This is a genomic window from Kiritimatiellia bacterium, from assembly GCA_018001225.1.
In the GTDB taxonomy this organism is placed as follows: Bacteria; Verrucomicrobiota; Kiritimatiellia; order CAIQIC01; family JAGNIJ01; genus JAGNIJ01.
The window spans coordinates 57,346-109,295 of sequence record JAGNIJ010000008.1; the positions used below are offsets into that span (position 1 = coordinate 57,346).

General features: G+C 66.9%; 44 protein-coding genes and 1 tRNA gene (1 of these 45 running past the window's edge). 21 read left to right on the plus strand and 24 right to left on the minus strand.

Going from position 1 to position 51,950, the window contains the following annotated elements; translation table 11 throughout:
* The 3 genes in view from KA248_04355 to KA248_04365 are tightly spaced (each overlapping or abutting the next) and all read right to left on the minus strand, a layout consistent with a single transcriptional unit that may run on beyond the window.
* Positions 1–1,232 carry the 5' portion of a sugar phosphorylase gene (locus tag KA248_04355; GenBank protein MBP7829130.1) on the minus strand. 469 nt of this gene lie to the left of the window's left edge, so the window shows 1,232 of its 1,701 coding nt (coding positions 1–1,232); it begins with the start codon at positions 1,230–1,232; its stop codon lies off the left edge, out of view.
* Positions 1,229–2,503, minus strand: coding sequence for a glycosyltransferase family 4 protein (locus tag KA248_04360; GenBank protein MBP7829131.1), 1,275 nt, complete (start codon positions 2,501–2,503; stop codon positions 1,229–1,231). The genes KA248_04355 and KA248_04360 overlap by 4 nt, the downstream gene beginning before the upstream one ends.
* On the minus strand, positions 2,500–3,615 hold the full coding sequence (locus KA248_04365) for a mechanosensitive ion channel family protein (GenBank protein MBP7829132.1): 1,116 nt from the start codon (positions 3,613–3,615) through the stop codon (positions 2,500–2,502). Before KA248_04365 ends, KA248_04360 begins: the two co-directional genes overlap by 4 nt.
* A 110-nt stretch (positions 3,616–3,725) precedes the next feature.
* On the opposite strand from KA248_04365, the gene KA248_04370 reads away from it, so the two are divergent.
* The 8 genes from KA248_04370 (at position 3,726) to obgE (ending at position 10,049) form a co-directional block, all read left to right on the plus strand.
* The gene (locus KA248_04370) at positions 3,726–4,904 is read left to right on the plus strand and encodes a peptidase dimerization domain-containing protein (protein MBP7829133.1); all 1,179 of its coding nucleotides are present in this window, start codon (positions 3,726–3,728) and stop codon (positions 4,902–4,904) included.
* A complete protein-coding gene (locus KA248_04375; protein ID MBP7829134.1) occupies positions 4,891–5,868 on the plus strand; it encodes a glucosyl-3-phosphoglycerate synthase in 978 nt (325 codons plus the stop codon). The genes KA248_04370 and KA248_04375 overlap by 14 nt, the downstream gene beginning before the upstream one ends.
* Complete coding sequence (locus KA248_04380; protein ID MBP7829135.1) at positions 5,865–6,785, plus strand: HAD family hydrolase; 921 nt, start codon at positions 5,865–5,867, stop codon at positions 6,783–6,785. The genes KA248_04375 and KA248_04380 overlap by 4 nt, the downstream gene beginning before the upstream one ends.
* A gap of 410 nt (positions 6,786–7,195) precedes the next feature.
* Positions 7,196–7,585 (plus strand): glycine cleavage system protein GcvH, encoded by a 390-nt coding sequence (gene gcvH / locus KA248_04385; protein ID MBP7829136.1) that lies wholly within the window; start codon positions 7,196–7,198, stop codon positions 7,583–7,585.
* Positions 7,585–8,253, plus strand: a complete 669-nt coding sequence (gene lipB, locus KA248_04390) for a lipoyl(octanoyl) transferase LipB (protein ID MBP7829137.1) — start codon at positions 7,585–7,587, stop codon at positions 8,251–8,253. Before gcvH ends, lipB begins: the two co-directional genes overlap by 1 nt.
* A 122-nt stretch (positions 8,254–8,375) precedes the next feature.
* Entirely contained in the window at positions 8,376–8,699 is a 324-nt protein-coding gene (gene rplU, locus KA248_04395) for a 50S ribosomal protein L21 (GenBank protein ID MBP7829138.1), read from the plus strand.
* Positions 8,700–8,725: 26 nt separating this feature from the next.
* Complete coding sequence (gene rpmA / locus KA248_04400) at positions 8,726–8,980, plus strand: 50S ribosomal protein L27 (GenBank protein ID MBP7829139.1); 255 nt, start codon at positions 8,726–8,728, stop codon at positions 8,978–8,980.
* Between the two features lie 58 nt (positions 8,981–9,038).
* Entirely contained in the window at positions 9,039–10,049 is a 1,011-nt protein-coding gene (gene obgE, locus KA248_04405) for a GTPase ObgE (GenBank protein ID MBP7829140.1), read from the plus strand.
* Between the two features lie 24 nt (positions 10,050–10,073).
* Here the strand turns inward: obgE and KA248_04410 are convergent.
* The 3 genes from KA248_04410 to KA248_04420 all read right to left on the minus strand — a co-directional run bounded on the left by KA248_04410 (position 10,074) and on the right by KA248_04420 (position 11,638).
* Positions 10,074–10,150, minus strand: a tRNA-Val gene (locus KA248_04410).
* 89 nt (positions 10,151–10,239) lie between these two features.
* Positions 10,240–10,947: an FkbM family methyltransferase gene (locus KA248_04415; protein MBP7829141.1), complete on the minus strand. Its 708-nt coding sequence runs from the start codon at positions 10,945–10,947 to the stop codon at positions 10,240–10,242.
* A gap of 28 nt (positions 10,948–10,975) precedes the next feature.
* A complete protein-coding gene (locus KA248_04420; protein ID MBP7829142.1) occupies positions 10,976–11,638 on the minus strand; it encodes a hypothetical protein in 663 nt (220 codons plus the stop codon).
* Between the two features lie 94 nt (positions 11,639–11,732).
* Here KA248_04420 and KA248_04425 point away from each other — a divergent pair, with 94 nt between their 5' ends.
* Both KA248_04425 and KA248_04430 read left to right on the plus strand, forming a co-directional pair.
* On the plus strand, positions 11,733–12,782 hold the full coding sequence (locus tag KA248_04425) for a radical SAM protein (protein ID MBP7829143.1): 1,050 nt from the start codon (positions 11,733–11,735) through the stop codon (positions 12,780–12,782).
* A 38-nt stretch (positions 12,783–12,820) separates the two neighbouring features.
* Entirely contained in the window at positions 12,821–13,606 is a 786-nt protein-coding gene (locus KA248_04430; protein ID MBP7829144.1) for a dienelactone hydrolase family protein, read from the plus strand.
* A 52-nt stretch (positions 13,607–13,658) separates the two neighbouring features.
* Here KA248_04430 and KA248_04435 read toward each other — a convergent pair whose 3' ends face one another.
* Positions 13,659–14,879, minus strand: a complete 1,221-nt coding sequence (locus KA248_04435) for a PP2C family protein-serine/threonine phosphatase (GenBank protein ID MBP7829145.1) — start codon at positions 14,877–14,879, stop codon at positions 13,659–13,661.
* A gap of 87 nt (positions 14,880–14,966) precedes the next feature.
* Between KA248_04435 and KA248_04440 the strand changes: the two genes are divergently transcribed.
* Entirely contained in the window at positions 14,967–15,944 is a 978-nt protein-coding gene (locus KA248_04440) for an aminotransferase class IV (GenBank protein MBP7829146.1), read from the plus strand.
* A 12-nt stretch (positions 15,945–15,956) separates the two neighbouring features.
* Here KA248_04440 and KA248_04445 read toward each other — a convergent pair whose 3' ends face one another.
* The gene (locus tag KA248_04445) at positions 15,957–17,333 is read right to left on the minus strand and encodes an aspartate ammonia-lyase (GenBank protein MBP7829147.1); all 1,377 of its coding nucleotides are present in this window, start codon (positions 17,331–17,333) and stop codon (positions 15,957–15,959) included.
* 156 nt (positions 17,334–17,489) lie between these two features.
* Here KA248_04445 and KA248_04450 point away from each other — a divergent pair, with 156 nt between their 5' ends.
* Positions 17,490–18,113, plus strand: a complete 624-nt coding sequence (locus KA248_04450; protein MBP7829148.1) for a superoxide dismutase — start codon at positions 17,490–17,492, stop codon at positions 18,111–18,113.
* Positions 18,114–18,212: 99 nt separating this feature from the next.
* Here the strand turns inward: KA248_04450 and KA248_04455 are convergent, their stop codons facing one another.
* Complete coding sequence (locus KA248_04455) at positions 18,213–19,037, minus strand: MipA/OmpV family protein (protein MBP7829149.1); 825 nt, start codon at positions 19,035–19,037, stop codon at positions 18,213–18,215.
* 208 nt (positions 19,038–19,245) lie between these two features.
* Here KA248_04455 and KA248_04460 point away from each other — a divergent pair, with 208 nt between their 5' ends.
* Positions 19,246–20,067, plus strand: a complete 822-nt coding sequence (locus KA248_04460) for a LytTR family transcriptional regulator DNA-binding domain-containing protein (protein ID MBP7829150.1) — start codon at positions 19,246–19,248, stop codon at positions 20,065–20,067.
* A gap of 284 nt (positions 20,068–20,351) precedes the next feature.
* Here the strand turns inward: KA248_04460 and gyrA are convergent, their stop codons facing one another.
* Together gyrA and gyrB are read right to left on the minus strand one after the other, a co-directional pair.
* Positions 20,352–22,820: a DNA gyrase subunit A gene (gyrA, locus tag KA248_04465; protein ID MBP7829151.1), complete on the minus strand. Its 2,469-nt coding sequence runs from the start codon at positions 22,818–22,820 to the stop codon at positions 20,352–20,354.
* A gap of 87 nt (positions 22,821–22,907) precedes the next feature.
* Positions 22,908–25,451 (minus strand): DNA topoisomerase (ATP-hydrolyzing) subunit B, encoded by a 2,544-nt coding sequence (gyrB, locus tag KA248_04470; GenBank protein ID MBP7829152.1) that lies wholly within the window; start codon positions 25,449–25,451, stop codon positions 22,908–22,910.
* A 226-nt stretch (positions 25,452–25,677) separates the two neighbouring features.
* On the opposite strand from gyrB, the gene KA248_04475 reads away from it, so the two are divergent.
* Positions 25,678–26,088 carry a hypothetical protein gene (locus KA248_04475; protein MBP7829153.1) on the plus strand — a complete coding sequence of 137 codons (411 nt, stop codon included), beginning with the start codon at positions 25,678–25,680 and terminating at the stop codon, positions 26,086–26,088.
* Positions 26,089–26,164: 76 nt separating this feature from the next.
* Here the strand turns inward: KA248_04475 and rlmD are convergent, their stop codons facing one another.
* The 7 genes from rlmD to KA248_04510 all read right to left on the minus strand — a co-directional run bounded on the left by rlmD (position 26,165) and on the right by KA248_04510 (position 32,445).
* The gene (gene rlmD, locus KA248_04480) at positions 26,165–27,607 is read right to left on the minus strand and encodes a 23S rRNA (uracil(1939)-C(5))-methyltransferase RlmD (GenBank protein ID MBP7829154.1); all 1,443 of its coding nucleotides are present in this window, start codon (positions 27,605–27,607) and stop codon (positions 26,165–26,167) included.
* Positions 27,591–28,358, minus strand: a complete 768-nt coding sequence (locus tag KA248_04485) for a hypothetical protein (GenBank protein ID MBP7829155.1) — start codon at positions 28,356–28,358, stop codon at positions 27,591–27,593. Before KA248_04485 ends, rlmD begins: the two co-directional genes overlap by 17 nt.
* Positions 28,355–28,708 (minus strand): DUF190 domain-containing protein, encoded by a 354-nt coding sequence (locus KA248_04490; protein ID MBP7829156.1) that lies wholly within the window; start codon positions 28,706–28,708, stop codon positions 28,355–28,357. Before KA248_04490 ends, KA248_04485 begins: the two co-directional genes overlap by 4 nt.
* Positions 28,709–28,715: 7 nt before the next feature.
* Positions 28,716–29,105 (minus strand): fluoride efflux transporter CrcB, encoded by a 390-nt coding sequence (gene crcB, locus KA248_04495; GenBank protein ID MBP7829157.1) that lies wholly within the window; start codon positions 29,103–29,105, stop codon positions 28,716–28,718.
* A gap of 473 nt (positions 29,106–29,578) precedes the next feature.
* On the minus strand, positions 29,579–30,391 hold the full coding sequence (locus tag KA248_04500) for a class I SAM-dependent methyltransferase (GenBank protein MBP7829158.1): 813 nt from the start codon (positions 30,389–30,391) through the stop codon (positions 29,579–29,581).
* Between the two features lie 100 nt (positions 30,392–30,491).
* Complete coding sequence (locus KA248_04505; protein ID MBP7829159.1) at positions 30,492–31,412, minus strand: glycosyltransferase family 2 protein; 921 nt, start codon at positions 31,410–31,412, stop codon at positions 30,492–30,494.
* A 58-nt stretch (positions 31,413–31,470) separates the two neighbouring features.
* Positions 31,471–32,445 (minus strand): serine/threonine protein kinase, encoded by a 975-nt coding sequence (locus KA248_04510; protein ID MBP7829160.1) that lies wholly within the window; start codon positions 32,443–32,445, stop codon positions 31,471–31,473.
* A 243-nt stretch (positions 32,446–32,688) separates the two neighbouring features.
* Here KA248_04510 and KA248_04515 point away from each other — a divergent pair, with 243 nt between their 5' ends.
* Together KA248_04515 and KA248_04520 are read left to right on the plus strand one after the other, a co-directional pair.
* Positions 32,689–38,859, plus strand: a complete 6,171-nt coding sequence (locus KA248_04515; GenBank protein MBP7829161.1) for a S8 family serine peptidase — start codon at positions 32,689–32,691, stop codon at positions 38,857–38,859.
* A gap of 79 nt (positions 38,860–38,938) precedes the next feature.
* A complete protein-coding gene (locus KA248_04520) occupies positions 38,939–39,703 on the plus strand; it encodes a class I SAM-dependent methyltransferase (GenBank protein ID MBP7829162.1) in 765 nt (254 codons plus the stop codon).
* 34 nt (positions 39,704–39,737) lie between these two features.
* Here the strand turns inward: KA248_04520 and KA248_04525 are convergent, their stop codons facing one another.
* Complete coding sequence (locus KA248_04525; protein ID MBP7829163.1) at positions 39,738–40,271, minus strand: TIGR00725 family protein; 534 nt, start codon at positions 40,269–40,271, stop codon at positions 39,738–39,740.
* A gap of 82 nt (positions 40,272–40,353) precedes the next feature.
* Positions 40,354–40,914 carry a hypothetical protein gene (locus KA248_04530; GenBank protein MBP7829164.1) on the minus strand — a complete coding sequence of 187 codons (561 nt, stop codon included), beginning with the start codon at positions 40,912–40,914 and terminating at the stop codon, positions 40,354–40,356.
* 128 nt (positions 40,915–41,042) lie between these two features.
* Here KA248_04530 and KA248_04535 point away from each other — a divergent pair, with 128 nt between their 5' ends.
* The 3 genes from KA248_04535 to KA248_04545 all read left to right on the plus strand — a co-directional run bounded on the left by KA248_04535 (position 41,043) and on the right by KA248_04545 (position 47,821).
* Positions 41,043–43,907, plus strand: a complete 2,865-nt coding sequence (locus KA248_04535; GenBank protein ID MBP7829165.1) for a right-handed parallel beta-helix repeat-containing protein — start codon at positions 41,043–41,045, stop codon at positions 43,905–43,907.
* A gap of 96 nt (positions 43,908–44,003) precedes the next feature.
* A complete protein-coding gene (locus KA248_04540; GenBank protein MBP7829166.1) occupies positions 44,004–47,426 on the plus strand; it encodes a hypothetical protein in 3,423 nt (1,140 codons plus the stop codon).
* Positions 47,378–47,821, plus strand: a complete 444-nt coding sequence (locus KA248_04545) for a tail fiber domain-containing protein (GenBank protein MBP7829167.1) — start codon at positions 47,378–47,380, stop codon at positions 47,819–47,821. The genes KA248_04540 and KA248_04545 overlap by 49 nt, the downstream gene beginning before the upstream one ends.
* Before the next feature lie 436 nt (positions 47,822–48,257).
* Here the strand turns inward: KA248_04545 and KA248_04550 are convergent, their stop codons facing one another.
* Positions 48,258–48,557: a type II toxin-antitoxin system RelE/ParE family toxin gene (locus KA248_04550; GenBank protein MBP7829168.1), complete on the minus strand. Its 300-nt coding sequence runs from the start codon at positions 48,555–48,557 to the stop codon at positions 48,258–48,260.
* Positions 48,545–48,802: a type II toxin-antitoxin system Phd/YefM family antitoxin gene (locus tag KA248_04555; GenBank protein ID MBP7829169.1), complete on the minus strand. Its 258-nt coding sequence runs from the start codon at positions 48,800–48,802 to the stop codon at positions 48,545–48,547. Before KA248_04555 ends, KA248_04550 begins: the two co-directional genes overlap by 13 nt.
* A gap of 844 nt (positions 48,803–49,646) precedes the next feature.
* On the opposite strand from KA248_04555, the gene KA248_04560 reads away from it, so the two are divergent.
* Positions 49,647–49,931, plus strand: coding sequence for a hypothetical protein (locus KA248_04560; GenBank protein MBP7829170.1), 285 nt, complete (start codon positions 49,647–49,649; stop codon positions 49,929–49,931).
* Between the two features lie 328 nt (positions 49,932–50,259).
* Here KA248_04560 and KA248_04565 read toward each other — a convergent pair whose 3' ends face one another.
* Positions 50,260–50,538: a hypothetical protein gene (locus KA248_04565; protein MBP7829171.1), complete on the minus strand. Its 279-nt coding sequence runs from the start codon at positions 50,536–50,538 to the stop codon at positions 50,260–50,262.
* 62 nt (positions 50,539–50,600) lie between these two features.
* Positions 50,601–50,906, minus strand: coding sequence for a hypothetical protein (locus KA248_04570; GenBank protein ID MBP7829172.1), 306 nt, complete (start codon positions 50,904–50,906; stop codon positions 50,601–50,603).
* Between the two features lie 345 nt (positions 50,907–51,251).
* Between KA248_04570 and KA248_04575 the strand changes: the two genes are divergently transcribed.
* Positions 51,252–51,662: a hypothetical protein gene (locus KA248_04575; GenBank protein MBP7829173.1), complete on the plus strand. Its 411-nt coding sequence runs from the start codon at positions 51,252–51,254 to the stop codon at positions 51,660–51,662.
* The last annotated feature ends 288 nt before the right edge of the window (positions 51,663–51,950 follow it).

The following is a 51,950-nucleotide window of genomic DNA, read 5'->3' on the forward strand; positions in this document are numbered from 1 at the left end:
CACAGGAACCGGGCGGCGTGGCGCTCCGGGTCCGGATCGGAGAGGGCGCTGAACCACGCGCAGTTCAGTTCGTAGGGGCTTTCGCTGCCGTCGGCGTTCCGCTTGTGCGACACCTGCCCGCCCCGGGCGCGGACCTCGTTCTCCAGCCAGCGGATTTCGCCGTCCGGCACCAGACCCTGCAGCGGCCGGACCCCGATGCCGTCGTGCGAGGCGGTGAAGTTGAGAAACGTACACCCGGGCGGCGGCGCGGCCAGCTCGCCCGCCCAGCGGGTCAGCGCGGAGGCGTCCCCGCGCAGGAGCGCGTGCAGGATCAGCGGCGGCAGGCTGAACTGGTACACCAGGTGGGCCTCGTCGCCGTTCCCGAAGTAGGCGACGTTTTCCCCGTGCGGGACGTTGGTCTCGGTCAGCAGCAGCACGCGCGGGGCCGCGAGCGCCAGGAAATCGCGCATCAGCTTCACGATTTCGTGCGTCTCCGGAAGGTGAATGCAGGGCGTGCCGGGCTTCTTCCACAGGTAGGCGATGGCGTCCAGGCGGATCACGCGCGCGCCCATCGAGACGTAGAACAGGAGGATGTCGAGCAACTCGAAGAGCACGTCGGGGTTCGAGTAATCCAGGTCCACCTGGTCCTCGCTGAACGTGGTCCACACGTGGCGCGTCCCCCCGCGGGTCTCGACCGGGTGCAGCAGCGGCGTGCTGCGCGGCCGCATGACCGCCGTCCAGTCGGCGGCGGGGTCCGCCTCGATGAAGTAATGCCGGCCGGGCGCGACCGCCGCCTGGTAGTCCAGGAACCAGCCGCTCCGGCGCGAGACGTGATTGAGCACCAGGTCCATCATCAGGCCGAAGGATTCGCCCAGCGCCCGGATGTCCGCCCAGGAACCGAGTTCCGGCCGGACGGTGCGGTAGTGGACCACCGAAAAGCCGTCGTCCGAGGAGGATGGGAAGAACGGCAGGAGGTGCGCCGTGTTGATCGCGCCGGCGAGGCGCCGGTCCAGGAATCGCTTCAACGTGGCCAGCGGCTTTTCGCCGGCGGCGCGGATGGCGTCGGCGTACGTGATGAGCCACGCGTCTTTTTCGGTCCAGCGGGGGCCCGGCGGGACGGGCTCCTCGCCGAGGCCGTACCGGCCGATCATCATGGCCAGCCGGGAAAGGCAGCGGTCCGCCCGGTTCCCGTACAGCCGCTCGAATCGCCCGCGCAGCCGCTCCATGATCCCGCTGGCAAAATAGGTCTTCATACGTTCGAGAGGCCCCGCACGTTGATGATCAGCGTCCGCAGGCGCCGCCGCAGGACCGCGTAGCTGTAATGCCGCAGGGCCACCTGGTAGTTATGTTCCGCCAGGGCCTGCCGGTAGGCGGGGTCCTCCAGGATCCGGCGCACCTCGGCCACGATCTCGCGCGTGAGGTAGCCCTCCATGACGGGGCACCGGAAGCCCTTGGGCTCGATGTCGCGCGCGAAGTTGTCGTACCGGTTCACGAGGACGGGCTTCCGGAAATAGACGGCCTCGAGGAAGGCGTTCCCGAAGCCCTCGTAAAAGCTCGGGTAGGTGACGAGGTCGGCGTGGGGATACAGGTCCCAGAGCGTGTAGGTCTTCTGGCCCTGGCTGTTGACCTGCCGCGTGTCGCTGACCCGCGTGGCGAAGAACCGCACCTCCACGCCGGCCTTCTTCGCGTAGGTGACCAGGGTCTCCAGGTAATCCGTGCCCTCGTCGCCGGCCTCGTGCGAAATAACCAGCTTGCAGCGCTTGTCCGCCAGCATCTGGACGAGGCTGATGGCGTGCCCGATCCCCTTGCGCGGGACGATGCGGGTGGGCTGCAGGATCATGATGTCGTCCGGGCCCAGCCCGAGCTCGGCGCGCACGTCGGAGGCATACCCGTCCGTGGGCGGCGGCGGGTTCTCGAAATCCAGCACGTTGGGCACCAGCAGCGACGGCACCGCCTTGCGCCGGGCCAGCTCCTCCTGCGCGGCCTGGTTGATCACGACGTGCTGCAGCTCGCGGTCGCGCGAGGGGAAGGCCATGTCCAGGTAGTCGTTCACCGCGTTGACGGAGAACCGGCTGCGCTCCCAGTAGAAGTCGTGGTGATGCCCGATGGCCGGGAGGTGCGTTTCGGAAAGCAGCTCGCTCAAGGCCAGCCCCAGCGGCACGTGCATGGGGATGGCCAACACGTTCTCCAGCACCATGAGCCGGATGTCGAAGCGGAACAGGAAGTCGTACAGGGTTTCCTTAAGGTACTCCGTCATCTCCCGGATGCGCCGCGTGACCAGGGGCGTGCGGGCGGTCTTGCCCCAGATGCGCTCGTTGATCCAGAGGTTCTCGGGATGCCCGAAAAAGGCCTCGGGCGCGCACTGGCTGACGTCCGGCGGCGTCTCGAGGCGGCCCGCGTACCAGAAGCCGCGGTGCCCCTCCCCCTCCAGGACGCGGGCCCACTTGTACGCCTCCAGCGTCACGCCGTCCGTGCCGGCGAAGCGGGTCGAGATGAACCCGATGTTCTCCGTCGCCGCGGTCACGGGGATGGCCTCCCGGCCCCCGCGTCCAGCGGCCGCCGGGGGTCGCCCGCCAGGTACAAGGTCTGCGTCGGGAACGCCAGCTCGATGCCTTCCGCGCCGAACCGGCGCAGGATCTCCAGGTTCAGGCGCTCGGTGAAGGCCATGTAGGCCCAGAAGTCCGGCGGGGCATACCAGTAGAGGACGCGCAGGTTCAGCGAGGCGCTGCTGAAGTCGTTGAAGAATACGCGGGGCGGGAACTCCGGGCGCCCGCCCTCGTGGTCCTTCAACAACTCCTTCACGATCTCCAGCGCGCGCTGCACCTTCTCCGGGGGCGTGTCGTACGGCAGGCCGAGGTCCAGGACGCGCCGGATGTGCGGGCGCTTGCCGATGTTCTGGATCGTCTTGTTGGCCAGCTCGCCGTTGGGCAGCGTCACGAGGTGCCCCTCCAGCGTGCGCAGCCGCGTCGAGCGGAAGCCGACCTCCTCGACGGCGCCGTCAAAGCCGTCCACGACGATCCGGTCGCCGATCTCGAAGGGCTTGTCGGAGAGCAGGACCAGCGAGCCGAAGAAGTTCTTGATCGTGTCCTGCGCCGCCAGCGCGACGGCCAGGCCGCCGACGCCGAGGCCCGCCAGCAGCGAGGTGACGGGCTTGTCGCTCAACAGCGTCGCGATCTGCAGCACGGTCAGGATCACCACGGTGATCCGCAGGCTCTTCCGGACGAGGGGAAGCAGCACGTTGTCCATCCGGGTGGTCGTGCGGTGGGCCAGGTGGCGGAACCAGGCCTCGGCCACGTCCACCGACTGGTAGGCCAGCCAGCCGAGGGCGGCCGTCAACGCCACGCGCGAGGTCGTGTCCGCCAGGTTCAGGAGCGATCCTTGCAGCGCCAGGAAGCCCAGGCCGGCGCGCAACCCGATGGCCAGGGCCAGGAAGGTCGCGGACCGGGCGGCGGCGCCGGCCGCCGCCGCCGCGACGGCGCGGCCGGCGCGGGCCAGGCGCTCCGCGGCGCGATGGGCCAGGAAGTGGCCGGTTTTCCCCGCGGCCAGGGCCGCGAGCAGGCAGACGAACAACGCCCCCAGGCGCCACGCCGCGAGGTCGAGGAATACCGGCTCCTTCAGCAGGGCGATCAGGTCCATGCCAAAAACCGTAGGGCATAATGGCGGCATCGTCAACCTTGGGCGCAAAGACGCGCGCGGCCGCCCGAGGCTCGACAGGCCGCGGCCGGGCCGCTAAAGTCATTGCGGGTATGAACACGATCGACGCCATACTGGATTCGCTGCCCGGGCTCCAGGCCGCGGCCGGGGCCCTGCGCGAGCAACTGCTCGCCAACCTCGTCATGATCGGCGAGATCCCCGCGCCGACGGGCCACGAGCAGGCGCGCGTGGAGTTCCTCCTGCAGCGCTTCGCCGAGGGCGGGCTACAGCACTGCTCCACGGACGAGATCCATAACGGCGCGGGCCTGCTGCCCGGCACGGAGGGGCAGCGCACCCTCCTGCTGGCGGCCTATGCCGACACCGCCGTCCCCGACGACACGGAGCAGACCATCGAGGTGGAGACCGACCGCGTCGTGGGCCCCTTCGTCGTGGACAACTGCATCGCCCTGGCGGCCCTGGCCACCCTCCCCGCCCTGCTGGAAAAAGCGGGCGTCCGCCTCCGTTCCAACGTGCTGTTCCTCGCCGCCGCCCGCAGCTATGGCCGAGGGAACCTGGAGGGCCTGAAGTTCTTCCTGGACCACGCCGCTTCGCCCGTCCACGCCGGGCTTTGCGTGGAGGGCGTTCAGCTCGGGCGCCTGAACTACGCCTGCCTCGGCATGCTTCGCGGGGAGATCACCTGCCGCCTGCCGGACGAATACAACTGGGCCCAGCACGGGGCCACCGGGTCGATCATCCCGATGAACGACGTCATCACGCGCATCAACCGCATCGCGGTGCCCCGGCGCCCCTTCACCAGCGTCGTGCTGGGCATGATCCACGGCGGCATCTCCCACCAGAATATCGCCCGGCAGACCACGCTGGGCCTCGAGATCCGCAGCGAGTCCGCGGAAATCCTCCAGCAGCTCCGGGATCAGATCGAGGACATCGCCGAGGAGCTCTCCGCGCAATCCGGCGTCGTCGTCACGGCCGACTTCTTCGCACGGCGCGCGCCGGGCGGCCTGGACCGGGCCCACCCGCTCGTCCGCGCCGGGCACGCCGTGCTGTCCCGGCTGGGCCTGGCGCCGATGACCTACCTCACCACCTCCGGCTTGAGCGCCTTCGCAGCCCGCCGCATCCCCGCCCTGACGCTGGGCGTCACCACGGGCGAGCGGCTGGGCCGGCTGGACGAGTTCGATGAGGCCTGCGCCATCGGGCCGATGGCAACGGGCCTGGCGCAACTGGCCGGCCTCCTGCTGGCCGCGGATGGAGACCCTGCCGATGAACCCGCCTGACTGGCTGTCGCGCAACACCTACCACCATTCCGCTTTCCGGGATCTCAAGCTGCTGGTCGACGAGAAGGAGCGGCAGGGGCTTCGCGTCTCGCTGTGCATCCCCACACTCAACGAGGAAAAGACCATCGGCAAGGAAGTGGTCCTCCTGCGGTCGGAGCTCATGAGCCGGTACCCGCTGCTCGACGAGATCGCCGTGATCGACTCGGGCTCCACGGATCGTACCCGGGAAGTCGCCGCCTCCTTCGGCGCGGACGTCTATGCCGCGGCGGACATCCTGCCCGGGGAGGGCACGAAACAGGGCAAGGGGGAAAACCTCTGGAAGGCCATCTACCAGCTCCGCGGCGACATCCTCGTGTACGTGGACGCCGACATCAAGAACATCCGGCCGCATTTCGCCTACGGGCTGATCGGCCCGCTCATCCGGCGGCCCGAGGTGCAGTACGTGAAGGCCTTCTACGACCGCCCGCTGGCGGGGGCCGGCGGGCTCCGGCCCTCCGGCGGCGGCCGCGTCACCGAGATCCTCATCCGCCCGCTGTTCTCCCTGTTCTTCCCGGACCTGGCGGCGCTGATCCAGCCGCTCTCCGGCGAGTACGCCGTGCGCCGCGGGATCCTGGAGCGGCTGTCCTTCCCCATCGGCTACGGCGTCGAGACCGCGCACCTGATGGACGTGTACCGCGAGCACGGGCTCGGGGTCTTCGCGCAGACGGACCTGGACCGCCGGGTCCACCGCAACCAGGCCACGCGGGACCTGGGCCGGATGGCCTTCGGCATTCTCCAGACCTTCCTCTCCCGCCTGCAGCCCGCCGACGCGGCGGCCGCGCTTCCGGAAATGCACTCGGCGCTCCGGCAGTTCCAGGCGCGCGACAACGCGTACGAGCAGGTCGAGCACCTCATCGTCGAGGAGGAGCGCCCGCCGATGATCACCCTGCCCGCCTACCGGCGCCGCCGGGGGCTCGAGCCATGAGCGACGCATGGCCGCCCGGCGCGCGGGACGAACTGGTCCGCCGCCTCGCCGCCCGCGCGCGGCCCATGGCGCCCATGCCCACCGAGGCCGAGCCGCGGCAGCCGGCGCTACCGGGAATACGGGCCGTCCTGTTCGACGTGTACGGGACCCTGCTGATCTCCGGCACGGGCGATATCGGCCTCGCGGAGGAAGCCGCCCGCGGGCCGGCCATGGCCGGGGCCTTCCGCGCGGCCGGCTTTCCCGGCGTGACGGACGCCCGGGGCGCGCGGGCCGCCGGCCGCTTCATGGAACTCATCCGGGAGGCGCACCGCGAACGGCGGGCGGCGGGCGGCGAGTATCCCGAGGTGGACATCCGGGACATCTGGCGCGACCTGGTGCGCGAAGCCGCGGCGCAGGGGGGCCTCGCCGCGCCGGCGCACGCGCTGGCCATCCCGCGCCTGGCGGTCGAATACGAGAGCCGCGTCAACCCGGTGTGGCCCATGCCCGGCTTCGAGGAGACGCTGACCGCGCTGCGGGCGCAGGGCCTGGCCCTCGGCATCGTCTCCAACGCCCAGTTCTACACGCCGCTGACGTTCGAGGCGCTGACGGGCCGCGATCCCGAGGGCTGGGGCTTCGATCCGGAACTCTGCATCTGGTCCTTCGAGCACCGGCGGGCCAAGCCGGACCCATGGCTGTTCGAGCAAGCGCTCCGCCGCCTCGATCGGGAATACGGCATCGCCCCCCCCGGAACGCTGGTCGTCGGGAACGACCGGCTCAACGACATCGCGCCCGCCGCGCGGCTGGGCTGCCGGACGGCGCTCTTTGCCGGCGACCGCCGCTCCTACCGCCCGCGGCTAGGCGATCCCCGGTGCGCCGGGATCGAGCCCGACCTGGTCGTGGCCGGCCTCGCGCCGATCGCGGCCGGCCTGGACAGGTAGGCCGGAGCGCCGGGGAGATGGGTCACCTCCCGCGTGCCGCAGGACTCCCCGCAGGCCGCGCAGCGATACTCGTGAAGATCGGCGTGCGGGAGGACCAGCAGCAGGCGCTCCCGAACCGGCCGGGCGACGCGGCAGCGCGGGCAATACAGCTCCGACGCCTTCAAATTCTCGAATTGCCTGGGCATCTTGCGCGCCAATGTACCAGCCCCTCCCCCGACCGGCAAGCGGACCGGATCACAGCGGGTTCGTAGCCCCCGCTGTACGTTCACGGTACAGCAGGCGCTACGAGCCTGCTGTTCAGCCCGAGGGCGGACGGCGGCGCCGGCCGCAAACGGGCTTGTCAGCCCTCGGTCGGATGGTATAGAAGCGGCTTTAATGACCTTGCCACGGCGCCAACCGGAGGATTCAACATGAGTGTGCCCCGCGAACTGCGTTATACCCGGACCCACGAATGGGCCCGCCTGGCCGGCGGCGTGCTGACCGTCGGCATCACGGATTTCGCCCAGCACCAGCTTTCCGATCTGACCTACGTGGAGTTGCCGGAGGCGGGCGACGAGGTCGGCGCCGGCGACGAAGTGGCCGTCGTGGAATCCGTCAAGGCCGCCTCGGACATCTACGCGCCGTGCGACGGCGTCATCACGGAAGTCAACCCCGCGCTCCCGGATCGCCCCGAGATCATCAACCGCGACCCGTACGGCGAGGGCTGGCTCTTCAAGATGCGCCTGGCCGCCGACGCGGATTTCGAGACGCTGCTCGACCCCGACCAGTACGAAGAGCTGCTGCCCGGCTCGGAAGACTGATGTTCGCCCACGCCTTCTTCCTGGACCGCCCGTTGCCGTTCGCCGAGGGCGTGGCGCTCCAGGAGCGGCTCGCCGACGCGCGGGCGCGCGACGCCATCCCGGATACCGTCCTCTTCCTGGAGCATACGCCCGTGGTCACGCTCGGCGCGCGCGGGCGCACGGCCCACCTGAAGCTGTCGCGGGAGGAACTCGCCGCGCGCGGCATCGAGCTGGCCCCCGCGAGCCGCGGCGGGGACGTGACCTACCACGGGCCGGGCCAGCTCGTGATGTACCCGATCCTGAAGCTCGGCGCGCGCGAAGCCGACGCCCACGGCTACCTCTTCAATCTCGAGGAGGTGGGACTGCGTACGGCGGCGGATTTCGGGGTCGCGGCCCGGCGGCGCGCGGGCTTGAACGGCATCTGGACCGACGCCGGCAAGCTGGCGGCCATCGGGTTCCGCATCCGGCGGTGGGTCACGATGCACGGCATGAGCTTCAACGTCGATCCCGACCTGGCCGGCTTCCAGACCATCGTCCCCTGCGGGCTGCGCGAGCCCGTGACCTCGCTCCGGGCCCTGCTGGGCGGGCGCGGGCCGGACCTTCCCGCCGTCCGCGACCGCATGGCCTTCCATTTCGGCGCGGTCTTCCAGCGGCCCCTGTCGATCCGCGCCGGCGTCCCGCCCCCGTAAAAAGAGCCCATCCCCCGGCTTGACAGGCCCGGGGGGCTGGCCTATCCTGTGCGCCCTTGTATGGAAAAGAGTTGTCCCGGACGGCCCGTTGCGGCCGGCGGAACCCTGAAAAGAGGCTCTTCATGGATGCGTATGCCGTAGTGGAAACAGGCGGGAAGCAATACCTGGTCCGGCCGGGCGAGGTCGTCCAGGTGGAACGGCTCGCGGCCAAGGCCGGCGAGAAGATCTCCCTCGCGCCCGTCCTGGCGCTGTGCAGCGGGCAGGCGGCCACCGTGATCGGCGCGCCGGTCATCGAGGGCGCCTCGGTGACGGCGACCGTCGCGAGCGAGCTCCGCGCCGACAAGGTCGTGTCGTTCAAGAAAAAGCGCCGCAAGGGCTACCGGAAGAAAATCGGCCACCGGCAAACACTCACCGAACTCAAGATTGAAGCGATCAACGCCCCGTAAGCCGGGCGGCGCTGGAGGGAAGGTCCATGGCACATAAGAAGGCAGGCGGCAGCAGTCGAAACGGGCGCGACAGCCAGGGGCAGCGGCGCGGCGTGAAGGTGTTCGGGGGCCAGGCCGTGACGGCCGGCAGCATCCTGGTCCGCCAGCTCGGGACCCGGGTCACGGCCGGCGAGAACGTCGGCATGGGCCGGGATTTCAGCCTCTTCGCGCTGAAGCCCGGCGTGGTCCAGTACGACCGGAACGGCAAGCGCGTCAACGTCCGCCTCGCGGCGGCGACCTGACGGCCTCGCGTTCCCGTCCGTTTCGACAAGGCGAGCCCCGGGCTCGCCTTGTTTCGTAATGAAATCCATCACCTTCATCGACCGCGTGCGGCTTTACGTCTACGCCGGCCACGGCGGGAACGGCTGCGCCTCGTTCCGGCGCGAGAAGTACATCCCGCGCGGCGGGCCGGACGGCGGGGACGGAGGCCGCGGCGGCAGCGTGATCCTGCGGGCGGACAAGAACGTGGACTCGCTGCTCGACCTCTACTACGAGCCGCACCGCCGGGCCGAGCACGCCGGGCCCGGCCGCGGCAAGCAGTGCACCGGCCGCGACGGGCGCGACCGGCGCGTGAACGTGCCGCCGGGGACGCTGGTCCGGATCGAGGAGGACGGGACGCTGGTCGGCGAGCTGCTGGCCGACGGGCAGGAACTGGTCGTCGCGCGCGGCGGGCGCGGCGGGCTGGGCAACATGCACTTCGCCACGTCGTCGCACCGCGCGCCGCGCGAATGCACGCCCGGCACGCCGGGCGAGCAGTTCGTCCTGCGGCTGGAGTTGAAGACCATCGCGGACATCGGGCTCGTCGGCTATCCCAACGCCGGGAAGTCCACGCTCCTGCGCGCCCTGACCGCCGCGCGCCCGAAAGTGGCCGCCTACCCCTTCACCACGCTGCACCCCGTCATCGGCACGCTGGAGACCGGCGACGCCGGGCGCCTGCGCATCGCCGACATCCCGGGGCTGATCGACGGCGCGCACCGGGGCGTCGGGCTCGGCCACGACTTCCTGCGGCACATCGAGCGGACGAAGCTGCTCGTGTTCGTCGTGGACATGGCGGGCGTGGACGGCCGCGATCCGTCGGACGACTGGGACGGCCTGCGGCGCGAGCTGGAACTGTACAACGCCGACCTCGCCCGCCGTCCCGCCCTGGTCGCGGCGAACAAGATGGACCTGCCCGAGGCCGCGGAACGGTTGAAGGCCTTCCGGAAGCGCACGAAGACCAGGCCGATCCCGATCTCCGCCGCCACGGGCGAGGGCATCGAAAAACTGAAGCAGGAAATCCTTCGCCGCTGGAAGACCGCCGCGGGCTCGTAGCCCGGGCCGGCCGAGGGTGGCGGATGGTGGGCGTTACTGGACTCGAACCAGTGACCTCGTGCATGTGAGGCACGCGCTCTAACCAACTGAGCTAAACGCCCGGGAAACTAGCGTACTTTGTCCGGTTCCCGTCCGGGTTTCAAGCGGAAATACAGCGGGCGCGGGAAGCCACCCGTCCGGGTTGCGCGACTTAACCGAGCCGATAGAACACGGCGCGGAGGGTGCCCGCCACGGGGCGGTACCCCTGGCCGGCCAGGAGCCGCCGGACGGGCTCCGGCGAGCGGTCGGCCACGTGCGCGTGCAGGCTTTCCGTCACGATCACGCCGGGCCGAAACCGGCTCCAGTCGTTGGATTCCAGCACCTCCAGTTCCAGGCCCTCCACGTCGACGGACAGGAAGTCGATCCCCTGCGCGGGCGGCAGGTGCGCCCGCAGGACGTCCGCCAGCGGCTGGGTGGTCACGGCGACCGTCCGGAACGGCTCTCCCCGTTTCCCGGCCTGCCAGCGGGCGAGGTCGGGATCGAGGGTGTTCAACGCGGCATCGCGAAACTGGTGATACACGGCCGCCGACCGCCCGCGCCCGACGGCCGCCTCCACGTTGATATCGCGCGGTCGCCAGCGCCGGAAGGCCGCCATGCCGCCGGGCCGGGCATCCACGTTGACACCGCGCCAGCCGCGCCGGTAAAAATAGTAGGTGTTGGAAAAACGCCGGGGATGGTGCGCGCCGATGTCCACGTAGAATCCGCGGTCGACCCCGCGGAGCAGTTCCGCGAGGATCAGGTCCTCCCCCTCCTGGGCGTACGAAACCCGCGCGTAGTCGTCGAAGAGCATGGCCTTGAATTCCGCCAGCGCGCGGGAGGCCCCCGCCGGAAGCAGGCGTTGAAGCGCTTGTTTCAACATCGATGGCGTCGCTCCCCGCGGGAGACGATCAGGGCCCGCCGCCCAGGTCGGGATACAGCTTCTTCTCGCACTCCGGGCAGATGGAATGGCTGAACTCGACGTGGATGCGGTCGCGCATGTAGCTCTCGATCTGCTCCCAGTACCCGGCGTCGTCGCGGATTTTCTTGCAGTTGGCGCAGATCGGCAGCATGCCGCGCAGCTGCCGGACGTCCGCGAGGGCGGCCTGGAGCTCGCCGAGCAGCCGCTCGCGCTCCTGCTCGGCCTTCTTGCGCCGGGTGATGTCCATGCAGACGCCGTAGAGGTGCCACTGCCTCTCCCCGAGCTTCACGATGCGCGTGTCCTCCTGGAACCAGAGCGTCGAGCCGTCGCGGGCCGCGCACATGAATTCCTGCCGGTACTCGCCCGCCCCCGAACGGATCTGCCCGGTGGCGAACTCGCCCATGCGCAGCGCCTGCTCGCCGCCCCGGCCGAAGTACCAGGCATGGATGCGAAAGTTCTCTCCGATTTCCGAGATGTCCACGAATTCGCCGCGCTCCTCCGCGAACACCCGCATCTTCCAGACCAGTTCCCGGCCGCCGTGGTCCTCGACCTCGGCGTGCCAGAGGATGCACTGGGCGCTCCGGGCGACGAGGCTCAACTCGTGCTCGTCGCGGCGCTGTGCCGGGCCGCTCTCTTCTCCGGGGCCGTCCATGGCGCGAAATATGCCACCCGGTAAAAAGCCCGACAAGCCTTCAAACGCGGCGGCGCTGGATTTCGCCGGGCCGCGGTCTTACAGTGGGCCCCGCATGCGCGTCCTGCTGAAGAACCAGACCGCCGGGGAACTCCACGCCCTCCTGGAGCGCGAGGGCGTCACGCCCTCGGCGGCGCGCCGCATCCAGGCCGCCGTCCTCCGGCGCGGCGTCTTCCCCGACCCGGCGCCGGGCCTGCCGGCCGCCATGCTCAACGCCGCGCGCGCCCGGACCGAACTCCCCCGCGTGGCGCGGATTGAAAAGAAGGTCTCCCCCCTCGACGGGTTCGCGAAATACCTGTTCCGCGGCGCCGGGCCGGAACCCTTCGAGGCGGTGCGCATCCCGCTGCTCCACCGGCCGGACGATCCGAAGTACGTCGTCTGCGTCAGCTCGCAGGTCGGATGCGCGCTGGGCTGCGCGTTCTGCGCCACGGGCCGCGCCGGGTTCGTCCGGGACCTGGCGCCGTGGGAGATCGTCGACCAGGTGCTCCACATCCGCGACGACTCGCCCCATCCCGTGCGCGGCGTCGTGTTCATGGGCATGGGCGAGCCGCTGCTGAACTACGACGCCGTCCTCGCCGCGGCGCGCATCCTCTCCGAGCCGTGCGGCCCGGCGATCGCGGCGAAGGCCATCACGATCGGCACGGCGGGCATCGCCCCCGCGATCCGGCGCTTCACGGCGGAGGGGCATCCCTACCGCCTCCTGGTATCGCTGACCTGCGCGGACCCGGCGCGGCGCGGCGAGCTGATGCCCGTGGAGCGCGCCCATCCGCTCGGCCAACTCGTGGCTGCGCTGCGGGAGTACCACGCCGCCACGGGCCGGCGGGTAACGCTGGCCTGGACGATGATCTCCGGAGTCAACACGGGCGGGGAGGACGCGCGGCAACTGGCGGCGCTCCTCCGCGGCCTGCCGGCCAAGCTCGACCTGATCGACGTGAACGATCCCTCCGGCCGGTTCCGGCCGCCGTCCGCCGCGGAACTCGGCGCGTTCCGCGACGCGTTGCGCAGGCACCTCGGCATGCCCGTCGCGCGCCGGTACAGCGGCGGCGCGGACATCCACGCCGCCTGCGGCATGCTGGCGGGTTGCGGAACGGCGGATATGCCGTAGGTTTCTTTTCCGGGCCGCGCGGCCCGGGGGAGAAAACCATGAGACACCGACTGCCGATACTGCTCCTTCTGCTGGGCCTGTCCTGGGTCCCGGCCCATGCCGAAATCCAGACCCGCCCGGTGGAATACCGGGCCGGCGACACCGTGATGGAGGGCTACCTCGCCTGGGACGATGCCGTCTCCGGGCCGCGCCCGGGCGTGCTCGTCGCCCACGCCTGGATGGGCCTGGGGGAGTACGAACAGCGGCGCGCGCGCGAACTGGCGGCGCTCGGGTACGCGGCCTTCGCACTGGACCTCTACGGGAAAGGCGTGCGGCCCCAGGGTCCCGCGGAGGCCGGGAAGCTGTCGGCGGCGTACAAGGCCGACCGGCCCCTGATGCGCGAGCGCGCGCGGGCCGCGCTGGACGCGCTCGCCGGCGAGGATCTCTGCGCGGGCCGGCCGCTGGCGGCGATCGGGTATTGTTTCGGCGGCATGGTGGTCCTCGAACTGGCCCGCGGCGGCGCGCCGCTGGCCGGCGTCGTCAGTTTCCACGGCGGCCTGGCCACGCCGGACCCGGCCGACGCGCGGCAGATCCGCGGCGCGGTGCTGGTCCTGCACGGCGCGGACGATCCCCACGTGCCGCCGGAGGAGGTCGCCGCCTTCGAGAAGGAAATGCGGGACGCGGGCGTGGATTGGCAGTTCGTGGCCTACGGGGGCGCGGTCCACGCGTTCAGCGATCCCGGGGCGGGAAACGATCCCTCGCGGGGCGCCGCGTACCATGAGAAGGCCGACCGGCGATCCTGGGCGGCCATGCGATCGTTTTTGGACGAAGTGCTGCGGCGGTGAGGCCGCCGGGAAAGGGCGGCTCATAGAGCCGCCGCTACAGGGAATACACTTCTTACTTTGCGACGGGCGCCGGGCCCGGCTTGTCCACGGCCTTGTCGCTGACCTCGACGGCGACCAGGCAGATGTCGTCCGCGACGGGCTCGTTGCCGACGAAGGCGAGCACGGCGTCCATCAGGCTGTCCACGACGGTGCGGGCCGGCTGGTACATCTGCTTCATGAGAACCTTCTCCATCCGCTGGATGCCGAACTCCTCGCCGGCGGCGTTATGCGCCTCGAACAGGCCGTCGGTGAAGAAGACGAAGAGGTCGCCGTCGTTGAGCCGGCAATGGCCCGCCGTGTAGTCCTCCTGCGGGATGACCCCGATGGCCGCGCCGCGGGGCATGGGAACGTCGAGGCGGTGCAGCCGTCCGAGGCCGCGGTGCGCGTAGATCGGCGCCGGGTGGCCGGCGGAGGCGAACGTCGCCACGCGCGAGGTGGTATCGGCCACGAAGTAGAAGGCGGAGGCGAACTGCGTGCCGGGGATGTTCGTCAGGAGCCCGCAGAACTGCTTGTTGAGCTCCTTGACGAAATGGCGGGCGTTGCGGCCCTGCGGCGTGAGATCGTCGATCAGGGTCCGGATGATGGCCGTGATGAGGGCGCTGCGGGTGCCGTGGCCCATGACGTCGGCGATAAAGATGCCGGCGCAATCGGAGGCCAAGGTCAGGATGTTGTAGAAGTCGCCGCCGAGGGCGGAGGCCGGTTGGTAGCGGTGCGCGAAGGACAGGCGCAGGTGGCCGGGGACGTGGACCGCCGGAACGGCGGGATACGGCCGGTCCATGTACGCCAGCTGGAAGTCGCGCGCGAGGTCCAGGTCGCGCTGCAACTCCAGGGACGCCGCCTCCTGGCGCTGGCGCATTTCCTCGACCATGCCCTTGAGCCAGTCGTCGAGGTTCTGCTCGACCGCCGACGCCTCGCCCGGCGCCGGGAGTTCGTCGGCCGGGATGCGGCGGCCCATGGCGCGGTTGAGCGCCCAGTTCCCCGCCTGGAGGATCTCCCGCTGCTCGTCGCCGTAGAACCGCCGGAACAGGCGCAGGCAGAGCAGGGTCCAGGCCGCGCCCGCGACCAGCACGCCCGCGGCCAGGAGGAGCGGAAGGACCAGGAACGCGGCCGGGTCCGCTCCCGTCCCGCGCAGGGCCAGCAGGCTGCCGATCGAGGCCAGCAGGAGGAGCGCCAGCCAGCCCGGCGCCACCGCCGCCCACCATACCCGCTTCGCCAGCTCTTTCCGGTATTTCATAATCGCGGGAATCTTATGCCACCGCCTCCCCGCGCACAAACCCGTTTTTCGTTTGCTTCCCGCGGACGGCGCGGCTACTCCTCTTGCATGAAGCCCATCCCCCTGATCGGCCCGGCCGACTTCCCGGCCGCCCTGGACCGGTGCCGGCGGACCGGCCCGCCGCACTACTTCGCCATGTATTCCAGCGTCGCCGGCGGGATCGTCACGGACCCGGCCCTGATGCTGGTGCCGGCGGACGATCACATGGTGCACCGGGGCGACGGCATCTTTGAAACCCTGAAGTGCATCGGCAGCGCGCTGTACAACCTGGAAGCGCACCTGACCCGTCTTCGGCTTTCAGCCGGGCGGATCCGCCTGCCTGTGCCCTGGTCGTCCGCCGACCTCGCGGACCTCGCCGTCCAGACCGTCCACGCCGGCGGCCGGCCGGAGGCCCTCGTCCGGATCCTCGTCTCGCGCGGGCCCGGCGGCTTCGGCATCAGCCCGGCGGAATGCCCGGAACCGGCCCTCTACATCGTCGCCTACGCCTACCCCGGCTCGTTCATGGCCCTGCACCCCGGCGGGGCCCGCGCGATCCGGAGTTCCATCGTGCCTCGCACCCCGCCCTTCTCCCATCTTAAGAGCGTGAACTACCTGCCCAACGTCCTGATGAAGATGGAGGCCCTGGACGCCCGCGTGGACTTCACCCTTTCCTTCGACGAGAAGGACCACCTGGCGGAGGGCGCGACGGAGAACGCGGGCCTCGTCACGCGCGGGCGCCGGCTGCAGGTGCCCCGCCCCGAGCGGATCCTGCCCGGGACCACGGCGCATCGCGTCCTGGAACTGGCCCGCCCGCTGATCGCCGGCGGCCTGCTCTCCGCCGTGGAGGAAACGGACATCCCCTATGCCGCCGCCCGGGAGGCCGCCGAGATGCTTATCTTCGGCACCACGCCCGACGTCACCTCGGTGGTCGAGTTCGACGGAAGGCCGGTGGGCGACGGAAAGCCCGGGCCGGTGGGCCGCGCCCTCGCCGCGCGGCTGGCGGAGGACATCCTCCACAACGCGGCCCTGCGCACGCCGGTGTTCTGACCTGCGCGCCGGTTACAGGTTCGGCCCGGTGCTGCCCCGGAGGATCTCGTTGAACTGCTCTTCCGTGAGAATCTGCTTCTCCAGCACGAGCTGGCGCAGCGTCTTGCCCGTCGCCCGCGATTCCTTGACCAGCTCGGCGACGCGGTCATAGCCCAGCTTGGGGTTCAGCACGGTCGCGAGGCCCAGGCTGTGCTCGAAATAGCGGGCGCACACCTCGCGGTTCGCCCGGATGCCGCGCACGCATTTCTCGTCCAGCAGGGCGCAGCCGCGCTCGAGGTAGCGCGTGGCGCGCAGGAGATTGAACCCGATCAGGGGCATGTGCGTGTTCAGCTCCAGTTGCCCCGCGCCGCAGGCGGCCGCCACGGCGGCGTCCAGCCCCAGGATCTGCAGGCATACCATGTTGACCGCCTCGCAGGCGCTGGGATTGATCTTGCCGGGCATGATCGAGGAGCCCGGCTCCAGCGACGGCAGGACGATCTCGTCGAACCCCGTGGCGGGGCCCGAGGCCAGCAGGCGCAGGTCGTTGCAAACCTTGCCGACGTCCAGGGCCAGCAGCTTCAGCGCGGATGAATACTCGGCCAGGTCGGTAAGGAACTGGGTGGCCTCGATGCCGTTCTCCGCGCCCTCGTACACCTCGCCCGTGAACGTGCCGAGCGCGCGGATCATGAAGGGCCTGAAATCCCGCTTGGTGTTCACTCCCGTGCCGATCGCGTTGCCGCCGACCCCGAGCTCCCGGAGCTTCAGGCGCGCGGACTCGACGCGGCGCACGTCCTTTTCCAGGGCGCGCGCCCACGCGCCGAATTCCTGTCCCAGCGTGATCGGCACGGCGTCCTGCAGGTGCGTGCGGCCGCTCTTGAACACGTCGCCGAATTCCTTCTCCTTCCCGCGCATTTCCTCGGTCAGGCGGCGGAGGCTCAAGAGCAGCTCCGAGGCCTTTTCAACCAGCGCGATCTTGACCGCCGACGGGAAGGCGTTGTTCGTCGAGGTGCCCAGGTTGACGTCGTCGTGCGGGTGGATCGGCTGCCGGTCCCCGCGCTTTCCCCCCAGGCTTTCGTTGGCGACGTTGGCGATGACCTCGTTGACGTTCATGTTCGAGGAGGTCCCCGACCCGGCCTGGAATACATCCACCCTGAACTCCCCGTCGAATTCCCCCTTCAGCGCGCGCAGGCATGCCGCCTTGATGGCGCTGGCCTTCTCCGCCGGCAGCATGCCCAGCGCGGCGTTCGCCGTGGCCGTCGCCCATTTGAGCTTGATCAGCCCGCGGATGATTTCCAGGGGCACCGGCTCCCCGGCGATGTCGAAATTGTCCAGCGATCGCGCCGTGTGGATGCCGTACCAGGCCTCGTCCGGCACTTCCTTCTCGCCCAGGGAATCCTTCTCCACTCTCATCGTGTCTTTGCTCCGTTTTATCTTGTTCGCGCGATGGTACCGAAACAGGGACGGCGGTCAAATCGCAAACGGCGGCGTCCCTCTGGAAAAACACGCAAGGTGTCCTATATTCATACTCCCGCGGGTTACGCGGGATAACAAAGAAAGGCTGAAACCATGCCCCACGAACTGCCGAAACTGCCGTACTCGCTCGACGCGCTGGAGCCGCACGTGGACGCCCGCACGATGGAAATCCACCACGGCAAGCACCACGCGGCCTACGTCAACAACCTGAACGCCGCGCTCGAGAAGCATCCCGAGCTCCAGGGGAAAAGCCTCGAGGCCCTGCTGAGCGACCTGGCGAAGGTCCCCGAGGACATCCGTGCGGCCGTGCGCAACAACGGCGGCGGGCACTGGAACCACAGCCTGTTCTGGCAGTGGATGGCGCCGAAGAGTTCCGGCAAGCCGGTCGGCACCGTCGCGAAGGCGATCGACGCCGCGTTCGGCAGTTTCGACTCGCTGAAGGAGCAATTCGGCAAGGCCGCCGTGGGCCGCTTCGGCTCCGGCTGGGCCTGGCTCTGTGTCAAGGACGGCAAGCTGTGCGTCTGCTCGTCGCCGAACCAGGACAACCCGACGATGAAGGGCGTCTCGGAATGCCCCGGCGCGCCGGTCCTCGGCCTCGACGTCTGGGAGCACGCGTACTACCTGAAATACCAGAACCGCCGCGCGGACTACATCGCCGCCTGGTGGAACGTCGTGAACTGGGAAAAGGTGGAATCGCTCTACGTCGCCGCGCGGTAACGAGGGTGGCCGTCGCGCTCCGCCGCGACGGCCTCCCGTGCGCGGAGCGCCCGCGCCGCGGGTCGCCGGCCAGCGCGACCTTCTTGTTCGCCATGGCATTCAAAAATGCCAGACGGCGGACAATTCCAATCCGGCCTCATAATCGTCGCGGGCAATCGGACTGTCCCCGATATCGCTGCTGTAGAGTTCCGCCTCGGCCGCCGCGATCACGTGTATGTGGTCGGTAATATAGCGCCGGTAAATCAGGTTGATGCCTGTCGAGCGATATCCGCCGTCCAGTTCCGTCTCGGCCAGGCCCGACGCTTCGGCATCCTCTGCCGAAATTCCGAAGTCCTTGTTGATGAAATCATCCGTGCCGAAGGTCGAGAAAACGTAGACCTCGGTCCCACGGCCGTCGAGTTGGTCTCCAAACCGGTGTCCGGCGGCGAGAATGCCCAGCCATCCGAACCCGCTTTCTCCTCCCATCACACGGCCGGCGATCCAATTTCTCCACTCTTCGCCGAGGCTGCGGCGCGTTTCCAGGAATCCGACGAGATGCGAATCGCGCTCTTCCAATCCATCGAGCGCCCCGTCCTCCGAGTCGTCAGGTTCAAGCCCATCCTCATATCGCGCCCCCGCCTGAACCAGCCACACGTCAGCGAGTCGGCCGCGCCAACCGAGTTCCATCCCCTCCCAGAACAGCAGATGGTGGCCGGTTCGCCACTGGACGGCGCCGGCCGGATCCAGCTCGACCTCGTACTCGTCGGAGCCGTCGTAGGCGGCTTCGTATTCGATGCCCGCGCCGAGGGCCACGCCCCACCCGCCGCCCCGCGTGAAATCAAGCACCGAAGGCAAAGGCACCAGGGCTTCGACTTCCTGGGCCTGCTGTGCCAAGGCGGTTACGCCGGTCGCCAGCCCCAGCACCATCGCGCCTACTTTCTTGATGTCCTGCATGGTCATCTCGCCTTTCCTTTTTTTTTGCTGTATTCCCCTGTGCGGCACCTTGCGCGCACGCGACACGATAGCACTGGAACATGCGGCCTCCAGGGCTTTTGCACGAACGGGACGGACTTTTGCACGAACGGGCGGCAGGCCGTCCGGTAAAGCTCCTTTTCTGTGTGCGCATCACGAGGATTTTGGATACGTTCCGCGCATGAGCGCTGTGTTCCGCGTTGGCGACCTGTCCCCCTGGAAATACTTCCTTGGCGTGTCGATCGCGCTCGGAATCCTCTTCGCCGCCCTCCGTCCGGAAGGAACCGCCGACCGCGGACACATCCCGGCGCTGCTCCAGTGGCTGGCGCAGGCGATGATTCCCATGGCCCTCTGCATCGTGGCCCATCTGGCGCTGCATCGGTCGTCCGCTTTCGATCGCCTGAACCCATGGCTGAAGCTCCTGGCTTCAGGAGGCCTCGGGGCCTTTCTGTTTTCACCGGTCGCGTATGGTATCGACCTGCTTCTGGGCGATGGGCCAAGCCCCGGGCATTCTCATCTTGCCGGATGGCTGGATGAGCTTGGCGCCGTGCTGGTGCCCGTCGCCTTCACGTGGGTCGCCGTCAACGCGCCTTTTCGGCTCGGGTACTCGTTCCGCCGGGAGGTGGTCGCCCCGCCCGCCGCGCCGCCCGATCCTCCTGCGGCGCCGCCAGCCTCTCCATCCGCGGCCCCGTTCTTCCTGGGCCTGATCCCCGCGGCACTGCGCGGCGAGCCGATCCACATGAAGTCGGAGTGGCATTACCTCCGCGTGGCGACGATCAAAGGCCAGAGCCTGATTCTCTACACGCTGCGTGACGCCATCCTCGAACTGCCGCCGGACATGGGGGTCCAAACGCACCGGTCCTACTGGGCGAACCTGGCTCACGTGAAGGAGTTCAAAACCCGCGGACGACTCGCGACACTGACGATGAGCGACGGCGCGGCGGTGCCGGTCAGCCGGTCCAAGGTCAAGGACTTGAAGGCGCGACTCGGGCGACTCCGTTGACCGTGGATCGGCCCTGCGGCCCGCATCCCGGCAGCGCCTGTTCCGAATCATACCAGGTACGGGTGAGAGGCGGTACGAACGGCGTCGCAGAGCTCCGCCCTCCAGTGGCAGGAATCATGGAGGGGCGAGTTCCTGCGAGCCCGAAATCTACCCGCATTCACCCGGATTTGGTATCAGTTGGGCCCCCGGCGGTGGCCGGATCATTGAAGGATGAAACTTCCTGTCCGCGCAGCACGGGAGTGCGGCGTGGCACACCGCTCCCGCAGTGTGCGCTCATGGAATCATCAAGCCGGCGGCGGCTCCGCGGGCGCTTCGGCCTCCGGAATCTCGTCCTCGGGCTCGACGGTCGTCGCGGAGACCAGCTTGTCGCCCTCGGAGAGGTTGATCAGCCGCACGCCCTGGGTGTTGCGGCTGATGACGCGGACGTCACTGACCGGGATCCGGATCATCTGGCCCTGCTCGGTGATCAGCATCAGCGCGTCGCTCTCGCGGACCGCGTGCGCCCCCACGACCAGGCCGTTGCGCTCGGACGTCTTCATGGTGATCACGCCCTTGCCGCCGCGGTTCTGGTCCGGGTACTCGTCGAACGCCGTGCGCTTGCCGTAGCCGTTCTCGGAGATGCACATCAGCGTGGCGTTGGGCTCGACGACCTCGATGTTCTCGACCCGGTCGTCCTTGCCCAGCCGGATGCCGTAAACGCCCACGGTGCCGCGCCCCTGGTCGCGCAACTGCCCCTCGTTGAACCGGATGCTCATGCCCCGGCGGGTCACGAGGATCAGCTCGTTCTGCCCGTTCGTCAGCCGCACGCCGACCAGCGTGTCGCCCTCCTCGATGGCGATGGCGATGATTCCGCCCGCGCGCGGGTTGCCGAAGGCCGCGAGGGTGGTCTTCTTCACGATCCCGGCCGCCGTGGCGAAGACGAGGAACTGGCTCTCCGGGAACTCGCGCACCGGGATGCACGCGGCGATCTTCTCGTCGGACCCGATTTCCAGGAAGTTGACGATCGCCTTGCCGCGGGTCGTGCGCCCGCCCTCGGGAATTTCGTAGACCTTCTTCCAGTACACCCGCCCCTTGGCGGTGAAGAAGAGCATGTAATCGTGGGTGGAGGCCGTGAAGACGTGCTCGACGTAGTCCTCCTCCTTCGTGTCCATCCCCACCACGCCCTTGCCCCCGCGCCGCTGCTGCTTGAAGGTGGCCACCGGTACGCGCTTGATGTAGCCCGTGTGGCTGATCGTGATCACGCACCCGCGGTCGGCGATCAGATCCTCGACGGCGATCTCGCCCTCGTCCGGCACGATGTCCGTCCGGCGCTCGTCGCCGTAGAGCTTCTTCATCTCCAGCAGGTCGTCCTTGATCACGCCGTAGATCTTGCGCTCGTTCGCCAGCAGGTCGCGCAGGTAGTTGATCAGCTTGATGATCTCCTCGTACTCCGCGTCGATCTTCGCCCGCTCGAGGTTGGTCAGCTGGTAGAGCCGCATCTCGAGGATCGCGTTGGCCTGGATCTCCGAGAGCTTGAACCGCTCCATCAGGCGCGCCCGCGCCCCGTCGCGGTCCTTGGACTCGCGGATGGTCTTGACCACGGCGTCCAAGTGGTCGAGCGCGATCTTGAGGCCCTCGAGGATGTGCGCGCGGGCCTCGGCCTTTTCCAGGTCGAACTTCGCGCGGCGGGTGACGACCTCGAACCGGTGCGCGATGAAGCACTGGATCATGTCCTTCAGGTTCATCACGCGCGGGCGGCCGCGGTCGATGGCCAGCATGATCGCGCCGAACGTGGATTCGAGCTGCGTGTGCTGGTAGATGTTGTTGAGGATGACCTTCGGGATCGCCCCGCGCTTGGTCTCGATCACCACGCGGATGCCGTCCTTGTCCGACTCGTCGCGGATGTCCGAGATGCCCTCGATCTTCTTGTCGTTGACCAGGTCGGCCAGGTTTTCGATCAGCGAGGCCTTGTTCACCGTGTAGGGCAGGTCGTGGATGATGATGCTTTCCTTGCCCTGCGGCCCCTCCTCGATCGAGGCGTGGCCGCGGATCTTCAGCAGGCCGCGACCGGTCTCGTACATGGATTTGATCTGCGCGGTGCCGCAGAGCATGCCCGCCGTCGGGAAGTCCGGCCCCTTGACGAACTTCATCAGGTCGGCCACCGCCGCGTCGGGATGGTCGATCAGGTGGGCGGTGGCGTCCACGATCTCGCCGAGGTGGTGGGGCGGGATGTTGGTCGCCATGCCGACGGCGATGCCCGTGCTGCCGTTGACGAGCAGGTTCGGGATGCGGGCCGGCAACACCTTCGGCTCCAGCATCTTCTCGTCGTAGTTCGGCTGCATGTCGACGGTGTTCTTGTCGATGTCCGCCAGCATCTCCTCCGCGAGCTGCTCCAGGCGGCATTCCGTGTACCGGTAGGCCGCGGGCGGGTCGCCGTCGATGCTGCCGAAGTTCCCCTGCCCGTCGATCAACAGGTAACGCATCGAGAAATCCTGGGCCATGCGGACGAGCGTGTCGTACACGGCGGCATCGCCGTGGGGATGGTACTTGCCGATCACGTCGCCGACCACGCGCGCGCACTTGACGTACGGCCGGTTGTGCAGCCAGCTCCCCTCGCGCATGGCGAACAGGATGCGCCGGTTGCCCGGCTTCATCCCGTCGCGGACGTCCGGCAGCGCGCGGCCCACGATCACGCTCATCGAGTAATCGATGTACGCGCGCTGCATCTCGTCTTCGATGTTGATCAGGTCGACTCTGTCGTTTCGATCGTACATAGGATTTCTTGACCGCGGATTGCGCGGATACCACGGATGCAAAGAGCGCTTCCCATCCGCGCCATCCGCGTAATCCGCGGTTTATTCTTAAATATCCAGGTTCCGAACGTTCAGCGCGTTGTCCTCGATGAACCGGCGGCGGGGCTCGACCTCGTCGCCCATCAGCACGGTGAAAATCTCGTCCGCCTTCACGGCGTCCTCGAGCGTGACCTTGAGCATCTTGCGCTTCTCCGGGTTCATGGTGGTCTCCCAGAGCTGCTCGGGATTCATCTCGCCGAGGCCCTTGAACCGCTGGATGCTCAAGCCCTTGCTCCCGTGCTCGCGGACTCGGTTGAGGAGTTCCTGCAGCGAGAACAGCGGCAGGTCCTTCTCGTCGCCGTTCTTCAGCGTCAGCAGCGGCTTCTCCTGCGGCAGCAGGTTCCCGACCTGGAAGCCCTTCTTCTCCAGCGTCGCCAGGAGCTTGCCCAGCGCGGGCGCGGAGTATAGCTCCGTCCAGCGGAGGCCGCGGCTCTTCTTGGCCTCCTCGCCGCCCTCCCCGAAGATCTCCAGCTGCTCGCCGGACCGCTTCTCCGCCTCCTCCAGCAGGCCCCGCAGTTCCGGCTCCGTGAACGCGAAATGATGTTCCGGCTCCCCGCCCACCGCGATCGTGACCCGGTACTGCGGGAGCTGGCCGGTCTTCGGATCGCGGTGCTGCAGGTACTCCGCCACGTCCACGCCGCGCCGCCGGATGCGGTCCAGGTGCGTCTCGATTTCGAACAGCAGGTCCAGCAGGTCGGAAAGCGGCTTGCCGCTCGACAACTCCTTGCCCTTCGCGTCCGCCAGCTTCAGGTCCTCCATGCCGAGCTCGAGCAGGATGCGCGTCATGTGCGCGTCGTTCTCGATGTACTCCTCGCGGTTCTTGCGCTTGACCTTGTAGAGCGGCGGCTGGGCGATGAAGACGTTCCCGCGGTCGATCAGCGCCTGCATCTTGCGGAAAAAGAAGGTCAGCAGGAGCGTGCGGATGTGCGAGCCGTCCACGTCCGCGTCGGTCATGATGATGACCTTGTTGTAGCGCAGGTTCTCGATCTTGAAATCCTCGCGGCCGAACCCGGTGCCGAGCGCCGTGATCATGGTCCGGATTTCGTTGTTGTTCAGCATCTTGTCGTCGCGGGCCTTCTCGACGTTCAGCACCTTGCCGCGCAGCGGCAGGATGGCTTGGAACCGCCGGTCGCGGCCCTGCTTGGCCGAGCCGCCGGCGCTGTCGCCCTCGACGATGAACAGCTCGCAGAGCTCGGGGTCCTTCTCGGAGCAGTCCGCCAGTTTGCCCGGCAGCCCGCCGCTGTCCAGCGCGCCCTTGCGGCGCGTCAGGTCGCGCGCCTTGCGGGCCGCCTCGCGCGCCCGCGCCGCGAGCACGCCCTTCTCGATGATCCGCCGCGCCACCGACGGGTGCTCCTCGAAGTACGTGCCCAGCTCCTCGTTCACGATCGAGGCGACGATGCCCTCCACTTCGCTGTTACCGAGCTTCGTCTTCGTCTGCCCCTCGAACTGCGGGTCCGGCACCTTGACGCTGATGACGCACGTCAGGCCCTCGCGCACGTCGTCCCCGCTCATCGTCTCGTCGTCGCCCTTGAGCAGCTTGTTGGCCTTGGCGTACTGGTTGATCACGCGGGTCAGGGCCGAGCGGAACCCGCTCAAGTGCGTCCCTCCCTCGATCGTGTGGATGTTGTTGGTGTACGTGAAGATGTTCTCGTTGTAGGCGTCGCTGTACTGCAGCGCGATCTCGACCTGGATCCGGTCTTTCTCCTTCTCGAAGAAAACCACCTTGGGGTGCAGCGGGTTCTTGTTCTTGTTCAGGTGCTCGACGAACTCGACGATACCGCCCTTGTACTTGAACGTCTCCTCGCGGGCCGGCTCCTCCTGCTTGAGCGTGATCTCGATGCCCTTGTTCAGGAACGCCAGCTCGCGCAGCCGGTTGGCCAGGGTGTCCCAGCTGAACTCCAGCGTCTGGAAGATCTTGTGGTCGGGAAAAAAGGTCACCTTCGTCCCCGAGGACTTGGTCTTGCCGATGGTCTCCAGTTTCGTGGTGGCCACCCCCCGCTCGTAGCGCTGGTGGTAGACGCTGCCGTCGCGGCGGACCTCGACCTCCATCCATTCGCTCAAGGCGTTCACGCAGGAGACGCCGACGCCGTGCAGGCCCCCCGATACCTTGTAGCTCTCGTGGTCGAACTTGCCGCCCGCGTGCAGCGTGGTCATCACCACCTCGACCGCGGGCTTCTTCTCCGTTGCGTGCATGTCCACAGGGATGCCGCGCCCGTCGTCCACGACGCCGACCGAGCCGTCGGAGTTCATCGTGACCACGATGCGCTTGCAGTAGCCCGCGAGCGCCTCGTCCACGCTGTTGTCCACGACTTCGAACACGCAGTGGTGCAGGCCGCGCGCACTCGTGTCGCCGATGTACATCGCGGGCCGCTTGCGGACGGCGTCCATGCCGCCCAGCACCGTGATGGACTTCGCGTCGTACTTCGCCCCGCCGGCGGCCGGCCGGGCCGGCTCCGGCGCCTCGGCGACGGCGGTTTCGACCGCCGCGGAGGGCGCCGGGGCGTCCTCCTCCGGGGCCGGTGCAGACGGTAATTTTACTGACTTCTTTGCCATGGAAAATCGCTCCAGGAAAAAGCTTCCGAACTATATCGAAAAGCGGGGTAACAGTGCAACAAAAAAAACGGCCCAAATCCGAGAAAAAACGCGGAATATGGCCCATAATTGAGGCTTTTTCTGCTCCGTTATTTCTTGACATAATAATGGCGAAAATATCGCTCAACGCGAGGCGGTTGAAATGGTCGAATCCTGGCGTATCTTCCCGGCAACAGGAGAACCTGGCATGAGCAAAAAATTAGCAGTTCTGGTGGCAACGGGATGCGTCGCGGCCGGCCTATCAGCCTGGGCGGGCGGAGCGTGTTGCGGCGGCTCGGCCGCGGCGAAGACGGAAGGCGAGAAGGTCGCTGCCGCGGGAGAAGCAAAGGCCGGTTGCGCCGCGGGCGAAGCGAAGCCGGCGTGCGCGGCGGGCGAGGTCAAGGCGGCCGGAGGGGCCGGGGCGGAAGTGAAGGCCCAGAGCCAGTGCCCCGTGATGGGCGGCGCGGTGAACAAGTCCATCTACGTGGATCATGGCGGCAAGCGCGTGTACCTCTGCTGCAACGCCTGCGTGTCGACCTTCAAGGCCGACCCGGAGAAGTACGTCAAACAGCTCGCGGAGGCCGGCGTGCAACTGGAGGAGGCGCCCTCCGCCCAGTAGACAGGAAACAGTTTGCGTCCACCGCGCCGGGGTTCGGTATCCTCCACAACCGACCCCGGCGCATTTTTTAAAAGGACTACCTCGTTTTCTTCAACCGCGCCACGGCCTCGATATGGAACGTGTGCGGGAACATGTCCAGCGATTGCACGGCTTCCAGGGTGTAGCCGGCCTCGATCAGTTTCTGCAGGTCGCGCGCGAGCGTCGCCGGGTTGCAAGACACGTAGATCAAGTGCGGCGGCGCGGCGGACAGCAGGGCCGCCATCGCTTTCGGATGGAGCCCCGGCCGCGGCGGGTCCACGACGACCAGGTCGGCCCGCTCTCCCCTTAACGTGTCGCCCACCCGCTCGGCCTCGGCGCAGGCCATCCGGACGTTCGTCAAGCCGTTGAGCTCCACGTTCCGGCACGCCGCGTCCACGGACGGCGCATGAGATTCTATGCCAAGCACTTGCGACGCGGCGGAGGCCAGGTGTATCGCGATGGGACCGGTCCCCGCATAGAGGTCCACGGCCCGTGCCGGCCTGCACCCCGTTGCCCAATCGCGGACCAGCCCGAACAGCCGCTCGCCCTGCCGCGTGTTGGTCTGGAAAAACGTGGCCGGGCCGATCTCGAAAAGGAACCCGTTCAGGCGTTCGCGGATCAGCCCCGGGCCGGACAGGACCGCGGTCGAACCCGGCGGCGCGGCCTCCGGGACCAGGGTGTGAAAGCTGGCGAGCACGGTGGTCGCGAGATCGCCGAGGACGGCGGGCAGCCGGTCGAAGGCCGCGTGGCGCTCGGCCGCGTGCAGGTGCACCATCCGCTCGCCCGTGAGCTTGCCCTCCCGGACCACCAGGTGGCGGACGAGGCCCTGCTGTTTCTCCTCGTCGTACACGGGCAACCCGTGTTCCTGCACAAAGGCCAGGACCCGGGCGAGGATCTCGCGGGACTCGGGCGACTGGAGCAGGCAGGTGCCGGCGGGCACGACGGTGCGCCAGTCGCCGCGCCGGTGCAGGCCGAGCACGGGCCGGCCCTCCGCCGTGCCGAACGCGAAGCCCATCTTGTTGCGGAAGTGAAAAGGCTCCGCCATGCCCAGCGGTTCGGCAACGATCCCCGGCACGCCGGGCAGGCCGTAAAGGGCTTCGAGCAGGATCTGGTGCTTGGCGCGCAACTGGGCCGGGTAGGCCATGTGCTGGAACGCGCAGCCGCCGCACTGGCCGAACACCGGGCACGGCGGGGCCTGCCGGTCCGGCGACGGCTCCAGGACCTCCAGCGCCTGCGCGAACGCGAAGGATTTCTTGCGCTGCGTGATCCGCGCGCGGACGCGCTCGCCCGGCAGCGCTCCCTCGACGAACACGACGAAGCCGTCCGGCCGCGCCAGCGCGCGGCCCTCGGCCACCATTTTCTCGGCCGTCAGTTCCAGTTCACGCATGATCATGCATCCCGTCCGCCCGGAGCGAACCGCGCATCCGCCCGGCGTGCCCAAGCTCGCCGCTTCTTCCAGCCCGCCGGCGGACATGCCGATGGCGTTATAGCACATCTTCACGGTTCTCCGGGTCGGGCGCTCCGCCCAGCCAGACGCGCAGCTTCTCCGTGTTCTTCCGGTCGAAACGGAACGTGGCCGCCCCCAGGGGATGCTCGACGCGCAGCTTCCAGGCCTTGGCGGCCCGGTCCGCGATCGCGCCCGCCGCCTCGTCGCGGGTCAGGATGAACGCGCGCAGGAGATCGTGCTGGACCAGGAAGGCCCGGTCGGGCAGGAGGCGGACGCGCGTGCGCCGGTCCGCCGTCTCGACGACAGCCGGTTCGTTCTTCAGCTTGAGCTTGCGCAACGCGGCGCAGACCTGCTTCGTCGACTTGATCTGCGCCGGATCCACGGCGGCCACGAGGTCGCGCAGCGGGCGCAAGCGCGCGTACTGGCCCCCGACGGCCGCCGCGGCAAGCAGAGGCACGACCAGGCTCTGGATCTCGATCTCGCCGGACGCGCGCAAAACCAGGATCGCGATCGCCACGTTCCACGCCAGCAGCAGGGCCATGGTGACGGCCTCGGCCAGCAGGATGCCCAGCGACGGGCGACCCAGCGCCCACATCCCGGTCCCGAGCATCAGCACGCCCAGGCCGAGGGCGCCCGCGCCCAGCCATGTCTCCCGGATGGCCAGGGCGCCGAACACGACGTTGATCAGGCCCCAGGCGATGCCGCCGAGTCCGACCTGGCGGATCAGGCGGCGCGCGCAGATGGCCAGCAGGTTGCGGTTCTCGGGCCTGTCGAACAGGGGATCAAAGGCCGCGGAGGTTTTCACGAGGGGCTCCCGTGCAGGTACTTGATCACCTGGACCTTCTCGATGGTGATCAGCCCGCCGCTTTGCGCGGCCTCGAAGAGTTCGTGGAGCTTCGGCAGGAAACGGTTGATCTTCTCCTCGTCGTCGTTGATCTCGATGACGACGGGCAGGTCGCTGGAGAGGTCCAGTATCTTGGCCGAACGAATCCGGCTGGTCGGGCCGTAGCCCAGGATGCCGCGCCACGCCGTCGCGCCCGCGAGGCCGGCCGCACGAGCTTCCTTGACGATGACCTCGTACAGCGGCGCGTGCCGGACCTTGTCCGACTCGCCCAGGAAAATCCGCAGCAGTTTCGCCTCGCCTTTGAGTTCCATGATCCCCCTACGCTTTCAGCCACAGTTTCACCGCCAGCGCGCCGATCCAGAACATCGCCAGGCACCCGCCCAGTGTCAGGCCGAAGTAGCCCGCCGCCAGCCACAGCTCGTTATCGCGCAGGAGCTGGGCCAGCTCGTAGATGAAGGAAGACATCGTCGTGAACCCGCCGCAGATCCCTGTCGCCAGCAGCAGCCGTGCCGCGGGGCTCAAGACCTCGGTCGCCGCGGCCAGCGCGCTGATCGCGCCGATGGCGACGCAGCCGAGCAGGTTCGCCCACAGCGTCCCGTGCGGGAACGAGATGGAATAGCGCTGCGCGAGGAGCGTGAGCGCGTAGCGCAGGACCGAGCCGACGAACCCGCCCGCGCCGACCAGCAGCATGGAGAGCAGCATACGCATGATTTTCTATTCTGCCACAGACGACGAAAAAGGTACACGTTCCTTCATGTGTGCTGAGGTCCGCGGCGCGTATCCAGCCGGTCATGATTCGGAGATGGGCTTCCGCCATTCGCGACAGTACCCTAGGCCATACTTTACAAAGTATGGCCACCAATATAATCTGTTAAAAATTATCATTCTTTACTGATTAATAATAAGTTATGGCGATTTTCCTGGCTCCTTAGAAGCCATTCAACGCCTAGGCCATACTTTGCAAAGTATGGCCTAGGGTAGCGTCCTTGAAATGACATGGTTCTATTTGCGCCCCCCCGCGAGATTACGCCTCCGTCCCGCGTCGCTTCGAGTGCGCAACACCGGCGGCCTTGTGTCTCGCGGACTGGCCGGCGAAGTTCGCGGGGCGAACCCGGATGAATAAGCTTGTGGCCAGCCGCGCAGGGCGCGGTGTGTCTCGCTTTCGGGACACGGCACCAGGCCTATGTTTCCCGCGGGGCCGCGCGACGCGCGATGGCCAGCAGGTTCGGACCGCGGCCCAGCCGTTCGGCCAGGATGTAGACGGGCCAGGTCAGCATCTTGACCGGAGAGGAACCGGCGGCCCGCGCGAGAAACCTCCTCCACGCCGAGGGATGTTCGCGAGCCCAGTTTCGCAGGCTCATGGTGACGTACCAGTGGCGCCCGCCGCGCGTCAACAGACGCACGTCCGTCCAGCCGGTCTCGACCAGCAGCCGCGCCAGGACACGCCGCGGGAACAGGCACAGGTGCCGGGGCACGTCCCACCCGACCCAGTGCCGGCCGAACCGCCGGGCCATTCCGCTCCCGGGATCCGGCAGGCTCACGAGCAGCGTCCCGCCCGGCCGCGCCACGCGGGCGGCCTCCGCGAGCGTCTCCCGCGGATCGGGCGCGTGCTCGAGAACGTGCCAGAAACACACCAGGTCGAAGAAGGCGTCCGGCAGGCGCGCTTCCCGAAGCGTGCCGTGGTGAACGTCCAGGCCGCGCCGGTCCCGCGCCAGGGCCGCCGCGTCGGCATCGGGCTCGACGCCACAGGTTTTCCATCCCCGCCCCCGCAGCGCTTCGAGCAGCCATCCCGTCGCGCAGCCGACGTCGAGCACGCGGCCGGGAGCAGGGCCAACCTTCTTGATCAGCGCGACGCGCTGGGCTATGTCCCGCCGGCGCCCACGATCCATCGCCGCGGCATGGGGCTCGTAGTTGGCCGGATAGAAGGCCGCCCGTTCCGCCGCGGCGGGGCGAGGGCTAAGGTAGATCAGCCCGCAGGCCACGCACCGGCGCACGGGGAAAACCCCCGGGCACCCGTGCAGGGCGTCGCGGCCCTCGAAGAGGGTCTCCGCGTTGGAATCCCCGCATCCCGGGCATGGAACCGCCTCGCCGATCTTACACCTCCCGCCCTGGGGGCCCCTTGGCGCGAAAGCCGTCGCGCAGGCCGCGCACGTAGGCGGCGGCCGCGCGGGGCCGGCCCGCCAGGACCAGGCACGCCATGATCCGCGCCGCGCTGAAAAGGCGCCAGGGCACGATCGCCAGCCACTGCGCCCCTCTCGCGTTCTTCCGGAAGAAAAGGACCGAACTGCGGGCGGACCAGTACCGCTCCATGACGGTCCCCCGCCCGCCGCTGCTCGCGGCGCCCGCGTGCCGCGCACACCCGGCGCTGTCCACCCACAAACTGAATCCCGCCGCCTGGAAGCGGAGACAGAGGTCCATGTCCTCGAAGTACATGAAGAACCGCTCGTCGAAAACGCCCGCCGCGGCCAGGGCGCGGAGATCCATGAGTAGCGCGCAGCCGTAGAGGTAGTCCCGCGCGAGAAGCCGGGGCCACGCCGCGCGCCACGGCCGCCCGTGGCGCGTGTCCATGTTGCCGAGCGTGGTTCGGTTCCGGCGCGCGCCGGCCGACCAGATGCGCTCCCCGGCGCCGGGGAAAAGCACAAGGGGTGCGACGGCCCCGACGCCGGGCCGGGACGCCGTCTCCAGCAGCCGCTCGATCGTGTCCGGCGTCACGGTCGCGTCGTTGTTCAGCAGGAATACGTGGGACGCCCCGAGAGCGCGCGCCCGCGCGATCCCCTGGTTGGCCGCCGCACCGAAACCGCGGTTCACCGGGTTGCGCAGCAGCTCGACGCCCGGGAACTCGCGGCCGATCCGTTCCGCGGAATCGTCCTCCGAGCCGTTATCCACGACCACGACGGCCAGCGCGCGATGGGTCTGGCGGACGAGGGAGCGCAGGCATTCCGCCGTTTCCCGCGGACGGTTCCAGTTGATCACCACGGCGCACACGAGCGGCGCGCGGCCGGACCATGTTGTCACTCCCGCTTCCTCCTCTTCCTTCGACGCCCCCGGCCTCCTCGCCCCTCGCATGCTGTGGTCAATCCGCCCGCGCGTCCAGGATTTCCTGCCGCTGGCGCTCGAGGTCGGCGATCTCCTGACGCCAGAACTCCTGCGAGCCCCAACCGGGCGAGAGCCGGGCGAAGCCGCCGTCGGCCTTCTGCCGGGCACACCACGCGGTGTAGTGGATGAACCGCATCGCGCGCAGCGGCTCGACCAGGCGCAGCGTCCCGCGCGGGAACGGCAGGAAGGTCTCGTAGCCCTCGAGCAGGCTCTCCAGTTCGAAGCGCGCGGCGCGCACGCGGTCGGGCAGGAGCATCCACAGGTCCTGCACCGCGGGCCCGACGGCCATGTCGTCAAAGTCCAGTAAGTGGAACCCCTCGCCCGGCCGGTGCAGGATGTTCTGGCGGTGACAGTCGCCGTGGATGCGGTGCGTCTCCACGCCCTCGAACTCCGGGGCCACGAGGTCGATAAGTTCCGTCACAACTTGTCCATAGGCGCGGGCCGTGCCGGCGGGGATCGTGCCGGACCGGAGGATGAAATCCAGGTGTTGCCGCGTGGAATGCTCCGGGTGCAGCCTGATCCGGTTTTTCGGGAGCCGCCGCGCGCCGACCGCATGCATGCGCGCGAGGAGCCGGCCGAGTTGCGTCCAGGTATTCGCGTCGGGCTCGTCCAGCGGCCGGCCGCCCCGCTTCGGGAACAGGGCGAAGTCCGTGTGCGCCAGTTCGTGCAGCAGGCTCCCGTCGCGGCCCGGCAGGGGCGGCACGACGGGCACTTCTTCCGCCGCGAGTTCGGCGAGAAAATCCAGTTCGTCCTGAAGCGCCACGCGGTCCCATCGGCCGGGCCGGTAGAACTTGGCGATGACGAAGCCGCCAGCGTCGAGCCCGACCTCATACACGCGGTTGATGTAGCTGTTCAGCGGCCGGCAGAGGTTCGAGCACGCGGCGCCCAGCGTGTCCTCGACCGCGTTGATCACGGCTTCGGGCGTCAGGTGGCTGAAGTCGGCGGTCTCCATGGGGGACAGAGACTAGCACGAGGCGCGGCAAAGCGACAGAGCGGATGCCGAGTCGCTTTTTTATTCCATATCACTTTCCCGCAGGCTGCGCTTTCCTGTTTAGTAAAACGATTTTCCGCGCTCGCGCCACCTAAATTTTTCTGTAGCAACGAATTACTCTTTCCCAAATGTTGGTCCGGGGGTACTCTCCACCCCCTGAATCTACATGAAGGTTGTTGCATACCCCCCCCCAGCGAGGCGTTCATGAAATCGATCAAGATCCTCACCTGTAGTGTGCTGTGGTCCGCCCTGATCTTTCCGGCCGCGGCGGTGAAGGTCCGCGTCACGGGCGCGGACGCCGTCCGTCAATTGACCGATGCCGGCGGCACGGTGATCGCCGAGTACGAATCGTTTTCCATCCTGGAGGCCGACGCGGCGGCGGTCGCCGCGCTGGGTGACACCGCGGAGGTCCTGGAGTCCGGCGGGCGCATCCTGCTGAACGCGGGCACGGTGGACACCGCGCAGCCCGCGACGAGATCCCTGCGCGCCCGCGCTTCGCTGGGCAAGGGCCGCGCCCTGCACCTCGTCCAGTTTGTCGGCCCGGTGAAGCCGGGCTGGCACGACGCCCTCGTCGGCGCCGGGTTCCAGGTGGTGGACTACATTCCCGAGAACGCCTATCTCGTGTACGGCGACACGGCGGCGCTGAACAAGCTCCGCGCCCTTCCGGCCCGGCGCAGCGGCCTGAACTGGGAGGGCGAGTACCTGCCCTCCGACCGCCTCGCCCCGGAGACCTCGGCCGCCGTCGCGAAGGCCAAGGCCGGCGCGGCGGCCCCCGCCCTGTTCGCCATCCAGATGGTCCGCGACGGCGAGGCCAACGCCGCGACGCTGCTGCTCGTGGAGGCGCTCAAGCAGGCCGCCGTCTACCGCCAGGCCGAGGTCGGGCCCTATCTGAATGTCATCGTGAAACTCGCCCCGGACGCGGTCGAAACCCTGGCCGCGCAGCCGGACGTGATCTCGATCCGCCCCTACGTGATCCCGCGGAAGTTCGACGAGCGGCAGGACATGATCGTCGCCGGGAATCTCGCCGGCAACGGGCCGTCCGGGACGGGCTACCTGAACTGGCTGTACTCAAAGGGGTTCACGCAGGACCAGTTCACGGCCTCCGGGTTCGTCGTGGACGTCTGCGACTCGGGGACGGACAACGGCACGACCACGCCGAACCACTTCGGCCTGTACGTCGCCGGGAACACGGGGCTGGTCTCCCGTGTCGCCTACGCCCGCCTCGAGGGCACGGCCAACAGCGGCAGCACGATCCAGGGCTGCGACGGGCACGGCAACCTGAACGCGCACATCATCGGCGGGTACAACAACCTCTCCGGATTCCCGCACGCGGACTCCGCCGGCTACCGCTACGGCCTCGGGGTATGCCCGTTCGTCAGGCTGGGTTCGTCCGTGATCTTCGATCCCGCGGAGTTCACCTCGCCGGACTACGAGGACATGATCTCCCGCGCCTACCGCGACGGCGCGCGCATCAGCTCGGACAGCTGGGGCGCGGACACCGCGGGCGCCTACGACATCGACTGCCAGCAGTACGACGCGCTGGTCCGCGACGCGCAGCCCTCGGGCGCCGCCGTGACGAACGCGGGCAACCAGGAGATGACCATCGTCTTCGCGGCGGGCAACGCGGGCTCCAGCGCCCAGACCGTCGGCTCGCCCGGCACGGCCAAGAACGTCATCACCGTCGGCGCGGCGGAGAACGTCCACTCGCACTCCTCGACCAACGGCGGCAACAACGCCGCGGGCAACGACGGCTGCGACACGCCGGACACCGAGGCCAACAGCGCCAACGACATCGCCTCCTTCTCCAGCCGCGGCCCGTGCAGCGACGGGCGCGCGAAGCCCGAGATCGTCGCGCCCGGCACCCACGTCACCGGCGGCGTGGGCCAGCAGACCCGGACGATGAGCGGCAACGGCAACGACCTGGCCTGCTTCGAGGGCACCGGCGTCTGCGCCCTGCCCGGCGGCGGCACGACGGGGAACACGAACAACTTCTTCCCGCAGGGCCAGCAGTGGTACTCGACCTCCTCCGGCACGAGCCATTCCACGCCCGCGGTCGCGGGCGGCTGCGCGCTGATCCGGCAGTACTTCATCAACCAGGGCTGGACCGTGCCCAGCCCCGCCATGGTGAAGGCCTTCCTGATGAACGCCGCCCGCTACATGACGGGCGTGGACGCGGGCGATACCCTGTGGTCCAACGACCAGGGCATGGGCATGATGAACCTCGGCTTCGCCTTCGACGGCGCGCCGCGCGTCCTGCGCGACCAGCGGACCAACGACATCTTCACCGCCAGCGGCCAGTCGCGCACGATCAGCGGCGTGGTGGTCTCCAACGGCCTCCCGCTCCGCGTCACCCTCGCCTGGACCGACGCCCCCGGCTCGACCTCGGGCAACGCCTACAAGAACGACCTCAATCTCGTCGTCATCGCGGGCGGCCAGACCTACCGCGGCAACGTCTTCAGCGGCGCGACCTCCGCCGCGGGCGGCACGGCGGACGCGCGGAACAACGCCGAAAGCGTGTTCCTGCCCGCCGGCACCACCGGCACGGTCGTCATCACCGTCTCCGCCGCCAACATCAACTCCGACGGCGTGCCGAACTACGGCGGCGCGCTGGACCAGGATTTCGCGCTGGTGATCTACAACTTCGAGGAGCAGGAAATCCCGGCCATCGCGGACGCGGGCGCGGCCCTCGTTTCGGAGGGCTGCGGCGCGGGCAACGGCGCGATCGACCCGGACGAAGTCGTCACCCTGGCCGTCGCGCTCCGGAACGTCGGCTCGGCCGACACGACCAACGTCGTCGCCACCCTCCTGGCCGCCGGCGGCGTCACGGCCCCGAGCGGGCCGGAGAGCTACGGCGCCCTCCTCGCCGAGGGCGCGGCGGTCACGAACACCTTCACCTTCACCGCCACGGGGACCTGCGGCGGCACGCTGACGGCGACCCTGGCGCTCGCCGACGGCGCCGCGTCCCTCGGCCAGGTAAGCTACACCTACACACTCGGCGGCACATCCGACGCCGCCGCCACGAACCAGAACGCCGCGGCCATCGCCATCAACGACAATGCCGCCGCCAGCCCGTATCCGAGCACCATCAGCATCGCCGGCCTCGTCGGGACGGTCAGCAAGGTGGTCGTCACGCTCAACGGGTTCAGCCATACCTATCCCGAGGACGTGGACGTGATTCTCGTCAGCCCGGACGGCGAGAAGGTCTCGCTGATGGGCGCGGTGGGCGGGGGCACGGGGGTCAGCGGATTGACACTGACGTTCGACGACGACGCGGAGTCCGAGGTGGGCTCGCCCATCACCAGCGGCACGTACCGGCCGACCGGCACGGCCGAGACCATGCCGTCGCCCGCGCCAGCCGATCCGTACGCCAGCGCCCTCTCCCAGTTCAACGGCGGCAATCCCAACGGCGATTGGAAGCTCTACGTCGCGGACCAGGCCGCCGAGGACTCCGGCAGCATCGCCTCCGGGTGGAAGCTCGCCGTCACCGCCTCCGAGCCGCTGTGCTGCGGCAGCAACAAGCCGCCGGTCATCGCCGCCGTGGGGAACAAGACCGTCACGGAGAGCAACACCTTGAGCTTCGCGGTCACGGCGAGCGACCCGTACGACGGCGACCCGATCACGCTGGTCGTCTCCAACCTGCCCGGCGACGCGACCTGCCCGATCGTCGGCACGACGGGCTCGTTCAGCTGGGTCAGCGCCACGCCCACGGGCGTGTACGAGGTCGTCTTCAACGCCTCCGACAAGGACGGCGCGGACGAGGAGCGCGTGACCATCACCGTCGAGCCGGCCCCCTACGTGGACACCAACTGCGCCGTGATCATCTCGGAATACGTCGAGGGCTCGTCCAACAACAAGGCCGTCGAAATCTACAATCCCGGCGCGGCCGCCCTGGACTTGGCGGCCAGCAACTATGTGCTGCATCTCTCCATGAATGGCGGCTCGCCCATCTACAACATAAGTCTCACGGGAACCATTCCGGCCGGGGGAACGTATGTGATTGCCAACAACACCGCCGGCGCGACGCTCCTGGCCCTGGCCGATCAAACAAGTGCAAGCATGTCGTTTAACGGCGACGACGCCGTCGTGCTCTACCGGGGAGGCACGAACGGTGTCGTGGTGGATCACTTGGGACAGGTGGGCGTTGACCCGGGCAGCTACTGGGGCACGGAACCCAACACGACCGTGAATCATACCCTGCGCCGCATGCGGGAGATCACCCGCGGCAACACGAATACCACGGCCGCCTTTGACCCGGCCACGGAATGGGCCGCCTACGCGGTCGACACGTTCGACGACCTGCGCACGCACGACAGCGACTGCGCCGGGCCGGCCCTGCCGACGCCGCCCGTGCTGGTCGCCATCGGCGCGAAGTCGGTCGCCCTGACCAACACGCTCCAGTTCACCGTCACCGCCACGCCGACGGACGGCGACGCGGTGACCCTGACGGCAAGCAACCTGCCCGCCGGCGCGGTCTTTTATCCGACCAACGAGGCCGCCTCCTTCCTCTGGACCAACGCCTCGCCGACGGGGACGTACAGCGTCACGTTCAACGCCGCCGACAAGGACGGGTCGGACGAGGAACCCGTCACGATCACGGTCAGCGCTGGCGGGGGCGGAGGCGTGCCGCTGAGTATCGGCGGTTATAAACTTGTGCAGAGCAACGCCACGCAAAACTTCACCTTCCCGGCCGGCACCACGGTGTCCCCGGGAGGACACGTCATTCTGGCCCGCAAGGCCTCGAAGGAGGCCTTTGAGGCAGCGTGGGGCGTAACCCTCGGGGCCGATGTCGTGTTCCTGAATTCCGGCGATGTCCTGCCGCAAATCAATGGGGGAGAAAACTACACCCTCCTTGATGATGCCGGAACTCTTGTAGATGGCTCAACGCAGACCAACTGGCATCCGAATAATTTCTCGGTCCAGCGAACAAACCTGTTGGGCAGCGCCTCCATGACGCAAAACTGGATCCGCATTTCCAGGACCAATGCGACGCCTGGAACCAGCGTTTCCGGAACTGGAACCGCCGGCCTTCGCATCAGCGAGTATTCAGACGCCATCAACTTCTCTAATGAGTTTGTCGAACTCTACTATGACGCAGCCGGCGGGGCCGAAGGTCCGCCGGTGCTGAACGCCATTGGCGCGAAGTCGACGATGGTGAGCAACGCGCTGCAGTTCACGGTTTCGGCGACGATGACGGACGGGGACGCGGTGACGCTGACGGCGAGCAACCTGCCGGCGGGGGCGTCGTTCTACCCGACGAACGAGGCCGGGTCGTTCGTCTGGCCGATCCCGTCGCCGACGGGGACGTACACGGTGACGTTCAACGCGGCGGACAACGACGGGGCGGACGAGGAGACGATCACGATCACGGTGACGCCCATCGTGTACACGCTCGACTTGAGCGGCTGGCAGCTCAAGCAGTACAACAGCGCGCTGACCTACACGATCCCGAACGGCACGGTCGTGGAGCAGGGCGGATACGTGATCATCAGCCGCGCCTCCGACAAGGCCGCCTTCGAGGCGGGTTGGGGCGTGACGCTGGGCGCGGACGTGGTGTTCCTGAACTCGGCCGAGAAGGGCGTGCAGATCAACGGCTCCGAGCAGTATGACATCCTGAATGCCGCGGCCATGCTGGTGGACGGCACGACGCCGGCGGCGCTGAACCCGTCGAGCAGCTCGGTCCAGCGCACGAACCTGGTCGGCGACGCCTCGGCGGCCGAGAACTGGTGGCGGACGTCCCGCACGAACGCGACGCCCGGCGCGGGCGTCGCGGGTAACGGCACAGCCGGCCTGCGAATCAGCGAGTATGCCGACGCGGTGAATTACTCCAACGAGTTCGTGGAACTCTACTACGACGCCTCCGCGGGCGGCGGGACGCCTCCGTTGCTGGCGCCGGTGGGCAACCAGTCCGTGTACCTGGGCAGCAACCTCGCCTTCGCGGTGACCGCGACGCCCACGGAGGAGGATCCCGTGACGCTGACGGCGAGCAACCTGCCCTCCGGCTCGTTCTTCTACCCGACCAACGAGCTGTCGTGGTTCGTCTGGGACGCCGCCTCGTCGACGGGCACGTACACGGTGACCTTCAACGCGGCGGACGACGACGGCTCCGACGAGGAGACGATCACAATCACGGTCAACGGGCTGCCGGTCGAGGAGCCGGACATCACGGGCTTCGCCGTGCCGGCGGGCGCGACGGCGTCGGCGACGCTGACCTCGGTCCTGGGCCAGAGCTACACGCTGGAATACACGACGGACCTCGGGGCCCAGCCGCCGGTCTGGACGCCGGCGGACACGGAGATCGGCGACGGCGGCGTGATCACGCTATCCGACCCGACGCCGGCGGACACGCTGCGGATCTACCGCATCGTGACGCCGTAGGGATGGACGGGCTTGGAGGCGCCGCGCCCTCGCGGCGCAGGGCGGGCCGGGGGCGGCCCGCCTCCAACAACGGGGAGCAATGAAGGACCGCTTTCGGAGACTGCGGCGGGAGATCGGGTTCCTCCGCCCGCGCTGGCGCGAGGGCTGGTGGCGGACCTACGCGGTCGCGGGGCTGTACCCGCTGCTGCGCCCCGTGGCACGGGAAGCCTGGCTGGACCGGCACCGCGCGGTCTTCGCCGTCCGGCACCACTCGCTGGTCAATTATCCCCGGCTGCACAGTTTGTACCGGCTCGCGGGCGAAATCCTGTCGGGCCCGGCCGGCGGCGGCGCGGCGGAATGCGGCGTATGGCGCGGCGGCAGCGCGGCGCTCTTTGGCGCGCAGGCCCGGCGATTTCGGACGGCAGCGCGGTTCTGGCTGTTCGATTCGTTCCAGGGCCTGCCGGAACCGCGGGAGATGGACGAGACCTGGACGGGGAAGACACTGAAAAAGGGCGACCTGACGGGGAGCCGGGAACTCGCAGAGGATCTGCTGTTCCGAAAGTTCGGGCTCGATCCCGCCCGGTTCGAGATCGTCCCCGGCTGGTTCGCGGACACGATCCCGCCGGCCGCGCCGCGCGTCGGCCCGCTCGCCATCCTGCACATCGACTGCGATTACTACGATCCCGCGAAACTCTGCCTCGAGCAGTTGTATCCGAAGGTGTCCCCCGGCGGCGCGGTGATCATCGACGACTATCACTACTTCAAGGGCGCGAAGATGGCCACGGACGAGTTCCGGCGGGCGCACGCCATTCAAACCCCGCTCGTCCCGACCGACCGGTTCGGGGTGTGGTTCCAAAAAGAGTGATGGAAGGCGGCGGGCTCTGGCACTCACCGGGGATTCACGCCGGCCCGCCTTCCAGAATCCGGAACAACTGTTCCACGGCCGCCGTGCCATCGGGCGCCGCTGGCACCCGCGCCCCGCCGGGCAGAACGCTCCCTATGGATAGCCGTTCGGCCGCGCCCCCGCTGCCGGCGACGGCGACCACGGGTTTGCGCGCGGCGAGGAATTCGACGGCGAGCGCCAGCGTGGGCATTCCGCCTTCGATGACCACGGCGCCGGCGCAGGCCGCGGCCAGCACGGCGTGCCGCGCCGCGCCCAGGCCCGTGGGCAACACCACGTCCGCCGCGTCATGCCGCTCCGGCAGCTTGTCCCCGCCGGCCAGGGCCAGCGTCAACCCTCCGGCGGCCCGCGCCCCGGCAAAGGCGGCGCCAAACACCCCGCCGCATTCCCCGGCCACCGTGACGGCCCCGCGCCGGGCTATGGCCTCCCCGGCCACGCGGGCCGCCTCGAGCAGGGCCGGTTTGTCGGTCATCCCGCTGCCGATGATCGCCACGAGGAGTCGCTTCACCGGGGCCCCTTCCAGTTCCACCATTTCAGTTTTTCCGGATCGTACAGCGAACGGCTCGCGAAGTAGTCCGCGCTCACGCTTGCCGGGGCGATCTGCAGTTCATCTTTCAAGCGGGCTCCCCATTCTTGCGGGGCGGGAGCGCCCCGCCATCGGCTGGCGGAGCCGCCGCGCCCTCGCGGCGTTCGCCGGGCCGGGGGCGGCCTGTCTCCAGCAGCCCCTGGTAGAGACGGGTCACGACTTCCCGATCCTCCGGCTTCTTCAGCTTGAGCAAGGCCTCGGCATGCACGCGCGCGGCGAGGTCGGCGTCATTCATCCGGCGGAGCGCAAGGTCCAGGAGGTCGTGGTAGGGCTTCAGTTCCCGGGGATACTTTCGGATGATCTCGTGGTACTCGCGGATGGCCTCGGTGTATTCTCCTTTCTTCACGAGCGACTCCGGGATGCCGTAGATGGGCGGCGGCGGAGAACGGTCCGTCGGCCAGAAGATCGCCGCGAACGGCGCGGCCAGGATGCGCGCGATGGGGAACGCGACGACCCAGGCCCCGGCCAGCAGGAGCCCGCACCCGATAAAGCCGCCGCCCGGGTGGCCCATGAAAAGGAATCGGAACCCGGAGACAAAACAGAATCCGGCGAACGCGGCCCGAAACAGAATCCACAACAACGTTTTCACGGCGCGCCGGTTCTTCTACCAGAAGGACGGCGCCGGGTCACGCCCGGGCGGCCGGAAAAAAGGACTTCCGGCCGGCGAGGCCATGGGCTATTTTCGCCGGCGGGAGCGACCCATGCAAGGAGGGTCCCATGACGACTTGGTTCAAGAGGATGCTGTTTGTCGCCGCAGTCATGGCGAGTTGCCGGCCGACCGGGGGAGCCACGTACATCGTCACCAACTCGGCGAACAGCGGGAACGGCACGCTGCGCGCCGCGATCAGCAATGCCAACATCATCGCGGGATTCGACCGGATCCTTTTCAACTTGCCGGCCGGGTCGCGGACGATTCCGGTCAGCACGGAACTTCCGGCCGTCACCGAACGCGTTTGGATCACGGGCACCAACCACCTGGGCGCCGGCGCGGAGCCGCTGGTCATCCTGCACGCGGCGTCCGCCGTGGTGACCAACGGCCTGCGGCTCGGCGCGATCGGCTGCACGGTCACGGCGATCCGTGTCCACGGGTTCGAGTCCGGCATCATGGTCACCTCGCCCTCCTGTGTGATCCAATACAGCTATTTCATGAGCAACAGCGAGGCGGGGGTGTACGTAAAGGCCGGCGGCACCCGAATCGTCGGCAATTACTTCGCCACGAACGACGTCGGTATTTACCTCGAGTTAGGCACGACCAACTCGGTGCTGGCCAATTACGTCGGCATCCACCCCCTGACCGGCCTGGCCAACGGAAACTGGCACGGGATGTTCATCGCCTCGGACAAGAACTACATCGGCAGCCCGGACCCCGCCGACCGCAACATCATCTCGGGGAACCGGATGCGCGGCATCGAGATCTCGTGGGTCAGCAGCAGCAACTCGATCCGGGGGAACTTCATCGGCACGGACGCGGCCGGGACCGGCGCGGTGGCCAACGGGTACGGGATCCTGGTGGACGGCAACGACAATTCCATCGGGGGAACGAAGGGCGGCTCGGGCAACCTGATCTCCGGCAACCGGCATTACGGGATCGGGATGAACGGCATCGCGCAGCCCATCGAACGGAACCGGATCGAGGGTAACTACATCGGCACGGACATCACGGGGAGCAACGCCATCCCCAACGACACGGGCATCTACATGGAAGAGCAGCGCTGCCGGTCCAACACGATCGGGGGCACCCTGACCGCGGCGCGCAACATCATCTCCGGGAACACGAACGTCGGCGTGAATCTCTACTACGCGCCGTGCAACGAGATCAAGGGCAACTATATCGGCACGGACGCCTCGGGGCGATATGCGCTCGGGAATGGGAGCCATGGGATTCATATCGAGCACGCCTGGGACACGGCGGTGGGCGGCACCAATTCCGGCGCGGGCAATGTCATCTCCGGCAACGGCCGGCACGGCATTTTCCTCTTCGGCGTCCTGGCGGACGACACTGTGATCCAGCGGAATCACATCGGCACGACGGCCCTGGGCGGCCTGGCGGTCTCCAACGGTTGGTCGGGCATCATGGTGTCCGGCGCCCCGCGGGTCACCATCGGCGGGATCGGCGCCGGCAACGTGATTTCGGGGAACGGGGACAACGGGCTGTCCATCCACGGCGAGACCGCCCATGACGTCGTCGTGCAGGGCAACTGGATCGGCACGACGGCTTCCGGGCAAGGCGCGCTGGGCAATAAGTACGAAGGCGTCTACGTGGACGGCGCGCCCTCGAACCGGATCGGCGGAGTCTCCGCGGCGATGGGCAACGTGATCAGCGGCAACGGCGGCAACGGGATCAGCATCACGGGCGCGGAGGCGGTCAGCAACACGGTCCAGAGCAATCTCATCGGGACGGACGAGGACGGGGAGGACGCGCTGCCCAACGCGTTCTCCGGTTTGTACATGAACAACGTCCGGCGCGGCCTGGTCGGCGGGGACCTCCTGGTCGGCGGCGGGAACCTGATCTCCGGGAACGGCGATTACGGCATCCGCATGATCACCGTCTCGGACTGCGTGTTCCTCGGCAACCGGATCGGCGGGCACGTCGTCGGCGCGGGCTTCGGCGGCAACCAGGACGACGGGCTCCTGATGACCGGGTCGTCCACGAACAACACGATCGGGGGCGACGCCTGGACCAAGGTCAACATCATCGCGCACAACGGCGGCGACGGGATCGCGCTGGGCAACAACACCAACATCGCCGGCATCCGGATCGACTACAACTGGATCTTCGAGAACGGGGGCCTGGGCATTGATCTCGGCGGCGACGGCCCGACGCCGAACGACGGCGGGCCGGTGTACGGGGACGGCGATGACGGGCCCAACGGGCTCCAGAACTATCCGACCCTCACGAACGTCTTCGTGGACGGGGCCAACTTGCGCATCCAGGGCCTGCTCCGCAGCGCGGTGACGGCACAATACAAGATCAACTTCTACGCCAACACGCAGTTCGACCCCTCGGGCTATGGCGAAGGCGAGATCAGCCTGGGCAGCACCAACGTCGCGACCATGCCCCTGGACACGGCCCATTTCGACGCCACCGTGCCGGCGCCCGACCCCGTGCCCGACTACTACACCGCGACGGCGACGCACATCGCCTCGGGCGACACCTCGGAATTCTCGCATTTCGCGATGCTGGACAGCGACCATGACGGCATGCCGGACGGCTGGGAATCCCGCTTCTTCGGCAGCGCCACGGGCGGCGACCCGGCCGGCCACGGGGACGACGACGGCATCCCGAACCTCGACGAATTCAACGCCGACACGGACCCGACGGACGGGGAGAGCTTCCTGCGGATCTCGAAAATGGGCCTGGTGGACTTCCCGGCTGTTCGAGTCGTGTTCGCGGCCCATTCCTCTTCGTCCTACCGCCAGTACCGGATGGAGCACGCCTACCCGGCCGGCCTCGGCACCAACGGCTGGACACCCGGCGCTTCGGCCTACGAGCCGGGCACGGGAGGAATCGCGACGAATGCGGACCTGATGCTCCCCGCGGATACCGCCGCTGTGTTCCGTGTTCGCGGCCGGCTGCCCTGATGGAGCCGCCGCGCGGCAGGCCGGGGGCGGCCCGCCTCCATCTTGCCTTTTTCGAAGGCGCGGGTTTATGATGACGCCTACTTAGGAGGTATTCCAATGAACGCTCGCCGGCTCGCGTCGGGTGTGGTTCTCGCGCTGGTCTCTTCGCTGTGCTCCGCCCAGGTCCCCTCGATGATGAACTACCAGGGACGCCTGGTCCAGGGCACCAATCTCTACAACGGCGCCGTCGGCCTGTCGCTCCAGCTCTGGAGCGCGGCGACAGGCGGCTCGATGCTGGGCGAAGACTCGAACACGGCGACCGCCGTGGACGGATTGTACGCCACGGTCCTCGGCGACGACATGCCGGCCGATTCGCTCTCGCGAATCTTGAACGACAACACGAACGTCTACATCGGCGTGCTGGTGAACGGAGTGGCCCTCGGCCCGCGCGAGCGGCTGGCTTCGGCGGCCTACGCGGTGATCCCGGGTCTCAAGGGCGTCGGGAACGTCCAGGCCGGCGCGCGCTCCGCGGTCGGCGGCGGCGAGACGAACGCCGCGTGGGGCGCCGTGTCGGTGATCGGCGGCGGCCGCGCGAACCTGATCGGGACCAACGCGTGGGAAGCAGTCATCGGCGGCGGCGGCCGGAACACGATCGAGCAGGATACCATCTACGCCGTGATCGCGGGCGGCGCGAGAAACCGCATCGCCTTCCAGGCCTACGGCGCGGTGATCGGCGGCGGGGTGGCCAATTTCCTGGACACCCTGTGCGGCTACTCCGTCATCGGCGGCGGCTGGTCCAACCAGGTCCTTAATTATGCCGACTTTGCCGCGATCCCGGGCGGGCGCGACAACGAGGCCGCCGACAACTACGCCTTGGCCGCCGGCCGCCGCGCGAAGGCCCGCCACGAGGGCGCTTTCGTCTGGGCGGACAGCACGGACTCGGACTTCGCCTCGACCGCCGACAACCAGTTTCTCATCCGCGCCTCCGGCGGCGTGGGCATCGGGACGAACGTGACGCCGGCGATGTTGACCGTCGCGGGGGACATTCTGGCCGCCTCGCTGGCGGGCGACGGGTCGGCGCTGACGGCCTTGAACGGGCAGAACATCCAGGCGGGGACGATCTCCAACGCGGCCCTCGGCGTGGGCAGCGTGCGCGGCACCAATATCGCGGCGTCCAGCATCGGCCCGGACAAGCTGTCGCGCAAGTACTGGGAGACCGCCGGAAACAATAACGTCACCGCCGGCGTGCATTTCGTCGGCACGACCACGACCAATCCCCTCGAGTTCCGGGTCTCCAACGCGCGGGTGATGCGCTTCGAGAACGCGAACGTGGACAGCGATCCGAACGTCATCGGCGGCCACGCGTACAACCTCGTGACGCCGGGCCGGGTCGGGGCGGTCATCGCGGGCGGCGGCGGATTCCTGGACCACAACGAGGTCCGGGACAACTACGGAGCCATCGGCGGCGGCGCGGGCAACGTGGCCGGTGACAACACGAGCAAGGAATACGCCACCGTCGCCGGCGGCAAGGACAACACGGCGGCGGGCGGCTACTCGACGGTGCCGGGCGGAAGCGACAACCGGGCCTCCGGCTGGTATTCGCTGGCGGCCGGCCGCCGGGCCCAGGCCGTCCACGACGGCGCGTTCGTCTGGGCGGATTCGACGGACGCGGACTTCAGCTCCACGCACGCCGACCAGTTCATCGTCCGCGCCGCCGGCGGCGTCGGGCTGAACGAGGACGACCCCCGGCAGCAGTTGAGCGTCGGCGGCTACCTCGACCTCTATTCCGGGGCCAGCAATGCGCCGGCGCAGGCCTCGATCCGCGCCTCGTCGCTGGGGCACCTGTTCCTCAACGCGCGTTCGGACGGCAGCACGTTCATCAACTACGACGGCGGCAACAGCCTGATCATCAATCCCAAGGGCGGCCGGGTCGGCATCGGCACCAGCAATCCCACTCGCACGCTGACCGTGATCGGCGACGGATCCTTCACGGGGGCGGTGTACGCGGAATCGTTCATCGGCGACGGCTCCGGGCTGACCTCCCTGGACGGCGGGAACATCATGGCGATGACGGTGACCACCGACCAACTGGCCGAGGCGTACTGGCGGCTGGACGGCAACGCGAACGCCGTGGCGGGCGCGAGTTTCCTGGGCACCACGGCGCCCGCCACGCCGCTGGAACTGCGGGCGAGCAACACGCGGGTCCTGCTGCTGGACGGCACGGGCTACAAGGTCATCGGGGGCAGCCAGTACAACTCCGCCACCGGCAGCGCGACCGGCGCGAGCATCGGTGGCGGCGGGGATTTCACGCTCCCCAACCGGGTCTCGGATCTATACGGCACGGTCGGCGGCGGGTTGGGGAACCAGGCGGGCAATGGCAACACGTCCGCCACGGATGCCCCCGAATCGACCGTGGGCGGCGGGCGGAACAACGCCGCCGCCGGGCCGGGCTCGGTGATCGGGGGCGGGCGGAACAACACGGCCTCCGGCACGAACAGCGCGATCGCGGGCGGCAACCTGAACACGGCGGCCGGCGCGGTCTCCTTCGTCGGCGGGGGCACGAACAACTCGGCCGCCGGCGCGTACGCCGCGCTGGGCGGCGGGCGGAACAATACCATCGGCAACGAGGGGGATCTTTCCGTGATCGGCGGCGGGGCCAGCAACTACACCGATTCCGCGGCCTCCGTGATCGGCGGCGGAACCGGCAACTCGGCGCTGCAATATTCCGTCGTGGCCGGCGGGCAGGACAACCGGGCCGCGGGCTCGGGAGGCGTCGTCGGCGGCGGCCTGGCGAACGTCGCCTCGAACAGTTACAGCGCGGTCGGGGGCGGCCTGTCCAACATGGTGGAGCAGGCGTACGGCGTCATCGCCGGCGGCCGGGGCAACCGGGTCGAACTCGACCACGCCTTCATCGGCGGCGGGCTCCGGAACCGCATCGGCGAGGGCCAGTACGGCGTCATCGCCGGCGGGATCAGCAACGTCGTGGACGGCCGGGAGGCGTTCATCGGCGGCGGAAGGGACAACCACGTGAACTCGTGGTCCGCGATCGGCGGCGGAGAGAACAACTACATCGGCACCCTCCATGGCGTGATCGGGGGCGGGGAAAACAACAGGATACCCTATGACGCGCTCCACGGGACCGTCGGGGGCGGCATCGCCAACATGGCCTCCAACGACTTCAGCACGGGGGCGGCGGCCAGTCCAACATGGCCTCGGGCGTGGGCTCCGTCATCGCCGGCGGCCGGGCGAACCGTACGCTGGACCAGGAGAACACCATCGCCGGCGGCTGGGCGAACATCACGACGGGCGACTTCAGCTCGGTCGGCGGCGGGCTCTACAACTACGCCCTCGGCCAGGCCTCCACCGTGCCGGGCGGGCAGGAAAACGAGGCGCGCGGCGACCACAGCTTCGCCGCGGGCTTCCGCGCCAAGGCAACCAACGATGGCGCCTTCGTCTGGGCGGACAGCCAGAATATTGACCTGGATTCCCTGGTGGACGATTCCGTCACGTTCCGCTGCCTGGGCGGTGTGCGGTTCCTGACCGGCGCGGGCGGCGCGAACCAGATGGTGTCCTGGACCCCGGGCGCGGGCGCGTGGCTCTTCACCAGCGACCGCGAAACCAAGGAGGGCTGGGCCCCCGTGGACAAGCGGGCCCTGCTGGAGAGGCTGGCCGACCTGCCGATCACGGAATGGAACTACAAGGGCTACCCGCAGCGGCACGTCGGGCCGACCGCGCAGGATTTCCACGCGGCCTTCCCCTTCAGCAACAGCGACACGATGCTCAACGGGCTGGACCTCGACGGCGTCTCGCTCGCGGCCATCCAGGGCCTCTACGAAGTGGTCAAAGAGGAGAACGCCCGGCTGCGCGGCGAGAACGAGGAATTGCGGGGCCGCCTGTCGGCCATCGAGCGGAAGTTGGGCCTCGCGCGGCAGTGAAATTCGCGGGCTTCGCAAACGAAGCCCCTACGGCGCAAAACGAACTCCAACCAGTTTCGCAACCCCTTATCGTTATGGTTTTACTAATCCGATTGGATGCGGAATTTAATCCTGTTCCACGGCTCTGAAACCAGCCTTATTCCACATGTATCCATTTCGTTTCACTAAAAAGAGGTTTCAGCTTTGGCACAAGAAATCTCTTCCGTTCAGCTTTTCTATGGCAATCATTTCATCAAATCATTCAGGGCGCGCCCTTGGCGGGAACTGCTTCATTCTCGGTAATCGCTTGTTCCGCCTTTGGCGCGCCCTTCCTTCACAATCTCAATCCTTTTCAAAACTCATTCGGCAATCCAACGCCAGCGACGAGACGACCTGGGGCCGCGCCCCGCGGTCACAGGTTAGCCAGAACGCCATTGTTCGACGAATTATCTTTCTCCTATTCTTCGAACAGTCCAGGTCTCAAGAGTTGCTCTCCCCTCATCACATGGAGGATGAGCACCTTCTTTTCCTCGACTCTGTAGAAGATGCGACAAGGTGGGATGACCAACTGCCTGTATGGCATGCCCGGCAATTCGGGTGGGATAGAGCCCATGCGAGGGAATTTCTTTAGGCCATCAACCTGGGCAAAGACTTTCTCAACAAAAACACTGGCTGCATTGGGCTTGTCCAATGCAATGAAATCGGCAATAGCGTCAAGATCCTGAAGAGCTGGTTGGGTCCAAATCAGTTCAACCATCTTTTCATCCGCTTTCTTGCCTGTTCCTGGCTGCAAGTGCGACCTTCTTGAATCGCCTTTTCCCCGCGAGCGATGCCTTCCAAGATGCGCATTCTGTCTCGAATTAGTTCAAACGTCTGAACATCAACAAGGTACGCAGCCGGTCGACCATGCTCGGTGATCAGGATGGGATCCTTGTCTTCGTCCAGATCAGATAGGATACGTGTTGCTTGCCTTTTCAGTGTTGTGACGAGTTCAGTTTTCATGAGTGATACTATAGTGTCACATTGCTTTGCGGTCAACCATCTTTTTTAACTCGTCGAACGCCAGCGACGAGACGACTGTTTTCGCGCCCCGCGAAAACAGTTAGTCTCCGTCGCCTTGATCGGTGAATTCTTTGCCTGTTTCATCACCACATCATTCGAAACATGATAATACATACAATGAGTATCGGCAATGTGAATGCCATTTGAATCTTGCGCTGGGGAAAGATACTAATAAGCTCTCGATCTCCGAGTGTTCTTGCCTTCATTGTCATCATAATGCCAAGTTTAGCAATCCCATTGAGGCAAAGGAATATGATCATCGGTATGATAAAGGACAGATCTATTCTGATATTCATCTCCGAGGGCATTAACGCCTCATATAGTCCGTATAATATTAATCCAATTATTGGGAAATAAAGAGTCCATGTTCTCCAGCCTTTTGAAAGTCGAAAGGGGATGATTGAAAGGGCAAAGACGACTAGTAGCCCCAAAGCACTGATACTTTGAATTGTATCTCTCATTCCTTACACCGAACGTCAGCCATGTGCCGACCTTTTATGCGGCCACAGATCCAAATAGAGCCACTAGTCGCCTCCGCGTAAAAGGTTAGGCACAATGGCATTGTTGGACCAAAACACTGCGTCGTCTTTCACGAGTCGAACCTCTGCCCCCCGGTTCTAACACCTGGGCTTGGCCCCCGCTCCGCGCCATCCTTCAATCTTCCATTATTTCCAAAATCATTCAATCGTTCGAATGAGTCCAACGCCAGCCATGTGCCGACCTTTTCCGCGTTCACGGATTTCAATACTGCCAAATTGCCCCGCCGCGGAAAAGGTTAGGCACGATGGCCATGTTGGATGCAGAATCTTATCCTGTTCCACGGCGTTATCTCAGTCCTTCGGCGCAAATTTATCCATTTCATTTCAACAGAAAGAGGCTGCAGCTATGGCACAAGAAATCTCTTCCTTTCAGCTTTTCTATGGCAATCATTTCATTAAATCATTCAGGGCGCGCCCTTGGCGGGAACAGCTCCTTTTCGGTCTTCGCTTGTTCCGCCTTTGGCGCGCCCTTCCTTCACGATTTCAATCCATTCCACAAATCATTCGACCATCCAACGCCAGGCGTTTGACGACCTGTTTTCGCGCCCCACGAAAACAGGTTAGTCAGAACGCCATTGTTCGGCAATTATTTATTCCTCGTTAGTTTTCTGGAGCAAATGTGTTTTTTAAGAATGAAAGCAATCCCCATGCTATCACAGCAAGCCCAGGCAGGATTAAAACGATCCAACTTCGGATGACTAATGCAATCCAGATCATCCAAGTGAACCATGCCAAGAGCAATAGCCCACATGATATTTTCAGGATGCTATTCTGTGCGAATATCCATCCTAGAAGCAGAATAATCGCAATTATAACAGGTCCTGTAGGGCCAGATATCATATTATGATATTATTCAACTCAATCACCAGTCCCCATTCCTCTGCTCGATATTTCTTGTATAAACAGATCGAGTCCAATGATTCCAAGCCCTATGAGTAACAACGCAGCGAAAAGGAACATGGCAAGTTCTATCCAGTAGATCAACATATTCCTCGGCCGCTCGATCCTTATGAACTGAAATGGCCCCTCCCGGGTTGTGACGCATTTGATCGCGTGAACTAACCCTGCGAATCCACCCATCAGCGCTGCGATGTGCCATCCAATCGGGAGCTTCCACATGTTGATGTCTATGTTCATCTTCTTGTCTTGTTGCCGAACGCTAGCGACGAGACGACTGTTTTCGCGCCGCGCGAAAACAGTTAGTCTCCGTCGCCTTGTTCGCCGCTTTCCTTCTTTTTATCATCACAATCAAACATCAGAGCTTCTAATCCGCGCCCGACTCGAGAAAACTGCATTTGGCGCGCTTTTAAATAATCAGGCGCTCGCCGTTTTACCAAGTCATAGACAAGTCTTGTGTGTTCTGTACTTTTTCCGACGAGAATGCATGGCTTTCCTTCTTCAGTGGTGTACTGCAGAACTTGATTACAAGCGTTCATTTGGCAGGAAACGGAGAGAAGATTGCCATGTTCGTCGTAATATTCAATATCAGCAAAGTGTCCACACATGATGATGAACTGATCATCTCTAAAATCTATTTATCGGCACGATTCCCATAGCCGTCTGATTTCATCTTTGTCTGTGATCTGAAACGATGGATATTCATCGATGCGAACAATCGCGAGAGCAACATCTGACTTGTCATGCTCTTTGAATGCGTTCCCTTTTCTTAGATCTTCATTTTGATGCACAAGCGACATGCAGGATATTTGCACGATAAGAAGAAGCACTGGAAGAAGTCTTTTCATCTTATGGCGAACGCTAGCCATGTGCCGACCTTTTCCGCGTTCACTGATTTCATTACTGCCAAATTGCCCCGCCGCGGAAAAGGTTAGGCACGATGGCCATGTTGGATGCAGAATTTTATCCTGTTCCACAGCTTTGAAACCAGCCTCATTCCACATGTATCCATTTGGTTTCAACAGGAAGAGGCTTCAGCTTTGGCACAAGAACTCTCTTCCGTTCAGCTTTTCTATGGCAATCATTTCATTAAATCATTCAGGGCGCGCCCTTGGCGGGAAAAGCTCTTTTTCGGTCTTCGCTTGTTCCGCCTTTGGCGCGCCCTTCCTTCACAGTTTCAATCCATTCCACAAATCATCCGACAATCCAACGCAGAGGTTGAGCTTGTCGGGGACCCGCCGCGGGTCACCGATAAGCTCCAACCTTCTTGTTGGACATTCCGGAATTGTTTTCTCTCCCATGGGGTTTATAACGCGCCGGGAGGGCGCAAGCAAGACCCAGATGTGAAAATGAGGGACGTGTGAATTGCCGGAAATTGGGGCAAGATCTTGCCATGGCAATGCGAGGGGGTAAGCCGATCTGTTTTGCAGCACAAATCGCAAGTAATGGGGCAGACCCATCGAATGAGCCCTTTTAAAAGTGCCTGTAAATCTGTTGTTTTCATGCCACCAACCGCTCCGGGGGAGCCCGCGCGCGGAAGGTCAGCCGGCGGACGATGAGGAGCGCGCCGCAGCGGGGGCATCTCAAGCCAGGGGCGGTGGCCGCCGCGGCCGCCGCCTCTGGCTCCATGTGCCCATCGTCGGCCGGCTGAC

Bases quoted from the DNA above. Each gene is read 5' to 3' on its own strand.
- KA248_04420 (MBP7829142.1), bottom strand. From the start codon at position 11,638: ATGGACGGCCCCGGAGAAGAGAGCGGCCCGGCACAGCGCCGCGACGAG.
- KA248_04565 (MBP7829171.1), bottom strand. From the start codon at position 50,538: ATGAACATAGACATCAACATGTGGAAGCTCCCGATTGGATGGCACATC.
- KA248_04535 (MBP7829165.1), top strand. From the start codon at position 41,043: ATGACGACTTGGTTCAAGAGGATGCTGTTTGTCGCCGCAGTCATGGCG.
- KA248_04550 (MBP7829168.1), bottom strand. From the start codon at position 48,557: ATGGTTGAACTGATTTGGACCCAACCAGCTCTTCAGGATCTTGACGCT.
- KA248_04365 (MBP7829132.1), bottom strand. From the start codon at position 3,615: ATGGACCTGATCGCCCTGCTGAAGGAGCCGGTATTCCTCGACCTCGCG.
- KA248_04380 (MBP7829135.1), top strand. From the start codon at position 5,865: ATGAGCGACGCATGGCCGCCCGGCGCGCGGGACGAACTGGTCCGCCGC.
- KA248_04575 (MBP7829173.1), top strand. From the start codon at position 51,252: ATGCAGAATTTTATCCTGTTCCACAGCTTTGAAACCAGCCTCATTCCA.
- gcvH (MBP7829136.1), top strand. From the start codon at position 7,196: ATGAGTGTGCCCCGCGAACTGCGTTATACCCGGACCCACGAATGGGCC.
- KA248_04370 (MBP7829133.1), top strand. From the start codon at position 3,726: ATGAACACGATCGACGCCATACTGGATTCGCTGCCCGGGCTCCAGGCC.
- crcB (MBP7829157.1), bottom strand. From the start codon at position 29,105: ATGCGTATGCTGCTCTCCATGCTGCTGGTCGGCGCGGGCGGGTTCGTC.
- rpmA (MBP7829139.1), top strand. From the start codon at position 8,726: ATGGCACATAAGAAGGCAGGCGGCAGCAGTCGAAACGGGCGCGACAGC.
- KA248_04515 (MBP7829161.1), top strand. From the start codon at position 32,689: ATGAAATCGATCAAGATCCTCACCTGTAGTGTGCTGTGGTCCGCCCTG.
- rplU (MBP7829138.1), top strand. From the start codon at position 8,376: ATGGATGCGTATGCCGTAGTGGAAACAGGCGGGAAGCAATACCTGGTC.
- KA248_04445 (MBP7829147.1), bottom strand. From the start codon at position 17,333: ATGAGAGTGGAGAAGGATTCCCTGGGCGAGAAGGAAGTGCCGGACGAG.
- KA248_04425 (MBP7829143.1), top strand. From the start codon at position 11,733: ATGCGCGTCCTGCTGAAGAACCAGACCGCCGGGGAACTCCACGCCCTC.
- KA248_04475 (MBP7829153.1), top strand. From the start codon at position 25,678: ATGAGCAAAAAATTAGCAGTTCTGGTGGCAACGGGATGCGTCGCGGCC.
- lipB (MBP7829137.1), top strand. From the start codon at position 7,585: ATGTTCGCCCACGCCTTCTTCCTGGACCGCCCGTTGCCGTTCGCCGAG.
- KA248_04510 (MBP7829160.1), bottom strand. From the start codon at position 32,445: ATGGAGACCGCCGACTTCAGCCACCTGACGCCCGAAGCCGTGATCAAC.
- KA248_04555 (MBP7829169.1), bottom strand. From the start codon at position 48,802: ATGAAAACTGAACTCGTCACAACACTGAAAAGGCAAGCAACACGTATC.
- KA248_04430 (MBP7829144.1), top strand. From the start codon at position 12,821: ATGAGACACCGACTGCCGATACTGCTCCTTCTGCTGGGCCTGTCCTGG.
- gyrA (MBP7829151.1), bottom strand. From the start codon at position 22,820: ATGTACGATCGAAACGACAGAGTCGACCTGATCAACATCGAAGACGAG.
- KA248_04540 (MBP7829166.1), top strand. From the start codon at position 44,004: ATGAACGCTCGCCGGCTCGCGTCGGGTGTGGTTCTCGCGCTGGTCTCT.
- KA248_04415 (MBP7829141.1), bottom strand. From the start codon at position 10,947: ATGTTGAAACAAGCGCTTCAACGCCTGCTTCCGGCGGGGGCCTCCCGC.
- KA248_04525 (MBP7829163.1), bottom strand. From the start codon at position 40,271: ATGGTGGAACTGGAAGGGGCCCCGGTGAAGCGACTCCTCGTGGCGATC.
- obgE (MBP7829140.1), top strand. From the start codon at position 9,039: ATGAAATCCATCACCTTCATCGACCGCGTGCGGCTTTACGTCTACGCC.
- KA248_04375 (MBP7829134.1), top strand. From the start codon at position 4,891: ATGAACCCGCCTGACTGGCTGTCGCGCAACACCTACCACCATTCCGCT.
- KA248_04460 (MBP7829150.1), top strand. From the start codon at position 19,246: ATGAGCGCTGTGTTCCGCGTTGGCGACCTGTCCCCCTGGAAATACTTC.
- KA248_04490 (MBP7829156.1), bottom strand. From the start codon at position 28,708: ATGGAACTCAAAGGCGAGGCGAAACTGCTGCGGATTTTCCTGGGCGAG.
- KA248_04560 (MBP7829170.1), top strand. From the start codon at position 49,647: ATGGCCATGTTGGATGCAGAATCTTATCCTGTTCCACGGCGTTATCTC.
- gyrB (MBP7829152.1), bottom strand. From the start codon at position 25,451: ATGGCAAAGAAGTCAGTAAAATTACCGTCTGCACCGGCCCCGGAGGAG.
- KA248_04435 (MBP7829145.1), bottom strand. From the start codon at position 14,879: ATGAAATACCGGAAAGAGCTGGCGAAGCGGGTATGGTGGGCGGCGGTG.
- KA248_04440 (MBP7829146.1), top strand. From the start codon at position 14,967: ATGAAGCCCATCCCCCTGATCGGCCCGGCCGACTTCCCGGCCGCCCTG.
- KA248_04520 (MBP7829162.1), top strand. From the start codon at position 38,939: ATGAAGGACCGCTTTCGGAGACTGCGGCGGGAGATCGGGTTCCTCCGC.
- KA248_04450 (MBP7829148.1), top strand. From the start codon at position 17,490: ATGCCCCACGAACTGCCGAAACTGCCGTACTCGCTCGACGCGCTGGAG.
- KA248_04570 (MBP7829172.1), bottom strand. From the start codon at position 50,906: ATGTGTGGACACTTTGCTGATATTGAATATTACGACGAACATGGCAAT.